At 37.7% G+C, this 57671-nt stretch carries 50 protein-coding genes, 3 tRNA genes and 1 pseudogene (1 of these 54 running past the window's edge); 35 read left to right on the forward strand and 19 right to left on the reverse strand.

Features of this window, described 5'->3' with window-relative positions:
* A pseudogene (locus HDC90_RS18200) lies at positions 1 to 941 on the reverse strand (hypothetical protein); the annotation flags it as partial.
* 865 nt (positions 942 to 1806) lie between these two features.
* On the opposite strand from HDC90_RS18200, the gene HDC90_RS18205 reads away from it, so the two are divergent.
* On the forward strand, positions 1807 to 3177 hold the full coding sequence (locus HDC90_RS18205; protein ID WP_184468956.1) for a hypothetical protein: 1371 nt from the start codon (positions 1807 to 1809) through the stop codon (positions 3175 to 3177).
* A gap of 81 nt (positions 3178 to 3258) precedes the next feature.
* Here HDC90_RS18205 and HDC90_RS18210 read toward each other — a convergent pair.
* From HDC90_RS18210 to HDC90_RS18225, 4 genes are all read right to left on the reverse strand, one after another.
* Positions 3259 to 3343 (reverse strand) — tRNA-Ser (locus HDC90_RS18210).
* A 2-nt stretch (positions 3344 to 3345) separates the two neighbouring features.
* Positions 3346 to 3588, reverse strand: a complete 243-nt coding sequence (locus HDC90_RS18215; RefSeq protein WP_184468958.1) for a GIY-YIG nuclease family protein — start codon at positions 3586 to 3588, stop codon at positions 3346 to 3348.
* A 191-nt stretch (positions 3589 to 3779) separates the two neighbouring features.
* Positions 3780 to 5210, reverse strand: a complete 1431-nt coding sequence (pyk, locus tag HDC90_RS18220) for a pyruvate kinase (RefSeq protein WP_184468960.1) — start codon at positions 5208 to 5210, stop codon at positions 3780 to 3782.
* Between the two features lie 149 nt (positions 5211 to 5359).
* Complete coding sequence (locus HDC90_RS18225; protein ID WP_057931852.1) at positions 5360 to 5779, reverse strand: IPExxxVDY family protein; 420 nt, start codon at positions 5777 to 5779, stop codon at positions 5360 to 5362.
* A gap of 158 nt (positions 5780 to 5937) precedes the next feature.
* Here HDC90_RS18225 and HDC90_RS18230 point away from each other — a divergent pair, with 158 nt between their 5' ends.
* The 3 genes from HDC90_RS18230 (at position 5938) to rnc (ending at position 8273) form a co-directional block, all read left to right on the forward strand.
* The gene (locus HDC90_RS18230) at positions 5938 to 6174 is read left to right on the forward strand and encodes an acyl carrier protein (RefSeq protein ID WP_008508386.1); all 237 of its coding nucleotides are present in this window, start codon (positions 5938 to 5940) and stop codon (positions 6172 to 6174) included.
* A gap of 21 nt (positions 6175 to 6195) precedes the next feature.
* Positions 6196 to 7449 (forward strand): beta-ketoacyl-ACP synthase II, encoded by a 1254-nt coding sequence (gene fabF / locus HDC90_RS18235; RefSeq protein ID WP_029274997.1) that lies wholly within the window; start codon positions 6196 to 6198, stop codon positions 7447 to 7449.
* A gap of 95 nt (positions 7450 to 7544) precedes the next feature.
* Positions 7545 to 8273 (forward strand): ribonuclease III, encoded by a 729-nt coding sequence (rnc, locus tag HDC90_RS18240; protein WP_184468962.1) that lies wholly within the window; start codon positions 7545 to 7547, stop codon positions 8271 to 8273.
* A 112-nt stretch (positions 8274 to 8385) separates the two neighbouring features.
* Here rnc and HDC90_RS18245 read toward each other — a convergent pair whose 3' ends face one another.
* The 3 genes from HDC90_RS18245 to HDC90_RS18255 are packed head-to-tail and all read right to left on the reverse strand — an operon-like array spanning position 8386 to position 10537.
* Entirely contained in the window at positions 8386 to 9096 is a 711-nt protein-coding gene (locus HDC90_RS18245) for a hypothetical protein (RefSeq protein WP_184468964.1), read from the reverse strand.
* Between the two features lie 6 nt (positions 9097 to 9102).
* Positions 9103 to 9819, reverse strand: a complete 717-nt coding sequence (locus tag HDC90_RS18250; protein ID WP_184468966.1) for a hypothetical protein — start codon at positions 9817 to 9819, stop codon at positions 9103 to 9105.
* Between the two features lie 4 nt (positions 9820 to 9823).
* Positions 9824 to 10537, reverse strand: a complete 714-nt coding sequence (locus HDC90_RS18255) for a hypothetical protein (RefSeq protein WP_184468967.1) — start codon at positions 10535 to 10537, stop codon at positions 9824 to 9826.
* A gap of 70 nt (positions 10538 to 10607) precedes the next feature.
* On the opposite strand from HDC90_RS18255, the gene HDC90_RS18260 reads away from it, so the two are divergent.
* The 7 genes from HDC90_RS18260 (at position 10608) to HDC90_RS18290 (ending at position 16481) form a co-directional block, all read left to right on the forward strand.
* Complete coding sequence (locus HDC90_RS18260; protein WP_184468968.1) at positions 10608 to 11336, forward strand: 1-acyl-sn-glycerol-3-phosphate acyltransferase; 729 nt, start codon at positions 10608 to 10610, stop codon at positions 11334 to 11336.
* 282 nt (positions 11337 to 11618) lie between these two features.
* Positions 11619 to 12482, forward strand: coding sequence for a YicC/YloC family endoribonuclease (locus HDC90_RS18265; RefSeq protein WP_184469064.1), 864 nt, complete (start codon positions 11619 to 11621; stop codon positions 12480 to 12482).
* A gap of 68 nt (positions 12483 to 12550) precedes the next feature.
* Positions 12551 to 13120 carry a guanylate kinase gene (gene gmk / locus HDC90_RS18270; protein WP_184468970.1) on the forward strand — a complete coding sequence of 190 codons (570 nt, stop codon included), beginning with the start codon at positions 12551 to 12553 and terminating at the stop codon, positions 13118 to 13120.
* A gap of 70 nt (positions 13121 to 13190) precedes the next feature.
* Positions 13191 to 13559 carry a four helix bundle protein gene (locus HDC90_RS18275; protein ID WP_184468972.1) on the forward strand — a complete coding sequence of 123 codons (369 nt, stop codon included), beginning with the start codon at positions 13191 to 13193 and terminating at the stop codon, positions 13557 to 13559.
* 47 nt (positions 13560 to 13606) lie between these two features.
* Positions 13607 to 14203: a nicotinate (nicotinamide) nucleotide adenylyltransferase gene (gene nadD / locus HDC90_RS18280; RefSeq protein ID WP_184468974.1), complete on the forward strand. Its 597-nt coding sequence runs from the start codon at positions 13607 to 13609 to the stop codon at positions 14201 to 14203.
* Between the two features lie 112 nt (positions 14204 to 14315).
* The gene (locus HDC90_RS18285; RefSeq protein ID WP_184468976.1) at positions 14316 to 16016 is read left to right on the forward strand and encodes a glycoside hydrolase family 3 N-terminal domain-containing protein; all 1701 of its coding nucleotides are present in this window, start codon (positions 14316 to 14318) and stop codon (positions 16014 to 16016) included.
* A 255-nt stretch (positions 16017 to 16271) separates the two neighbouring features.
* The gene (locus HDC90_RS18290) at positions 16272 to 16481 is read left to right on the forward strand and encodes a hypothetical protein (RefSeq protein WP_184468978.1); all 210 of its coding nucleotides are present in this window, start codon (positions 16272 to 16274) and stop codon (positions 16479 to 16481) included.
* Positions 16482 to 16567: 86 nt separating this feature from the next.
* Here the strand turns inward: HDC90_RS18290 and HDC90_RS18295 are convergent, their stop codons facing one another.
* Positions 16568 to 17101, reverse strand: coding sequence for a thioredoxin family protein (locus HDC90_RS18295; RefSeq protein WP_184468980.1), 534 nt, complete (start codon positions 17099 to 17101; stop codon positions 16568 to 16570).
* Between the two features lie 178 nt (positions 17102 to 17279).
* On the opposite strand from HDC90_RS18295, the gene HDC90_RS18300 reads away from it, so the two are divergent.
* The 18 genes from HDC90_RS18300 (at position 17280) to tsf (ending at position 37235) form a co-directional block, all read left to right on the forward strand.
* The gene (locus HDC90_RS18300) at positions 17280 to 17939 is read left to right on the forward strand and encodes a TatD family hydrolase (protein WP_184468982.1); all 660 of its coding nucleotides are present in this window, start codon (positions 17280 to 17282) and stop codon (positions 17937 to 17939) included.
* A gap of 130 nt (positions 17940 to 18069) precedes the next feature.
* Positions 18070 to 18864 (forward strand): ThiF family adenylyltransferase, encoded by a 795-nt coding sequence (locus tag HDC90_RS18305; RefSeq protein WP_184468984.1) that lies wholly within the window; start codon positions 18070 to 18072, stop codon positions 18862 to 18864.
* 377 nt (positions 18865 to 19241) lie between these two features.
* Positions 19242 to 19418, forward strand: a complete 177-nt coding sequence (locus HDC90_RS25775; RefSeq protein ID WP_370576649.1) for a DUF559 domain-containing protein — start codon at positions 19242 to 19244, stop codon at positions 19416 to 19418.
* A gap of 79 nt (positions 19419 to 19497) precedes the next feature.
* On the forward strand, positions 19498 to 22716 hold the full coding sequence (locus HDC90_RS18315) for an exodeoxyribonuclease V subunit beta (protein WP_184468986.1): 3219 nt from the start codon (positions 19498 to 19500) through the stop codon (positions 22714 to 22716).
* Between the two features lie 7 nt (positions 22717 to 22723).
* Entirely contained in the window at positions 22724 to 25573 is a 2850-nt protein-coding gene (locus tag HDC90_RS18320) for a PD-(D/E)XK nuclease family protein (RefSeq protein ID WP_184468988.1), read from the forward strand.
* Between the two features lie 208 nt (positions 25574 to 25781).
* On the forward strand, positions 25782 to 26219 hold the full coding sequence (tnpA, locus tag HDC90_RS18325) for an IS200/IS605 family transposase (RefSeq protein WP_184468990.1): 438 nt from the start codon (positions 25782 to 25784) through the stop codon (positions 26217 to 26219).
* A complete protein-coding gene (locus HDC90_RS18330; RefSeq protein WP_184468992.1) occupies positions 26219 to 26797 on the forward strand; it encodes a GNAT family N-acetyltransferase in 579 nt (192 codons plus the stop codon). Before tnpA ends, HDC90_RS18330 begins: the two co-directional genes overlap by 1 nt.
* Positions 26798 to 27154: a VOC family protein gene (locus HDC90_RS18335; protein WP_184468994.1), complete on the forward strand. Its 357-nt coding sequence runs from the start codon at positions 26798 to 26800 to the stop codon at positions 27152 to 27154.
* A 196-nt stretch (positions 27155 to 27350) separates the two neighbouring features.
* Complete coding sequence (locus HDC90_RS18340; RefSeq protein ID WP_184468996.1) at positions 27351 to 28337, forward strand: pyruvate dehydrogenase complex E1 component subunit beta; 987 nt, start codon at positions 27351 to 27353, stop codon at positions 28335 to 28337.
* 487 nt (positions 28338 to 28824) lie between these two features.
* A complete protein-coding gene (locus HDC90_RS18345) occupies positions 28825 to 29244 on the forward strand; it encodes a hypothetical protein (protein WP_184468997.1) in 420 nt (139 codons plus the stop codon).
* An 84-nt stretch (positions 29245 to 29328) separates the two neighbouring features.
* Positions 29329 to 29703, forward strand: coding sequence for an iron chaperone (locus tag HDC90_RS18350; RefSeq protein WP_184468998.1), 375 nt, complete (start codon positions 29329 to 29331; stop codon positions 29701 to 29703).
* 105 nt (positions 29704 to 29808) lie between these two features.
* The gene (locus HDC90_RS18355; RefSeq protein WP_184468999.1) at positions 29809 to 31149 is read left to right on the forward strand and encodes a DUF4419 domain-containing protein; all 1341 of its coding nucleotides are present in this window, start codon (positions 29809 to 29811) and stop codon (positions 31147 to 31149) included.
* Between the two features lie 124 nt (positions 31150 to 31273).
* The gene (locus HDC90_RS18360; RefSeq protein ID WP_184469000.1) at positions 31274 to 33568 is read left to right on the forward strand and encodes a Tex family protein; all 2295 of its coding nucleotides are present in this window, start codon (positions 31274 to 31276) and stop codon (positions 33566 to 33568) included.
* A 224-nt stretch (positions 33569 to 33792) separates the two neighbouring features.
* Positions 33793 to 34404, forward strand: a complete 612-nt coding sequence (pnuC, locus tag HDC90_RS18365) for a nicotinamide riboside transporter PnuC (protein WP_255497742.1) — start codon at positions 33793 to 33795, stop codon at positions 34402 to 34404.
* Between the two features lie 170 nt (positions 34405 to 34574).
* The gene (gene rplM, locus HDC90_RS18370) at positions 34575 to 35018 is read left to right on the forward strand and encodes a 50S ribosomal protein L13 (RefSeq protein ID WP_010602007.1); all 444 of its coding nucleotides are present in this window, start codon (positions 34575 to 34577) and stop codon (positions 35016 to 35018) included.
* Between the two features lie 3 nt (positions 35019 to 35021).
* A complete protein-coding gene (gene rpsI, locus HDC90_RS18375) occupies positions 35022 to 35408 on the forward strand; it encodes a 30S ribosomal protein S9 (protein ID WP_029279076.1) in 387 nt (128 codons plus the stop codon).
* 18 nt (positions 35409 to 35426) lie between these two features.
* Positions 35427 to 36260 carry a 30S ribosomal protein S2 gene (rpsB, locus tag HDC90_RS18380; RefSeq protein ID WP_057931874.1) on the forward strand — a complete coding sequence of 278 codons (834 nt, stop codon included), beginning with the start codon at positions 35427 to 35429 and terminating at the stop codon, positions 36258 to 36260.
* A gap of 129 nt (positions 36261 to 36389) precedes the next feature.
* Complete coding sequence (tsf, locus tag HDC90_RS18385; protein ID WP_184469002.1) at positions 36390 to 37235, forward strand: translation elongation factor Ts; 846 nt, start codon at positions 36390 to 36392, stop codon at positions 37233 to 37235.
* 73 nt (positions 37236 to 37308) lie between these two features.
* Here tsf and HDC90_RS18390 read toward each other — a convergent pair whose 3' ends face one another.
* Entirely contained in the window at positions 37309 to 38514 is a 1206-nt protein-coding gene (locus HDC90_RS18390; RefSeq protein WP_184469003.1) for a metallophosphoesterase, read from the reverse strand.
* 85 nt (positions 38515 to 38599) lie between these two features.
* Between HDC90_RS18390 and nagA the strand changes: the two genes are divergently transcribed.
* The 5 genes from nagA to frr all read left to right on the forward strand — a co-directional run bounded on the left by nagA (position 38600) and on the right by frr (position 45512).
* Positions 38600 to 39691 carry an N-acetylglucosamine-6-phosphate deacetylase gene (gene nagA, locus HDC90_RS18395; protein WP_184469004.1) on the forward strand — a complete coding sequence of 364 codons (1092 nt, stop codon included), beginning with the start codon at positions 38600 to 38602 and terminating at the stop codon, positions 39689 to 39691.
* A 10-nt stretch (positions 39692 to 39701) separates the two neighbouring features.
* Positions 39702 to 40664 carry an MBL fold metallo-hydrolase gene (locus HDC90_RS18400; protein WP_184469005.1) on the forward strand — a complete coding sequence of 321 codons (963 nt, stop codon included), beginning with the start codon at positions 39702 to 39704 and terminating at the stop codon, positions 40662 to 40664.
* Between the two features lie 131 nt (positions 40665 to 40795).
* Positions 40796 to 44065 carry a carboxypeptidase regulatory-like domain-containing protein gene (locus HDC90_RS18405; RefSeq protein WP_184469006.1) on the forward strand — a complete coding sequence of 1090 codons (3270 nt, stop codon included), beginning with the start codon at positions 40796 to 40798 and terminating at the stop codon, positions 44063 to 44065.
* A gap of 139 nt (positions 44066 to 44204) precedes the next feature.
* Positions 44205 to 44909 carry a UMP kinase gene (pyrH, locus tag HDC90_RS18410; RefSeq protein ID WP_167297326.1) on the forward strand — a complete coding sequence of 235 codons (705 nt, stop codon included), beginning with the start codon at positions 44205 to 44207 and terminating at the stop codon, positions 44907 to 44909.
* A gap of 39 nt (positions 44910 to 44948) precedes the next feature.
* Positions 44949 to 45512 carry a ribosome recycling factor gene (gene frr, locus HDC90_RS18415; RefSeq protein WP_167297327.1) on the forward strand — a complete coding sequence of 188 codons (564 nt, stop codon included), beginning with the start codon at positions 44949 to 44951 and terminating at the stop codon, positions 45510 to 45512.
* A 60-nt stretch (positions 45513 to 45572) separates the two neighbouring features.
* Here the strand turns inward: frr and HDC90_RS18420 are convergent, their stop codons facing one another.
* The 3 genes from HDC90_RS18420 to HDC90_RS18430 form a co-directional block, all read right to left on the reverse strand.
* On the reverse strand, positions 45573 to 46589 hold the full coding sequence (locus tag HDC90_RS18420; RefSeq protein ID WP_184469007.1) for a LacI family DNA-binding transcriptional regulator: 1017 nt from the start codon (positions 46587 to 46589) through the stop codon (positions 45573 to 45575).
* A gap of 148 nt (positions 46590 to 46737) precedes the next feature.
* Positions 46738 to 46882: transfer RNA gene (locus HDC90_RS18425), tRNA-Asp, on the reverse strand.
* 72 nt (positions 46883 to 46954) lie between these two features.
* Positions 46955 to 47071, reverse strand: a tRNA-Asp gene (locus HDC90_RS18430).
* 156 nt (positions 47072 to 47227) lie between these two features.
* On the opposite strand from HDC90_RS18430, the gene HDC90_RS18435 reads away from it, so the two are divergent.
* A complete protein-coding gene (locus HDC90_RS18435) occupies positions 47228 to 47704 on the forward strand; it encodes an Lrp/AsnC ligand binding domain-containing protein (protein WP_025145395.1) in 477 nt (158 codons plus the stop codon).
* 694 nt (positions 47705 to 48398) lie between these two features.
* On the opposite strand, the gene feoB is transcribed toward HDC90_RS18435, so the two are convergent.
* From feoB to gcvH, 6 genes are all read right to left on the reverse strand, one after another.
* The gene (feoB, locus tag HDC90_RS18440) at positions 48399 to 50513 is read right to left on the reverse strand and encodes a ferrous iron transport protein B (protein WP_184469066.1); all 2115 of its coding nucleotides are present in this window, start codon (positions 50511 to 50513) and stop codon (positions 48399 to 48401) included.
* A 5-nt stretch (positions 50514 to 50518) separates the two neighbouring features.
* Complete coding sequence (locus tag HDC90_RS18445) at positions 50519 to 50734, reverse strand: FeoA family protein (protein ID WP_167297329.1); 216 nt, start codon at positions 50732 to 50734, stop codon at positions 50519 to 50521.
* A gap of 97 nt (positions 50735 to 50831) precedes the next feature.
* Positions 50832 to 53603 carry a TonB-dependent receptor gene (locus HDC90_RS18450; RefSeq protein ID WP_184469008.1) on the reverse strand — a complete coding sequence of 924 codons (2772 nt, stop codon included), beginning with the start codon at positions 53601 to 53603 and terminating at the stop codon, positions 50832 to 50834.
* Positions 53604 to 53772: 169 nt separating this feature from the next.
* Positions 53773 to 56580: an outer membrane beta-barrel family protein gene (locus HDC90_RS18455; RefSeq protein ID WP_184469009.1), complete on the reverse strand. Its 2808-nt coding sequence runs from the start codon at positions 56578 to 56580 to the stop codon at positions 53773 to 53775.
* Positions 56581 to 56908: 328 nt separating this feature from the next.
* Positions 56909 to 57265: a VanZ family protein gene (locus tag HDC90_RS18460; protein ID WP_184469010.1), complete on the reverse strand. Its 357-nt coding sequence runs from the start codon at positions 57263 to 57265 to the stop codon at positions 56909 to 56911.
* A gap of 79 nt (positions 57266 to 57344) precedes the next feature.
* A protein-coding gene (gcvH, locus tag HDC90_RS18465; RefSeq protein ID WP_184469011.1) for a glycine cleavage system protein GcvH crosses the window boundary here: on the reverse strand, positions 57345 to 57671 show its 3' portion. It continues 54 nt past the right edge of the window; 327 of the gene's 381 nt are visible here — the last part of the coding sequence; the start codon falls outside the window, past its right edge — the gene reads right to left on this strand; the stop codon is at positions 57345 to 57347.

Raw genomic sequence — 57671 nt, forward strand, 5'->3', positions numbered from 1 at the left:
CCCGAACCCGGGGTACCCGGAGTACCAGTTTTACCTGGCTGTCCTTCAACACCTACTACACCTGCATCGCCTTTATCTCCCTTGTCGCCTTTTGCACCGTTAATATTGGTCCAGCTATTAGTTGTTGGATTGTAAACCCAGGTTCCGCTGTCATTGGTTACAATCGTAATACCTGCACCCGGAGCACCTGGTGTGCCCGAACCCGGGGTACCCGGAGTACCAGTTTTACCTGGCTGTCCTTCAACACCTACTACACCTGCATCGCCTTTATCTCCCTTGTCGCCTTTTGCACCGTTAATATTGGTCCAGCTATTAGTTGTTGGATTGTAAACCCAGGTTCCGCTGTCATTGGTTACAATCGTAACGCCTGCGCCCGGAGCACCTGGTGTACCCGAACCCGGAATACCCGGAGTACCAGTTTTCCCTGGCTGTCCTTCAACACCAACTATACCTGCATCGCCTTTATCTCCCTTGTCGCCTTTTGGACCATTGATATTGGTCCAGGTATTCGTTGTCGGATTATAAACCCAGGTTCCGCTGTCATTGGTTACAATCGTAACGCCTGCACCCGGAGCACCTGGTGTGCCCGTTTTTCCGGGCTGTGCTTCAATAGCTATAACTCCGGGATCACCCTTCAAACCTTTTATATAAACCCATTTTGTGCCATCATTGTAATAAATACCTGGAACAACATCTTTGCTTGTTGCGGTGTTATAAACCATCATACCTGCTACGTGAGCAGTTAATGGAGCTGGATTTGTACTTTCAATAAGTGCGACCCTTGCATGTAATAAACCTTTATTAGTACTTTCCAATTCAAGCAATGCATCTTTATTTGCTAGATTTCCCTCTGCAATAGTTCCATCCTTTACTTTTTGTTGCCCAAAAACCCCTAAAAAGCAAATTGACAAGCCTAAAGTAATGAGTAAGCGTTTTTTCATAATATTATTATAATTTTATTATCACATCCTTTCTATCAACTGTTGTTCACTGTTCAATTGAAATAATCTGTTAATCAGATTTTAGTTGTTGCGAAAAAATTGAATGGGAAAGTGTTTAACAGATTGTATGGTGCAAAGAGAAATATAAAATTGTCCCTAGAAGAAAACTTGAATACGCACATCTACACGCAACAAACAAAACACTGATTACCAGCTCATTAATAACAAAATCAAAGAAATCAATCAGTACCTCAATCAAAGATTCAGTATAGTATCTGGTTAAATTTTGAAATAAAGCACAGATCTTAACCTTATGTTATAGGATTAGAATATATATCCCCGTTTAATCTATGAATCTTTACATGGTGTGATAGTTACACTCAATTGATAAGAACAGCCTTAACAATATTCAGAAAGCGGCCATTAAACCCCAATTAGGTACATTATTACCGACAAGAATCCATTAACATCCCCCTCGAATCAATATTGTATCTTTACACTTGTGGTCCAGGTAGTTTATATTTTTAAATTATATTCATTACCAGGCCCAGCTCAAAGCATAGTAAAATAGCCAGGACAATTACAATTAACATCAACAACCTAACTACGGGATTTGGATCTTTTTTCATTTACATATTTTATCGATGCAAAAGAATAAATTTGGAAAGCATAAAAGAAAATCAGGATTACCCAAAGCTACGAACAAAAAGCAAACTACTAATAATCAAAGAATTAATAACAAAACTGCAAACATTTCAGATTTTCAATAATTGTGCACCATGATCGTATGCGTAGATACGCGTAGAAATTAAGGCATGAATTTCACTTTCAAATCCGTCATTTTGTAACTGAATAAAAAACCGGAATGAGATTTACATATACCAGGGCAATTGCCAAAAAAATTCTTCTTGCATTTCTTGCATGTACTATTGTTGCAGTATTGGCGGCTCTTGTTGCCCTCAATACGATTACAGACAAGCTTGGCGGCATTTCTAAGCTGGCAACCAACATTGAACAAAACCAATCGAAACCAGAACAGATATTATTGTTAATTCACCGTGCGGAAGACGACTTCCAGGAGTCGTTGCTTACGACCGGGAATAATAAATATGCCGACTACAATACAAAGATTGTACTGGTTTTTAGCATGATTGATTCCTTATTGAAAGAAAATGCTGATACTTCTAAACTAACGGCCTCACAAAGTAAAAAAGTGAAGTACTGGTACCATGAAAAAATGAAATTATCGGATAGGTTATTTGTACTCAAACGCAGCTTCGATTCCTTGCTCACCATATATTCAGATTTTAATAGGGAGAATACAAGCGGAGATGTGACCAGTATTCATACAGCCCCCCCCGCTATCCGAAAAATCAATACCGATACGGTATTAAAAGTTACACCTGCGGAAAAAAAAGGTTTTTTTAAAAGAATAAAGGATGCCATCGCCAACAAAAATGAGAAGTCTGTTGTTGAGATAAACCATTATAAAAATGTAGTGGTTAGTCCTCCTGATAAACAAAAGACTAATGACGGAGATAAAAAACTGTATGCCAGGAAGCTGGAATTGCTACGCCAAAAGAATCAAAAACTCCTTACGATACAGAGTGAGCTGATTATTCTGAATTCTCATATCAGTAATGAACTGGAATTCATTATCAATAATATAAAAGACATCAATTACAAGTTAATTGATGAGTTTAAAGTAGTGGCTTTAAAAAATTACCAGCAAACCACCACTGTATTGATTCGGTTTTATATATCAGCATTGGCCCTGGTGCTGTTATTTGCGGTTCTGTTGATCGTGTTTATCATTCAGCTGAACAAAGCTGAAGTTTTGCTCAGAAACGAAACCGAACAATCTGCCATGGAGGCTCAGCAAAGAATCGATGACCTGATGAAAAAAATTGAATTGAACGAACGAAGTCACTCACCTTCAAAGCTAGAGGCGCTGAAGGAGATCGTTCACCTTGCGGTTAACAATAATCCTGCATTTCTAATTAAGTTTAATGAATTTGACCCAGATTTCAGCCAGAAGCTGTTAAAAATAGCTCCGCATCTGGTTGCAAGCGAAATTGAACTCTGCATACTACTGAGGCTAAATTTTGAAACCAAAGAGATTGCACGCCATACAAAAGCTTCTGTTCGCGCAATTGAAAGCAAAAAATACAGGGTCAGAAAAAAACTGAATATACCATCGGATAAAGATATCAATATCTGGATGGCCCATATTTAATAAACTATCCTCAATATGGCTGATATGAAACAATATGCTCATTTTAGGTGCCACCAGTAGGTTACACAAAAAAATATTATGCGGAGAGGGCGGGATTCGAACCCGCGGTACCTTGCAGTACACACGCTTTCCAAGCGTGCTCGATCGACCACTCTGACACCTCTCCGGTTATATGATGTTATTTTGTTTCAAATAAATGTAGCCATTTACAGACTTATAATATTGTTCTCTTCTAAAAGCCTCACTTCTTGAATTAAATTCTTCAAAAAAGTGAATGATGAAAGGGCGCCTAGCTTTCGTTGATTTTACATCTCCCCTATTATGTTTGATTAATCTTATTTCCAGGTTTTCAGTACTTCCATAATAGTACTTCCCATCTTTCTCGCTTTTCAAAATATAACTATAAAACATAATTATCTTTTATTGCAAGTATACAAAGTTTAATTGTTAGTCCCTACTTTCCAAGCGTGCTTGATCAACACTCCCCATAGGGGTCCTTTGGACTGACACCTCTCCAAGTGGATTGCAAAAGTATATTTTTTATTGATAAAAAAAATGCTCCCGATTAAAATCAGGAGCATTTTATAATATGACATTAGAAATTAATCTATAACCGTAATTTTTAACATATTGGTTTTTCCTTTTGCTTCCATTGGAATAGCAGCAGTATTGATGATAATATCACCTTGTTTAACCAGTTTCTTGCTTTTTAAGAACTCGTTTACCTCAATGATGGTGTTATCGGTACTTTCCCACTTATCGTAATAGAAACCTCTTACACCCCAAAGTAAACTTACTGCATTTAATAACGCCCTATTACTGGTAAAAATAAAGGTTAAAGCTTCCGGACGGTGACTTGAAATTTCGAATGCAGTGTAACCGCTTAACGTCATCGATACAATACCTACCGCGTTAGTTTGTTTCGCTAAAAAACAAGCCGAATCGCAAATGGCATCGCTTAAGAAAGAAGGCGATTTCGGTTTTAAAAACTTATCGGGATTGAAAGGATAGTTGTTCTGCTCAATGTTCTGGATAATTTTTTGCATGGTTTCGATCACGATCAGCGGAAATTCTCCAACTGATGTTTCACCACTTAACATCACAGCATCAGCACCATCTAAAACAGAATTCGCCACATCATTTACCTCTGCACGTGTTGGACGTGGGGTAGTGATCATACTCTCTAACATTTGTGTAGCCACAATTACAGGTTTAGAAGCTGCTCTACATTTAGCAACGATCATTTTTTGTAATAATGGAACTTCTTCCATCGGACACTCAACACCTAAATCGCCACGGGCAACCATAATACCATCTGTTACTGCAATAATCTCATCGATATTGGCAATAGCTTCCGGTTTTTCGATTTTAGCAATTACACGGGCAGTTTTACCACGTTCTGCAATAATTTTTTTAAGTTCGATAATATCTTCTGCCTTACGCACGAAAGATAAACCGATCCACTCTACATCATTTTCTAAAACAAATTCTAAATTTTCGCGATCCTCTGGTGTTAATGAAGGAATAGAAACTTTAGTATTTGGAAGATTTACACCTTTTCTTGAAGTTAAAATACCACCGTGAACAATCTCACAAACTACTTCATCCTTTAAGTTGGTAGAAATCACTTTCATTTGAAGCTTTCCATCATCCAAAAGGATAATTTCGCCCGCCTGAACATCCTGAGGAAAGTTTTGGTAAGTGATGTAAATACGTTCTTCGTTACCAATACATTCGGTAGTAGTAATTACGGTAGTTTTACCATTGATCAGGTTAATGCCTCCTTCTTTTACTAAACCGATACGGATTTTAGGCCCCTGTAAATCGGCAAGGATACCTACATTATAATCGTATTTTTTGTTTAAATCGCGGATGGTATCCAAAACAGCCTGATGATCTGCTTGTGATCCGTGTGAAAAATTTAGACGGCAAACATCTAAACCTGCGTTAAACATACTATATAATACATCTGGTTTTGCTGATGCAGGCCCAAGCGTGGCAACAATTTTAGTTCTCGAATGAAAAGGTTTCATTTATTAATTGATTTTAGCAATGCAGTTTAAGAAAGCACTAATTATTATCTAAAATAATCAAACTGCATTAAATTTTATATATTTTGTTTTTTTGTTCTTTGTTTGTAACCGTCAAATATAGTGTATTTAATACACCATGTATATAATTTTTATATTACCAAATTCTCACGACTCTTTAATTTGGTTGGATCTATCTTTGCAGCCACCTGTATATCAGGCAGTTTATTTAAACCGTTGATTAAATAATCTAAATCTTCCTTATCAATAAATTCTTTAATAATAATAAAAAAATCTACTTTGTTCATCTCCGGAATTAGAAAACCATCGCTGCTTTTATTGCAAATTAAGTAGTATTCTACCTCACCTTGCTCTACAAAAAAGTAATATTTGGAGAAAGACCAGGCTGGTTCGTCGATATTAAAAAATATTTCATGGTCTTCTATTTTTTCAAATTGAGTATTTAACCGGGTATTAATTTTGTGGCAAAGCACATAGTCTTTTAAGGGTGCTGTGATCGCAATTAGTATAAAATCAAGGTCTAAGGTAAGTTTTAGGTAAGTCTTATTCAAAGCGAAATAAATTATTTACAGAACGAAATTAAAAAACTAATTCTATATTCGCTGTGTTATTGAGATGCCAAAATTACGTATCGAAATAAAAACATTTGAAAATTGTAAGAATTTATTTTTCTTTGCACAGAATTATTTAACCATTAAATTATAAAATTATGTCTGATATTGCTTCAAGAGTTAAGGCTATTATCGTAGAAAAACTAGGTGTTGACGAAAGCGAAGTTACGCCAGAGGCTTCATTCACCAACGATTTAGGTGCAGATTCTTTAGATACCGTAGAATTGATTATGGAATTTGAAAAAGAATTCAATGTAGCTATTCCTGATGATCAGGCTGAAACCATCGGTACAGTTGGTCAAGCGATTGCTTATTTGGAAAAAAACGTTAAATAGAATTACGCTTTTTCAGTATAAATGGAATTAAAAAGAGTAGTAGTAACAGGGTTGGGTGCGCTCACTCCTATAGGCAATAATGTTCCCGATTTTTGGGAAGGATTGACTAACGGGGTGAGTGGCGCTGCTCCTATTAAGGGTTTTGATACTGAAAAGTTCAAGACCAAATTCGCATGCGAGGTTAAAAATTTTAATCCGGAAGACTTTTTGGAGAAAAAAGAAGCCCGCAAGCTAGATCCGTTTGTACAATATGCTCTTGTAGCAACAGATGAGGCTGTGAAGGATGGTGGTTTTGATTTTGAAAAATTAGATACCAACCGGATCGGAGTAATCTGGGGCGCAGGCATAGGTGGGTTGAAAACTTTCCTGGATGAAATTTCGAATTTTGCCAAGGGAGATGGTACGCCAAGATACAATCCATTTTTTATCCCTAAAATGATTATTGATATTGCTCCAGGGCATATCTCTATCAAATACGGCTTACGCGGGCCAAATTTTGCAACTGTTTCCGCATGTGCTTCTTCAACAAACGCAATGATTGATGCATTTAACTATATCCGCTTGGGTATGGCTGATGTAATTATCAGCGGCGGTTCTGAAGCGATCATTAACGAAGCGGGTATGGGTGGTTTTAATGCCATGCATGCATTATCAACACGTAACGAAGATCCGGCAACGGCATCACGCCCTTTTGATAAAGACCGTGACGGTTTCGTAGCTGGTGAAGGTGCAGGAACCATTATTTTAGAAGAACTTGAACATGCAAAAGCAAGAGGTGCAAAAATTTATGCAGAGCTTGTTGGCGGTGGAATGAGTGCTGATGCTAATCACATTACGGCACCGCATCCTGAAGGTTTAGGTGCTAGAATGGTAATGACCAATGCCCTTAAAGATGCTGGTTTAACAACTGCTGATATAGATTATATCAATGTACACGGTACTTCTACGCCTCTGGGTGATATTAGTGAAACCAAAGCCATTGGTACATTATTTGGCGAGGATGCTTATCGTTTAAACATCAGCTCAACCAAATCGATGACTGGCCACCTTTTGGGTGCAGCTGGAGCTATTGAGGCTATTGCAGCAATTCTTTCTGTTAAAAATGATATTGTTCCTCCAACAATCAATCACTTTACAGATGATCCTGCATTTGACCCTAAATTGAATTTTACTTTTAACAAAGCGCAAAAACGTACAGTTAGAGCTGCTCTAAGTAATACATTCGGTTTTGGCGGCCATAACGCTTCTGTTATTTTTAAAAAATACGAGGATTAATTTAAAACAGCCTTGCTATATAATTTTGTATGCTAATTAAAAATAGATAACTTAGTTAAATATGCTAATTAGCCGTTAATTGTGTTATTTATTTAATGCCGATATTAAAATTATATAAACTTTTCCTCTCTCCTGAAAAGGAGTTTGTTAAAAAGCTGAAAAACATTTTAGGCTTTGTTCCAGGCAATGTTACGCTCTATAAAATGGCGTTCAGGCATCGTTCTGTAGCAAAAGTTTTAAAAAATGGAAGCAGGAGCAGCAACGAACGCTTAGAATTTTTAGGCGACGCTGTTTTAGGTTCGGTGATAGCAGAGCTGCTTTTTAAACATTATCCCTATAAAGAAGAAGGCTTTTTAACCGAAATGCGTTCGAAGATTGTAAATAGGGCTAATTTAAACCAGCTGGCAAAGAAAATTGGTTTTGATAAGCTTATTCAGTTCGATCAACGTTCAGTGAGCATACAAACCAAACACAATTCGATGCTTGGCGATGCTTTTGAAGCCATAGTAGGCGCTATCTACATGGATAAGGGCTACAACTTTACCAAAGAATTTTTATTGCGTAGAATTGTAAAACCTCATATCGATATCCACACGTTAGAACTTACAGAAACCAATTTCAAAAGTAAACTGATCGAATGGTGCCAACGCCATGGTAAAGATGTAATGTTTGAACTGGCAGAAAATGGTGAAGGCGAAAGCACGAAATTATTTACCATTAGTGCTGTAGTAGAAGGTGAAAAAGTGGGTACCGGAAGGGATTATAACAAGAAAAATGCAGAAAAACTAGCCGCAGAGAAGGCTTGCGAAGCATTGAGTATTTAGAAAGTTCATTGATTCAGTAGTCATTAGTTTATTGGGTTAACTGTATAAACTGGTTAATCGGTTAACTGTTGATATGAGCTAGAACTTCTGACATCCGACTTCGGACTCAAGTCTACTTCCCCTTCCCTAACGTATCCGTAAATTTCTTCGAAGATTCTTTAATGTATTTGATGTAATCGTAACTATTCCAATACTGTGCTTTATCAAACTCAGGACGGCAGTTTAACATGTATTTCTCTAGGGTATCACCTCTTAATTCGGTGTTGTTTTTAATGATACTCTGGTTGAAGTATACGTCAATCTGCGATTGTTTAATTTCATTGTCGGCATACCTGCCAAATCTCCGTGCATTTTTAGGATCAGTACCAATTAAGTTGTATAGCGCATTTAACGGACTGAATATAGCCGACAAAAGCGTTGTTTTCCCACCGTTATACACTCCCTTGTTTTTAAACTCCTGCTTAATTTCGTCTAGATCCTGTTTTTTGGTATTTCCCCTAATGGTAACATCGGCTAGCGTGGTACTTCCTCTAACCAGATAAATTACCAGATCTTTTTCGCTGTTTACCACCACACGCTGATCGATCAGATCCCTTTTAATTACCAGCAGCGTATCGCCGATTCTGGCTTTTAACTGGAACATGCCAATATCATTACTGCCCACACCGATGCCGGTGCGCAGATTGGTAATTTCGGATAAGGCAATCCTAATATTCGAACCTTTTTCGATCACCACACCTTTCACAATAAAATCCTGTGCCTTTACGAAAAAGCTGATTGAGGTAAAAACAAATAGTATAACGGCAAATTTAAAGTTTTTCATGGTGTGTTAATTTATATGTTTCAAAGTATCGGTATATTTCTTAGCCGATTCTTTGATGTATTTAACAGCATCGTAATTGCTCCAATTAATGGTCATGCTGCGTGTTGGGTAATAATCGAGCAGAAATTTGTCGAGGTCTTTCCCTTTTAATGTGGTATTATTTGAAACCAGGCTTTTATTGAAGAATTTATCCACTTCCATTAAGCCTAATTCCTTTTTGTAATAACGGTTAAAGTTACGTGCCCTGGCCGGTGTTTTCCCAAATAATTCGTAGAAAAACGTTAACGGACTACCACCGAAGGGATTTAATAAAATTAACGGAGGCTTACCTTCAAAAAATGATCCATTTCTTTTAAAGTCGCGCTTAACACTCTCCATCTCCTGCTTTTTAGTCTGGCCTTTGACCGTTACCTCTTCAAGCATGGTGCTCCCTCTTTGTAAATATACCACCAGGTCATCATCGGTATTTATCACCAATTTCTGATCGGTTAAATTTTTCTTAGTAATCAACAAAGTATCACCAATCTTGGCCTTTAGCAGAAACATCCCGATATCATTACTGTTAGCCCCCATTTTACTACGTAAATTAGTTATCAAAGCCAAAGCAACACGCACATTAGAGCCTTTTTCTATCACCACGCCCTTCAACACAAAATCCTGTGCTGTGACAGCTAAGCCTTGCATTAAGATGATGAGTAACAGAATAGCTTTTAACGGTTTCATTTTATTATAATGAGGTGTTCAAAGTATCTAAATACTGTTTTGCAGATTTTTTGATGTAATCAGCGGCATCATAAGTATTCCAGTTTTTAATCTGTTTATGTTTCGGTCTATAATCCAACATAAACTTATTAAGTTGCTTTCCTGTTAAACTGGTGTTATTTTTAACCAGGCTGGCATTAAAAAACCGGTCTATTTCCAACTCTTTTGTCTCGTTATCATAATAGCGGTCAAAACGTTTTGCATTTTTTCGTTCTGCGCTAAACAGCTCCATTATTGCGGCCAATGGGTAACGCACATAATAAAGCGGGTTTCTCTTTTTACCATAAAAATAAGTTTTCTTACGGTGCTCTAACCTAACAGCTGATAGGTTTTGTTGTTTGTTTTCTGCCTTAATTGTTACATCATCAAGCAGCATATCGGCCCTAACCAGGTTAATAACAAGATCCTGATTGTCAGGCACCACCACATAAATATTATCGAAATGCCTTTTGGTAATCAATAGGGTATCTCCAGGTTTGGCTTTCACCTGAAAGAACCCCATATCGTTACTTCCTACCGCTTGTTTATTATTAATATTGGTTACCACAGCTAATGCAATACGGATTTGAGTTCCTTTTTCCAAAATAACTCCTTTTGCTGATGTAATTTGAGCGAGCGTTTTTTTAGGTAAAATGAACAATAGCAATGAAAGTGATAACGTGATCAAAAATGCTTTCATATCTATAAGATATTTTTTGTAAAATTAACATTTGTTAACCTTGTAAACTGTTAAATAAACGTTAATAATCATGAGAAAACTAATGGGTGGATTTTATTTACTCTATTCGGCAATTGTATTTTTTATACTCATGCTTATCGTTTGCCCTTTTATTCTGATCAGTACAGGTATTTTTAAGGAAAAAACAGGAAGAAAAATTTCATTCTATTTTTTAAAATTCTGGGCCTGGAGCTTTAGTCTTTTAACTTTTCTATGGTTTTCTGCCGACGGAGAAAAAATTGACACTTCGCGGGCTAATATCTACGTTGGCAATCACAGTTCGTTTTTAGATGCTGTTGCCATTGTAATCTGCATTCCACAGGCTTTTAGTCCGCTGGGGAAGGTAGAAATGCTTAAAATCCCAGTATTTGGTTGGATTTACAAACGTTTGGTCGTGATGATTGATCGAAGTAGCAGAGAAAGCTGCGATCATTCTGTAGCTGAATTAAGAAAAGACCTGGCTGATGGTCAATCAATTTTGATTTTTCCAGAGGGCACGATGAATAAATCCAATCAGCCTCTAAATCCATTTTATGATGGGGCCTTCCGCTTAGCCATAGAAACCCAAACACCGATTTTACCTTTTGCGATATTGAACAGTAAAGCGCATTTCCCAAGAACAGACCCACTTTTATTAAATCCAGGCCTGATTAGAACTGTATTTGGCGAAGCCATTGAGGTGAAGGGTTTAGTAGCAGAGGATCTGGAAGAATTGAAAGCAAAAACTTTTAAGGCTATATTGAGCATGTTGGAAAAGTAGCCTCATTTATTATTAGGAAATGAGGGCTCCGGCACTTTTGGCTTAATCAGTCCTGCTTTATTCCGATGAAGGATCGGAATGTTCACTCCCATCAGGTTTAGGAAAGCCCACAGTGCAGCGAAAACTTGTAATGAAAAGTGGGGCTGCAATCCCCGAAGAAATACTGAACGCTGATTTTCTAATTATAAAGCTATTTTATCCGACAAGCTATAACTCTGGCTCCTCAACCATTATTATTTCTCCTTTCGGCTTAAAACCCTATCTTTGCGCATGATAAAATCCATGACAGGATACGGCTTAGCAACAGCCGATTATGCAAATGCAAAGTATAGTGTCGAAATCAAATCGCTCAACAGTAAATTCCTGGAGCTGAATTTAAAATACCCTAAAGCTTTTTCAGATAAAGAGCTGATCCTGCGCAACATCTGCAGTAAAGACATCGAAAGAGGAAAAGTAAGTTTAAGCATCAATGTAGAACGTACCAATGGTGAAGTTACTGGTGCCACTATCAATACCGCGTTATTAAGCCACTACTACAAACAACTTATTGCCGTTAATAACGAATTAGGTGCTGAGAGCAGCAACTTATTACAAACCGCATTAACTTTTCCTGATGTAATCAGTTACAAGGAAGAAAGTGTAAGTGAGGATGAGTGGAACCATTTATTTCAGATTTTCACCTCGGCTTTGGCCAATTTCAATAAATTCAGAGAAGATGAAGGCGCTGTTTTAAAGGCCGATTTAGAACTGAGAATTAAAAATATTCTTTCTTATTTTAAATCTGTTGAAGAGTTAGAGCCTAAAAGAATTACAGCAATCCGTGATAAATTTGCCCAGTTTTTGGATGATGCGGTAGGCAAAGTAAACATTGATCAGAACCGTTTCGAACAGGAATTGATTTATTACATCGATAAAATTGATATTACCGAAGAAAAAACACGTTTAAAAAGCCATTGCGATTATTTCTTGCAAACTTTAGCAAGCAAAGAAGCAAACGGCAAAAAAATGGGTTTCATTTCTCAGGAAATTGGACGGGAAATTAATACCATGGGGGCAAAAGCAAATGATGCACAGATGCAACAGTTTGTGGTAGGAATGAAAGAAGAATTAGAAAAGATAAAAGAACAGTTATTAAACGTATTATAAGGAGAAAGACTAAAGACTAAAGCATAAAGCAGCTTTGGTCTTTTAGCTTTTTGCTTTCAGCTTACAAAATGAAACAAGGCAAATTAATCATATTTTCAGCACCATCAGGAGCAGGTAAAACCACTATAGTACATCATTTATTAACGAAATTTCCTGAGCTGAGTTTTTCTATTTCTGCCACTACGCGCGAATTGAGAGGCGCTGAAACACACGAAAACGATTACTATTTTATTAGCAAAGAAGAGTTTTTACACAAAGTTGCCCGTCAGGAATTTGTAGAGTTCGAAGAGGTTTATAACGGAACCTTTTACGGCACCTTGCGTTCAGAAATAGAACGTATCTGGAATGAAGGCAAACATGTAATTTTCGACATTGATGTAGAGGGCGGTTTGCGTTTAAAAAGAAAATACGAAGATGATGCATTGGCGATTTTTGTTCAGCCACCATCGCTGGAAGTATTGAAAGAACGTTTAAGCGGCCGTGGAACAGATAGCCCTGAAAAATTGCAGGAACGTTTTATCAAAGCCGAAAAAGAACTGCTTTATGCTGACAAATTCGATGTGGTCTTAAAAAATTTCGATCTTAATACAGCCTGTGCAGAAGCGGAGAAATTGGTAGGGGATTTTTTAAAAAGTTAACAGTTTGTAATTTCCAATTTTCAGTTCACGGTGCATAGGGGAGTTATTCTTTAAATATAAAAATCAATCTATGGGCGATTTTTCTGATCTATTAGTTTATAAGAAGTCATTTGAATTGGCTATGACTATTTTCGAGCTTAGCAAATCTTTTCCAAAAGATGAAATGTACTCATTAACAGATCAGATTAGAAGATCCTCGCGATCTACAAATATTTGTTTAGTTGAAGCCTATAGGAAACGAAGATATAAAGCCCACTTCATTAGTAAGCTTTCGGATAGCGACATGGAGAATAGTGAAACTAAAGGCTGGTTAAAATTTGCTTTCGAGTGTAAATACCTTTCAGAAGACCAATACGAGAAATTAACCACTCAAAGCGATGAGGTTGGAAAACTCCTGAACCACATGATGAGCAACCCCGAAAAGTATGGTGTTGCTTAACTGTTTTATTGATTAGTATTATCCAATTCAAAATTGTTAACTGAAAAATGTCAACTGAAAACCGCCAACTAAAAACCGGTCTTTTCTTCGGTTCATATAACCCCATCCATACCGGACACTTAATTATTGCAAATTACATGGCTAACCATACCGAGCTTGATGAAGTGTGGTTGGTGGTTTCTCCGCACAATCCTTTAAAGGATAAAAGTGGCCTGACCAATATGTACGATCGTTTGGAAATGGCCAAATTGGCTACCGAAAATGCAGAACATATCCGGGTGAGTGATATTGAGTTTGCATTGCCACAACCCTCCTACACTATTGATACCTTAACTTATCTGCGTGAAAAATATCCTGAAAAGGAATTTGTGCTGATTATGGGGGCTGATAATCTGGTTTCATTCAAAAAGTGGAAAAACTACGAGGTACTTTTAAGAAACTATCAGATTTATGTTTATCCACGCCCTGAAGCGAATGTGAGCGAATGGGAAAATCACCCCTCCATCACTTTTACCCAAACCCCTTTAATGGAAATTTCTTCAACCTTTATTCGCAAGGCAATTAAAGCGCGAAAGAATGTTCAGTTTTTCCTTCCCGATAAGGTAATTGATTTTATTGAAGGTAAAGGAATGTATAAATCTTAACCAGAGCGTACCTTTTCTTAAAACCTACTGTATTAAATCGATTACTTGGATTAGTTTTTGTTTAATTCGCCTTTTGATTATTAATTTAGCAGCAGCTGATACAACAAAACACGTGAGAAAAAATTTATTTATACTTATTGCCCTTTGCGGTACCGCATTTTCTACAAGTGCACAACAAAAAAGCTATTTAGAATTATTGGCTAATCAACCTAAATGGGTCGATTCCGTTTTTAATAAACTTAATCGTAGAGAGCGTATTGCACAGATGTTCTTTGTTAGGGCACATACCAATCTGGGTAAAAAATATACCGATTCAGTTGGCCAGGTGATTAAAAAAGAACAATTAGGTGGGGTTATCTTTTTCCAGGGAGGCCCCGGCCGACAGGTTTTAGCCACCAATGCCTATCAGAAATTAAGCCGAGTGCCCCTTATTGTCGCAAATGATGGAGAATGGGGCTTGGGCATGCGTTTGGATAGTACCGTTTCTTATCCTTATCAAATGACTTTAGGAGCCATTCAAAACAAAGAACTTTTGTATAAAATGGGCCTGGAGGTAGCTAAAGATTACAAACGTATCGGCATGCAGATGAATTTAGCTCCTGATGCCGACATTAATAACAATCCCAAAAACCCCGTTATCAATTATCGTTCTTTCGGCGAAAATAAATACAATGTAGCCAGTAAGGTTGCCGCTTATATGAAAGGCATGCAAGATGGTGGCTTATTAACCACCTTGAAGCACTTTCCAGGTCATGGAGATACCGATGTAGATTCGCATTACGATCTGCCTCAGCTTACTTTCTCTGCAACACGTTTGGATACTTTAGAAATGTATCCATTTAAAGAACTGATTAAACAAGGTGCTTCGGGCGTAATGATTGCCCATATGAACATCCCATCGTTAGATGCTACACCAAACCTTCCTTCTACCCTATCAAAACCAATTGTTACGGGCATTTTAAAACAAAAATTAGGCTTTAAAGGGTTGATTATTTCGGACGCAATGGATATGAAAGGCGTGGTAAAATATTTTAAAGATGGCGAAGCTGATTTAATGGGTATCATTGCCGGAAACGATATTATTGAGTTATCTGAAAACAGCGATAGAGCTATTAAACTAGTGCGTAAAGCAGTAAGACAAGATCGTGTAAGCATGGCCGAAATAGACCATAGCGTGCGCAAAATATTAACTGCAAAATACTGGGCTGGCCTGGCCAAGCGCGATACCATTGTAACCCAAGGCATTATTGCGGGAGTTAACCGCAATGCGAGCAATGCCTTGGTACAAGAGCTGGCCAATGCATCGGTAACTTTATTAAAAGGTAAAGATTATATTAAACGTCTTATTCCGATCAGAAGAACAGCCATTATCAGTATTGGTGTACCTTCGGTAACCACTTTCCAAAAAGAGATTTCAAAAGGTTACTATAACTCTGTTTATTATGTATTGGATAAAGATGCAAGTGCTACACAGATTTCGAACATTGCCCGCGAAATAGGTGCATTTGATCAGGTGATTGTAGGTATTCATGATAGCAGATCGAGACCAGCGAATAACATTCCGCTAAATGCAGGCGTAAAAAACTTTATCAAAGAGTTATCGGCTAAAAATGCTGTTTTTGCTTTGTTCGCCAATCCGTATAACCTGGCTGGTTTATCAGGTTTAGAAAACAGTAAAGGTTTGGTTGTGGCTTACCAGAAAGAAGATTTTATGCAGATTTCTGCCGCAGCGGTAATTAATAACCGATTAGTGCCAACAGGTAAATTACCGGTAAGTGTAGCGCCGTTTTATAAATTTGGAGATGGCCTTTAACCACACCAAAGCGGTTGTACCATAACTATAGATTGTCATCATGAGCTTGTCGAAAGACTTATTTAAATGCCCATTGAGGTGTTTCGACAGGCTCAACATGACATACATAATCTAAAGAGAAATTGTTTTCAAGATAAAGCCTCTTTATGAGCAAAAAAATAGAATATTAATAGATTGTCTCTTACTTTAGTCTTTTAGCTTTCCCCAAAACAATTTCGCACTCAAAACGATTATCTAATATAAAACCTTAATGTTATGATAGATCCAGAAGATGATAATTATTCGAACGATCCTAACGATGCCTTACACAGAGAGGACGATGTAGAAAATATCAATGAAATTAATGGCGACAATACCAGTATCGAACATGATAAAGATCTGCTGGAGCAAGCCGATGAAGCTTCAAGAGCTTCTTATGAGTTGAACCTCGATGATGAGGTGGACGAAGATGAATTAGACGATTAACAAGAAAGCCTTTCAGATTTGAAAATCCGAAAGGCTTTCTTAATTTTTAGCCTCGATTTTGTGGTTCAGCCTTAAACCCTAAATATCTACTTAGCTTTGGCTTTATACGTTTCAGGATCAACAGCTGCTCTTGTCCATCCTTTTAAAAAAGAGGTGATTTTCTTTACATCATGTCCAACTTTCTTTTTACCGTTAGCGCCAACTTCTTCAGTTTCTAAATAAGAAGAATTTTCGATGTGTAGTACTTTACCTTTGCCATCAAGGATTAAAAATACCGGAAAGCCAAAGCGTTGAGGATATCCTAAACTGGCCAAAACACTTTCATTTTTATTTTCGGGGCTGTAATTAACCAGAACAGTCTCAAAATTATCATTAATGTATTTTTTTAGTGTTGCTGTACTGTCAACCAAATTATGGAATGCAATACACCAGCTACACCAGTTACCGCCAACCTGTAACAAAACGTGTTTATTCTCTTTAGCCGCTTTTGCAACTGCTGTGGCAATTTCGGCTTTAGCATCTGCCTGTGGATTATAGATATGAACGCCTTCTTTTTTCGCCTGACTAAAAGCCGTCGTCGAAATTAATACAGCTACAAATAAAATGACTAATCTTTTCATATTTTTTTGAATAATAATTAAACAAATTTAATAAAGTATAGTGTTACAATAGATTATTCGCGAATTCTTTACAGAGCGGAAACATTGGTTATTAATGGGATTCTCTTAACAAGAGAAGTTTAATTCAAGATATTTTTTCTATTTTCCATCTTCCATTTTTACCTATCTTTGCCCGGCAATGGATTTTTTAGACATACATACCCACAAAGTTGCTACCCAACCTGGGGTAATCAGTATTCAAAGTTTATCGTTAACGAGCGATATCTTTTTAGCAATGCCTAAAACCAAGCCAATTTCTGTTGGACTACATCCCTGGTTTGCTAAAATTGATCAACTCGAATTACAGATGAAATATCTAAGCGTTGTAGCTAATCAAACGAATGTGAAACAGATTGGCGAATGCGGCCTGGATCGATTAAGAGGCGAAAACCTGGAAAATCAAGTCATAATCTTAGAAAAACAGATCAAATTGGCAGAAAAAACCAATAAGCCCTTGATTTTACACTGTGTTAAATGCTTTTCAGAACTGATTGCTATTAAAGATCGATTGAAAGTTAAAGTACCGATGATTATTCACGGTTTTAATAAAAATGAGGCACTTGGTCAACAACTACTGGATAAAGGGTTTCTACTTTCTTTTGGAATAACGGCTTTAAAAGAAAATTCGGGCACAGCTAAGCTGATTCAAAGTACCAATAATTTTTTCCTGGAAACGGATGACACAGATATTTCCATTGAGGAAATTTACCGGATAGCAGCCATTTTAAAAAAGTGTACTGTAGATGAACTCAAAGCTCGTATTTTTACCGACTGGAATAAATTGAATTTAAAAAGCTAGCCACAGAGATACAGAAAGCATGGAAAGTTTTACTTCTTACCTAAAGCAAGATAAAAACGAACCATTGAGTTATAACATTAACTAAATCTTTACCCATCCTTTTCATCTGTGGTTAAATACAAAAAATAATATGTCTGATGTTAGCTGGCTTTCACGCTCTGCCCTCCTTGTTGGGAATGATGGAATAGATAAACTCCAATCGAAACATGTTTTAGCGATCGGTTTAGGTGGTGTAGGCTCTTTTGCCGCCGAATTTATTTGCCGCTCAGGAATTGGAGAAATGACTATTGTTGATGGTGATGTAGTGGACCCGACCAACCGGAACAGGCAGTTACCCGCTTTAGCAACTAATCATGGTGTAAGCAAAGCCGCAATTATGCAAGAGCGTTTATTGTCCATAAATCCCGAATTAAAACTCCATGTAGTAAATACTTTTCTCACACCGGAGAAATGCAGGGAAATTTTAGAGGCCGATTTCGATTACATTATGGATTGTATTGATAGTGTAATGCCAAAAATCACTTTGTTAGGAACCGCATTGGAAAAGAATATTCCTATTGTAAGTTCAATGGGTGCAGGTGGTAAAATGGATCCTACACGCTTAAGGATTACGCTGCTCCCTGATACTTATCAATGTGTTTTTGCCAGTTATGTACGTAAAAGATTAAACAAATTGGCCAATGCGGCAAAAATAAAAGCTGTTTTCTCCACAGAAGAAATGGATAAAAAATCTATGATCATGACTGATGGAAGTAATTTCAAACGCTCTGCTTACGGTACAGTTTCTTACTTGCCCGCAGCATTTGGTGGTGCATGTGCATCGGTTGTAATCCGCGATCTGCTTGGCTTTCCCATCGAAATGGCTGAACGCCCAGCAAGGATAAGCCATAAAACACTCAATAAACGAAAAGGTAAAAAAGCCTGATCCTAATGAATTGTTGATATCATGATTTCGGGAAAATTTTAAATTATTGTAAGTTAGGGTAGGATAATAATAAATCTCTCACCCTCTCCAAAGGAAGAGAATAAAACATACAACAAAAATGCAAAGGAAAACTAACACCCCTGCCGATTTAGGCACCCAGCATTCCCCTCTCCCAGAGGGGTGTCCGAAGGACGGGGTGTTAAAAAATACTTTGCAAAAAGAAATAACAATAAACGGTATAACTTTAACCATAACTCCAGTTACTAATCTACCATATCAACCCCACTTAAAAGAACGAGCAAAAGCACTTCGACAAGCTGGAAATTTACCTGAAGTATTATTTTGGATGCAGGTAACAAAAAAACGTTGGTCTTGTAATCGGAATAGATGGCTGTAGCCATGATGATAAGCAGATTTATGATAAATTAAGAGAAGATTATTTAATCTCTTTGGGATTAAAAGTGTACAGGATTACTGTAGATGATATAATAAAACAAATGGAATTTGTAATCATCGGTTTAGAAGAATATATTATTGCAGAATATGGAACTTAATCGCCTCAAAATAACTAAAGATACTAAGCCGCCCCGCCCTGCGGGCACCCCTCCAAAGGAGGGGAATTAAGAAAAACATATGCCCAAGCCCCTCAAAATTCTTCAAGCCTCTGCAGGTTCCGGTAAAACGTTCAGTTTAACTGCACATTACCTTACATTGCTTTTCAGTGGCGATAATAAATATCGCGAAATTTTAGCGGTAACCTTTACCAATAAAGCTACTGAGGAAATGAAAACGAGGATCCTCGAAGTATTACTTGGGCTGGCAAAAGGTAATCCATCAAAAAAAATAGATGACTATCGGAAACTTATTCTACTTGCCTATCCGATATTAAGCCCACAAGAATTACAGTTTAAAGCGGATAAGATATATCGTAAGATCCTGCATGACTATAGTCGTTTTTCTGTAAGCACCATTGATGGCTTTGTTCAAAAAGTAATCCGTGGTTTTGCTTTTGAACTTGGCTTAAATGCTGATTATAATTTAGAAATGAATTATGATAAGGTGAAAGATGATCTCGTAAATAAACTGGATGAAGCTTTAGATCACAACAAACAGCTTTTGCAATGGATTATCGACTTGGCCATCGAACGCATCAGCGATAATAAGAGCTGGAACTATAAATTCGAACTCTATAACCTTATCGGAGAAATATTTTCTGAACGTTTCCAGATTTTTGAAGATGCGGTAAGCACGCTTGGTTTAGAAAACGTCGATGAACTATTTAAAAAATACATCAGCGTTACCAAAGCAGAAATCAAAAACTTTGAAGAGGAACTGGTTTCGCTTGCAACAGAAGCAAACGAAGCGTTAAACGTAATCGGGGTAGAAACCGAACACCTCAAAGGGAAATCGAGAAGTCCGCTGGCTAAAATTATTCTTGTCGCCAGAGGTGATTTTTCTAAAATTGAGCCGCTTTTCAATTTAATCGACGAACCCGATGAGTGGTTTCAAAAAAACGCAAATTTTCCAGAGGCTTACGATACGGTAAATCCAATCCTTCAGAAATTAAAAACCCACTATTTAGCCCATTTACCAAATTACGGTCTGGCCATTGCTTTTAATAAAAATCTTTACTATTTAAGGTTGATGCAGGAAATTGCTGTACTATTGAAAGAGTATCGGGCTGAAAACGAGAACCTGCTGATTAGTGATGCACAAAAACTGATTTTAGGAATTACAGAGGATGCCGGCGACAACCCTTCCTTCATCTGGGAAAAAGTGGGCAACCGTTACCGCAATTTTTTGTTCGACGAGTTTCAGGATACTTCTACCAGTCAATGGGGAAGTTTTAAATCATTGTTGACCAATTCCATGGCTACGCCCAGCCAGGATCTGATCGATCACCTTATTGTTGGCGATACTAAACAGTCTATTTATCGTTGGCGCAATGGCGATTGGAATATTCTCCATAAACACGCCAAGCTTGATGTTGGTGCAGAAAATGTATTGGAAGAAAGTTTAGAAGAAAATTATCGCAGTGCAGAAAACATCATTACTTTTAATAATTTCCTTTATAAAGCCATTCCGCTTACCTTACAAAATGAGCTGAATGAAAATCTGGCTACCAAACCCGAAAGTATTTCCGAATGGTGGCAAGAACAGCACTACCAACAGATTATTACCGATATTTATGGCGGTTCTACCCAGAACTTTGCTACCAACACCTTAAAAGGTGGAACGATTAAGATTAAAAAGTTTGGTAAAGATCATGCACCAAACGAAGCGCGCTTTACCGAAACTATTTTTAGGGATATTGTCTTGGATGATATTGTTGAAGAAATAAGTCGTCTCAAAAACGAACAGCAATATGCGTTGAAAGACATTGCTATTTTGGTTCGTTCGAATAGCGAAGCCTTATTAACTGTTAAAAAATTAATGACGCATAGCCTGCCTGTTTTGTCTGGCGATGCGCTATTGATTTCCAACAACTCGGCCATACAACTCATTATTAATACTTTGAAAGTGCTTATTGGTTTAGAAGCACAAACGGCATTATATAAAGCCAATTGTATTGCACTTTACCATTCTTTGCATGAAAAAAATATTGATGCCAATTATTATCTTAACCTTACCAATAAACCTTTAAGCACACTTACCGCAGTTTTACCGGTTGATTTATGCGAAAATTGGCAAAGTTGGCTACAGCTTCCACTTCCCGAACTGGTAGAGATATTAATTGAAAGTTATGGATTAAAAAATCTCACCACCAATTTACCTTACCTACTCGCCTTTAGAGACTTAACGGCCTCTGCTTCAAAACTTGGCGAAAAAGGGATAATTTCATTTTTAACCTGGTGGGAAGAAGACGGCATTAAAAAATCATTGCCATCTCCCGAAGGTGCCGATGCAATACAGATTATTACTATCCACAAATCGAAAGGTTTAGCTTTTAGGGCTGTTTTTGTCCCTTTTTGTAATTGGGAAATTAAAGGCAAGCCCAATAGCACTTTCTGGGTTTCTTCAGAAGAAACGGTTTACAAAGAGCTGAAAGGGATTCCATTAAAATACAATGAAGCGCTGGCCGATTCGGCAATTGCAAAGGCTTATTACGAAGAGTTGCTTTATAACAATATGGATGCACTGAATATGCTCTATGTAGCCACCACACGTGCAAAAGATTACCTGTATATCGCTACAATGGCTAAAAAGGAATTGAAATTATCCAATATGGGTGATGTAATCAATTTCACTTTCGATGAGCAATTTGATGAAAATGGCCTATACGAAATTGTAGAGCCAGTAGCTGTTGAAAATAAGACGGAAGATTCGAATTTCATCAACTTAAATAGTTATCCAACCACTACGCGCTTATCAGCACTTTATATCTCTTCTGAAGATAAACATTTAAAACACCTGGTCAACATTGAAAAATCAGGAAGGAAAGGTTCCCTATTACACGATATCTTAGCCAGTGCCAGTTCACAGAAAGAAGTTAACGATTATACTTCTAACCTGGTTTTGCAGGGCATTATCAAGGAAGAAGAAAAACAGCAATTAATTAATTCAGCGCTTGAAGTGCTGAACAATCCCGAGCTTAAAGAGATTTTAGGTAACGCAAGCGAAAGCATTGTAGAAAAAAACATCATCGATGCCAATGGAAAGCTGCATCGCCCTGACCGCGTTTTGATTAACGCCGAAGAGGTAATCATCCTTGACTATAAATTTACCCTCGAAGAAAGCGACAAACATATCGAACAGGTAAATAATTACAAGGTTTTGCTTACAGAAATGGGTTATCAAAATATCAAAACCTATCTTTTCTACGCTGTTAAAGGTAAATTGAAATTAGTATAATATGCAGATGAAACCATTTTTACAGGAAGTTGCCGAAGATTTAGTTACTAGATTTGGAAATCAGATGCAAAACTGTGCCATCGTTTTTAACAACAAACGTCCATCTGCGTATTTACAGAAACACCTTGCTGATATTATTGGGAAACCTTTTTTTAGTCCCGCATTTTTTACCATACAAGAATTCTTTGCCAGTTCTACCAGCTATAAAATAGCCGATTTTTACCTACAGTTTTTTACTTTACATCGTATGTATAATCAATTGCTTGCGGAAGAACAATTAGAAAGCATTTCAAGCCATAAGTTTTTTCCGCTGGCCAAGATCATCTTAAGCGATTTTAACCAGATTGATGCTGATTTGGTAGATGCAGAAAAATTATACCGCGATCTGGAAGATATTTCGGTTATTAATAAAGATTTCGATTATTTAAGCCCAGAGCAATATAACTTTCTTTCCCAGTTTTGGACTTCTTACTCGGAAGGAAAACATAAAAAACAGCAGGAACTGTTTATCAAAATGTGGCGTAGGATGCCCAAACTTTATCATAAATACCATGCAACACTTAAAGAGCAAGGCTATTTAACCAATGGTTCTCTTTACCGTTATCTGGCGGATGATATTACCAATCACCAGGAGTTTATTTCCAATTTTGATAAGGGCAAGATTATTTTCGTAGGTTTTAATGCTTTGAGTAGTGCCGAGGCCAAAATATTTACCCAGCTACAAGAAGCCGGCAAAGCATTGTTTTATTTCGATGCCGACACCTATTATTTAGACGATGTTTCGCAGGAGGCAGGTTTGTTTTTGCGTAAAAATATTAACCAGCTTGGATTGAAAAATGAATTTGCGGGGCAAGAAAGTTTAATGAAATCTGTCCCACACCAGGTAAATGTTTATAAGGTTCAGGGACAATCTGCACAGGCTAAAATCCTGAACAATATTTTAGCAGAAGATTACACATCAGCAGAAACCGTTGGAAAAACAGTAGTGGTTTTGGCAGATGAAAGCCTATTGATCCCCACACTGCAAACGATTCCAACTAACCTAAACGGAAAAGAAATCGACCTTAACGTAACCATGGGTTTTGCTTTATCAACCTCAAGTATTTTTGGTTTAGTTGATTTATGGTTGGGGAGTCAGCTGGAGATTTTACAGCGGGATAAGGTAAGTTATAAAAATGTAGAAGCTTTTTTAACCCATCCCTTAACGGGCCTTACCCAGAAAATGCGGGATAAAATCCTAACCGCATTGTTGGAAGAAAACAAGGTGGAGATCGATCATAAGCGTCTATTACGCCAAAGCGGACTGTTTGAAGCCTTTTATAAAAAAATCGATGATCCGCAGCATGTAGTCACCAATTTATTGAATGTACTGGATTATGTATTAACCCGGTTATCAAGTGCAAAAACACTCAAGAAAATTGATGCAGAACTATTCGTAAAAACCATACAGGAGTTGAACCGTTTGCACGATACCTTTAGCAACCATATTGGAAAAGAAGAAATTCCTTTTGTAATTTACCTCGTCCAAAAATCGCTGCAGGCTATTGCAGTACCGCTTTCAGGCGATCCTTTGAACGGAATACAAGTAATGGGATTACTGGAAACCCGTAACCTAAATTTCGATAAAATAGTGATTTTGGGTTTTAATGAGGGTATTATTCCAAAATCATCCATTGGCAATAGCTTTATTCCTGATTCTATACGCCGTGTTTACGGCCTCCCGGTTCTCGAAAACCTCGATGCCATTTCTTCTTACATGGTGTACCGCCTATTACAGCGGGCAAAGAATATCAATTTTGTCTATAATAGCCTAACAGACGAGTCTACTTCGGGTGAAGCCAGCAGGATTTTAAAGCAGCTTGAGTACGAAAGCGGATTTGAATTTACCTACAACGAGCTTAATTTGGAGGTAAAAACCGAGCCATTTAAAGAAGTAAAAATCGAGAAAACCAATAATGCCTTTATACAGGAAACACTTCAAAAATACCTTGATAAAAGAAAGGTGCTTTCGCCTTCGGCACTTACCCAATACATTTCCAACCCAGTAGATTTCTTTTTCAATTACATTGCTGGCATTAAAGAGCCTAAAGAGATCAGCGCAGTGGTAGAAGCCAACGAGATCGGTTCGATTCTGCACAAAGTGATGGAGTATTTTTACGAGGATTTAAGGTCTGAAGAAATTACTGCAGCGCGTATTAATGAGAAACGCAAACAGATTCCCAGGCTGATACAAAAAGCCTTTAATGCTGTAATGTTTAAAAATCCAGATATGATAATGGAATATAAAGGCATGCAAAAGGTTATTTTATCCATTGTAGATGCCTATGTGAATATCATTTTAAACCAGGATGAAGCACAAACTCCTTTTACTATTATCAGTCTCGAGCAAAAAGTAGAGGCCGAAATTAGTTTTCCGCTAAGAGGGAATGAAGCCAGTGTTAAAATTTTTGGTTTTATCGATCGTGTTGATGTTAAAGATGGCGTGACTAAAATTATTGATTATAAAACCGGTAGTGACAAGTTAACTTTTAAAGATATTCCAGAGCTGTTTAATTCCGATGGCAAGCACATTAATAAAGCGCTGATCCAAACTTTATTATACACTTATGCTTATGAACAATTTTCGGGAAAAAGCTTTGTAGAACCGAATCTATACGTAGTAAAAACCATGAGCGCAGATGGCGTTTGGTTTAAATCGGGCAGGCAAAATCTATCAGGAGCCTATTTAGAAGAAATCAAACCAGAATTCCTTACCGAATTAAGAAAAAAACTGACCGAGCTTTTTGAGGCCCCCTATTTTGTAGCCAGCGCAGTTGAGGATAACTACAAATATTCTATTTATAAAACTTTGTTTTGAAAATAATTGGGCTAAAAATGGGCTGATGGCTGAAGCCGACAGCAATGAATTAATATATTCTAATAATAATGCCGCAGGTATATGGCTATATTCCTGATTCATGGTAGTCAGCTTCAGCTGACTGAAACATATAATATTTCTATATGGCTTTAGCCAAAAAATAAATAAAAACCTTATATTGGGGTGGAATAATCATAAATTTTCAATTATGTCGTATGTAAGAATTTGGGTGCACCTCGTGTTCTCAACTAAAAACCGACATCCCTATTTAACTAAGAATATCCGTTACCAAGTCCATAAGCATATTATGGATAACTGTAAAAACAAATCCATTTTTCTTCAATCAATAAATGGATTTACTGACCATTTGCACTGCTTAATTTCTTTGGGAAAGGATCAATCTATTTCAAATGTTGCTAAGTTAATTAAAGGAGAATCATCCTTTTGGATCAACCAAAATAAATTAACCGAAATTCCATTTATGTGGCAAGGCGAATACTATGCAGTCTCAGTAAGCGAATCACAATTAAATTCAGTTATAAATTATATCAAAAACCAGGAAGTTCATCATTCGAAAAAATCATTCGCCGACGAGGTAAAAGAATTTGAGGATAAATATAAATTTGTAATCCTAAAAGAAACTTGATGCTAACCTTAAATTTTACAAATTTCCCCATACTCGAAACCGAGCGCTTAATCCTCCGAGAACATGATCTTACCGATGCCGAAGCCCTTTTAGCCTTGCGCACCAACGAAATGGTAATGAAATACATTGATAGAGAAAGGCCAAAAGATATTTTTGAGATTAAAGATTTTATTTCCCGCCATAGAAACGGTTATGAAAATGGCGACAACCTGACATGGGTAATTGCTTTAAAAGAGAAACCGAACCAGGTAATTGGCTCCGTAGGTTATTGGAGAACCGACTTTGCAAACCATCGGGCAGAGATTGGTTACTTGTTGCATCCTGCTTATTGGCGGCAGGGAATTATCTCTGAAGCCTTAAAACGATCGATCGATTTTGGCTTTAATGAGGTTAACCTGCATACCATCAGTGCAAACATCAATGTAGGAAATGATGCATCAAGACAGATGCTGATCAAACATGGCTTTGTAAAAGAAGCTCATTTCAAACAAAATTATTATTTTAAGGGTCAGTTTCTCGACAGTGAGATTTATGGATTATTGAACCCAAACCATCAAATCGATTATAATCTTAGATAAATGCTTAAAACCGCAACACCTATTCTCGCCTCCCTAAATGCAGAAGAAACCATAAAATTTTATACAGAAAAATTGGGTTTCACTTTCCACGACAATTGGGATGGCTACGTTATTTTTAGTAAAGATGATATCAGCATCCACCTGTGGCCAACTGACGATGAAAGCATCCCTAAAAACACGGGCTGTTATATTTATGTTACCGCTGTAGATGAACTTTATACTACTTATACCAAGCAGGGCGTAGTTCATCCAAATGGGAAATTAAAAAATATGCCTTGGGGCATGAGGCAGTTTTCCATTCTGGACAACAACGGCAATATCATCCATTTTGGAGAAGATATTTCGGAAAAAGCATAAGCTTTAGTACAAAAAGCTTAATAAAAACACAATTACCCAATAATATTTCCCCTTTAAACAAATAAGCAAAAAACATAGCCGAAAAAGTGCGGAATAATGAATCAAAACACCCATAATTATTACAAAACATAGGCATTTTAGCCTTTGGTTTCAAAGCGATTAATAATTATATTTGCCCCCGTTATTAAAATTTACAATGAGAGAAATCCAATTTAGAGAAGCACTACGCGAAGCCATGAGCGAAGAAATGCGTAAAGATGACCGCGTTTTTTTATTAGGTGAAGAAGTAGCAGAATATAACGGTGCGTACAAAGTAAGTCAGGGTATGCTTGATGAATTTGGTGCAAAACGCATTATCGATACCCCGATTGCCGAATTAGGTTTCGCAGGTATTGCAACTGGTGCAGCAACAGCAGGCCTTATTCCAATTGTGGAATTTATGACCTTTAACTTCTCATTAGTAGCTATCGATCAGATCATCAATGGTGCTGCTAAAATTTTATCAATGAGCGGTGGCCAGTTCTCATGCCCTATGGTTTTCCGTGGTCCAACAGGTAATGCAGGTCAATTAGGCGCACAACACTCTCAAAATTTCGAAAACTGGTTTGCAAATACTCCTGGATTAAAGGTAGTAGTTCCGGCTACACCTTATGATGCAAAAGGTTTATTAAAACAATCAATTCTTGACCCTGATCCAGTTATTTTCATGGAATCGGAGGTAATGTATGGCGATAAAGGCGATGTTCCTGCAGAAGAATACTATATCGAGCTAGGAAAAGCAAATGTAACCAAGCAAGGTACTGATGTAACCATTGTTACTTTCGGTAAAATGTTAACCCGCGTTGTAAATCCAGCTGTAGAAGAATTAACCAAAGAAGGAATCAATGTTGAAGTGATCGACTTACGTACCGTACGTCCTATCGATTATGATACCATTATTGCTTCTGTTAAAAAAACAAACCGTTTGGTTGTTGTAGAAGAGGCATGGCCTTTGGCATCTCTTGCTGGCGAGATTGCTTTCATGGTACAAAAACATGCATTCGATTATTTAGATGCACCTGTTTTACGTATCACTTGTGCCGACGTTCCACTTCCATACTCACCTACTTTAATCGCCGCAAGCTTACCAAATGCTGAGCGTGTGGTTAAAGCAGTAAAAGAAGTAATGTACGTTAAAAAATAAAAATTGTCATTCTAAGCATAGCGAAGAATCTCATTAGATATAAATCCTCCAGATAATTTTGGAGGATTTTTTTATTTCCCCATTTCCGTGTCCGCTGTGTTTCCGTGGCAAATACAAGAAAATTTATGTTCAGTAATCCTTCGGTTTCATCAGCCCCGCCATTCATTACAATCTTTTTGGCCGGTTACCTTTTCTATTAATCGTTATTGCGAGGAGGGAACGTCGAAGCAATCTTTTCTCGCAGAACACGCCAAAAAGTATTTCCATTTCTGTCTGGTTTAGCTAACTAGGGTCTGTACAAAAAACTCAATTCAGTTCTTTGCCTAAGCGCAAAAACTGCCGATAATTTGATTTAATTAATCTCAAAGTTGGTGGCCGACATAATTTTCTATAATTTAATGTCAGAATGTGGGAAAAGTTAAAGGATATTATTGTGATTATCATTTTAGTCTCGATCGGATTAATTTTATTATTAATCTGTTCACCAATGATTATTACCTCAATAATCAGCGACTACATTGAAGAGAAAAAAAGTGAAAAATTATATTGCGAGTATCTTTTGGAAATTGATGGTCATAAACTATTTTGTTACAATAACAGAAAAGATTGCCAAGAATTTATTGAACAACAGATTATTCCATTCTTACCTAGTGATGTAAAATTGATTTTCCTTGATGGAAGATATCCAAAATCAGACTATTCGCAAAAGTTTGCTTCAACTGTATTATATAAAATTAAAAACCAGGTAGGCTTCCCATATCTTTTGAAAGTTCAGAACGGCATTGTTCTCGAAAAATCAATAAATAATGAACTTTACAATAGTTTAAATCAGGGGCATGACTTTCAAGTTTTATATAATAAGATAAATAAATTTTATCAAAAAGAGTACGACACTCAAATTACTTAGCTGCAATTTTTCCAGCCACCAATATCCTGATCGGCGTATAAATTTTTAAGAAATATTGTAAATTCACGATATAAAAAATCAGCAATGGAACAGCCCAAGCCAGAAAATATTGACCAATATATTGCTAAATTTCCATTAGAAACACAGAAACTGTTACAACAAGTCCGCAAAACGATCCATAAAGCGGTACCAGAAGCAAGAGAAGTAATCAGTTATGGCATGCCAGCCTTTAAACAAAACACCATATTGGTTTACTTTGCCGGCTATGCCAAACACATTGGCTTTTACCCAACCGGCTCAGGAATTGAAGCATTTAAAGAAGAATTTACCCAGTATAAATGGAGTAAAGGAGCTGTTCAGTTTCCTTTAGACAAACCTTTACCTCTAGATCTGATTACCAGAATCACCAAATTTAAAGCAGAAAGGGATTTAGAGAAAGTCAAAAAAAAGAAATTATGAGGGCCTAACGCTTTCAACTAAAATGAAAACTGTTTAAGCAGATTATGGAAAACAGTTCAAAAAAACATCTGTTTAGTAAAACCTTACTAAAACAACGCTAACCAGATGAAAAAGTTACTTTTACTCCTAGTCATCTTTATCTCTACCAAATCATTTTGCCAGAAGGTAACAGTTGTAGAAATTGAAACACTTTCGAAACCTGAAAAACTTATCCCTGTTGTCCCTACCCAGGAAATACTTAAAGTATTGAAAGCAGATATTGAAAAAAATGTCGACAATTTACCAGATAGTTTAGTCTATTATGGTGAACATCCATTTTTAACAGGCATTTTAAATTCCTACATCGATCATCGGCCATTTACCATCTCTCCCGATATCTTCTGGTTGCTCATCAGCCAGGGTTTTGCCAGGCATATTACCCAAAACGCCGAAGAGCTAAGATCAAAAATGGTAAACTTTGACGGTCGGAAAACTTTGACTGTTGTTTCAGATAAAATTTTCATCGGTAATCCCCAATCCGATTGGGCATCAATTTTTCCGCAGTTTAACGAACAGATTAACGATTATACAGGCAAAAAATTGGTGGGCATTTTAACTTCCGATTTTAGCACCACCACACCTACCTCGAAGATTGTAAGCCAGGTTACAATTATGGAAACCGTAAAATCTTATTTCGAGTTTAAGGTAATTATTATTGGCTGTGGGATCCCGAAAATCACTATCGAAGGCACAACTCAGGATTGGAAAAAATTACTGGAGAAAACAAAATATCTCTCTCAGTATAAATTAGAATGGTGGACAAACGAACTCATCCCGATTATCGAAGAAATTATAGCGGCGAAAAAAGGGAAAGTGAATAAAGATTTCTGGATGAATATGGTAAAATACCATACAGAGAAGAAATACGGAACGGTAAATACAATCGACGGTTGGATCGTAAAGTTCTTCCCCTATACCAAAGAAGGAAATAAAACAGGCTTAAAACCCATTACCAGTGTAAACAATCTGGCTTCAGAAATTGTAAAAGTTCCTTTTATCCTCGAAGACGCACAGCAGCATACCAAGCACAATATGGAAATCTGGGCAGGGTTTATCGGTTTATCCCAAAACAACAGAGATTTTACCATAAAACCTGAAATGAGCTGGGCTATTGTAAATAAAGACAGTGCACCATCCGAAACTGCCGTTTTTGGCAATAAAACTAACGCCGATGATCTTTCAATAAGCAACATTAACGCAATTCCAAAAGAGCTCTATGCTTTAAAAAACATCGGCACACTGAGGGTCAAATTCACTAAGAACATTAATGTTCCTGATGAACTGGGTAAAATTGAAATCAGGAGATTAGAACTTACCGGACAGATTACAGCGGCTGAAAAGCAAAGACTTGTAAAAATGTTTCCCAACAGCTGGCTGATCATAAATGGAAAAATGATCGAACGCTGATGAATATAACCATTGCTTTTTTCAAAAACTTACTCACAAATTTCGGTGGAAAACTTCATTTTAAAAATCCTTAAATCCCGCAAATCCTGATTAGCTTTGCTTCTTTAATTTTTACCTTTAGGATATGTTAACCCACCATAAAATAATTGCAGCCGAATTAAAAGTTGCAGAAAAACAAGTAATCGCAACCGTAAACCTATTAGATGAAGGCGCAACTGTACCCTTTATTTCACGCTATCGCAAAGAAGCAACAGGTAGCTTAGATGAGATTGAGGTAGCAGCAATCCGCGATCGGGTTTTGCAGTTGCGTGATTTAGACAAACGCCGAGAAGCGATTTTGAAATCGATGACTGAGCTTGGCAAGTTAACACCTGAACTGGAAAAAAAGATCAACGAGGCAGAAACCATTTCGCTTTTAGAAGATATTTACCTGCCATTTAAACCTAAGCGTAAAACACGTGCGTCAGTTGCAAAAGAAAAAGGATTAGAACCTTTGGCCTTGCAGATATTTGAGCAGAATGCTTTTGATTTAGATGCATCAGCAGAGAAATTTATCGATGCAGAGAAAGGTGTAAATTCGCTTGATGAGGCTTTAGCTGGCGCAAGGGATATTATTGCCGAAATGATTTCTGAAAATGCCGAAGCCCGCACAAAAATGCGTACTTATTTTCAGGAAAAAGCTGTCTTTAAATCAGAAGTGATCAAGGGAAAAGAAGAAGAAGGTATTAAATATAAAGATTATTTCGAATGGACCGAGCCAGTTAAAACAGCTGCATCACACCGCGTTTTGGCCATGCGCCGTGGCGAGAAAGAACTGATTTTAAGATTAGATGCACTTCCGCCAACAGAAGATGCAATTGCTATTTTAGAGAACCAGTTTATTTTAGGCAATAATGCGGCTTCAAAACAAGTTCAACAGGCTTTAGAAGATGGTTATAAACGCTTGTTAGAACCAGCAATGGAAACCGAACTTCGGGTTTTCACCAAGCAAAAAGCAGATGAAGAAGCCATTCGGGTTTTTGCCGAAAATGCACGTCAATTGTTATTGGCAGCACCAATGGGACAAAAAAATGTATTGGCCATCGATCCAGGGTTCCGTACTGGCTGTAAAGTGGTTTGTTTAGATAAACAGGGTCAGTTACTAGAAAATACAGCTATTTATCCGCATACCGGGCAGGGGAATGTGAAAAATGCCGAATTTACGATCCAACAACTTTGCGAAAAACACAATGTTGAAGCTATAGCCATTGGTAATGGTACTGCAGGTAGGGAAACCGAAGCGTTTGTTCGAGCGTTGAATTTACCGCACATCACCATAGTAATGGTTAACGAAAGTGGCGCTTCGATTTATTCGGCATCAGAAGTAGCCAGAGAGGAATTCCCTACACAGGATATTACCGTGCGCGGGGCCGTTTCAATCGGTCGCCGTTTAATGGATCCATTGGCCGAACTGGTAAAAATTGACCCAAAATCTATTGGTGTTGGTCAATATCAGCACGATGTCGATCAAAATAAATTACAGGCAAGTTTAGATGATACCGTAATCAGTGCAGTTAACGCTGTAGGTGTAGAATTAAATACCGCCTCAAAACAGATCTTAGCCTACGTTTCTGGCTTAGGGCCAACTTTAGCACAGAATATTGTTGATTACAGAAATACCCATGGCGCATTTAAAAACCGTGAAAGCTTGAAAAAAGTACCTCGTTTGGGCGACAAAGCTTACGAACAGGCAGCGGGTTTCCTGCGTATCCGCAATGCAGAAAATGTTTTGGATACCAGTGGCGTTCACCCTGAGCGTTATCCTGTAGTAGATAAAATGGCGAAAGACCTAGGTACTACCGTTTCTGCTTTAATGAAAGATACGCAATTGCAAAAGCAGATCAAACCACAACAATATGTAACGGATGAAATCGGCTTACCTACACTAACCGACATTTTAAAAGAGCTGGCAAAACCTGGGCGCGATCCGCGTGAACAGTTTGAAGCCTTTAGTTTTACCGATGGTGTGAATGAGATTTCAGATTTAAGAGTGGGGATGAAACTTCCTGGAATTGTAACAAACATTACCAATTTTGGTGCCTTTGTTGATATCGGTGTACACCAAGATGGCCTAGTCCACACCAGTCAGCTGGCTAACCGTTTTGTAGCTAATCCAAATGACGTAGTAAAAGTGCATCAAAAAGTCGAAGTTACAGTTATGGAGGTTGACGCAGCCCGTAAAAGAATTTCACTATCGATGAAGACGGAAGTTAGTCCGAAGTCGGAAGTCCGCAGTAGTCGGGAGTCCAGGGAGCAGAAACCTAAGCAGGACTTCAAATCGAACAATAATAAACAAAACTTCAAGCCACGTAATGAGCCAAAAGATGCTGATGGTGATCTACAAGAAAAATTGGCAAAACTGAAAGGCATGTTTAAATAATATCCTTTAAAGGGGACCGTCATTTCCTGGAGCGCAGTGAAATGACGGTATATCTATTCTCCAGTGTTTTCTTCAGTAAGCTTCGATATCATCTTTTTGCATGATATGAAAATCATTGGCGACATGAATAAATTATATACATTAGCATTTTGTAGATTTTCCAGAAAGAAAAGATGGAGTTTTTCGATGCCCACAGTATATTTTTCACGGTTCTTGGCTATAAAATGAGCTATTTGGAATTCTTTGCTGTAATTACCGGAATTATTTCCGTTATACTTTCAGCAAAAGCTAGTGTGTGGAGCTGGCCCATGGGCATTATTAATGTATTTTTATCCTCTTTTTTATATTATCAAAGTCAACTTTACCCGGATATGTTTTTAATGGTTTTCTTTTTTGTAACCAACATGATGGGCTGGTGGCGATGGACAAATCCAAAACCGGGGGAAGAAGATAAAAATAAGGAGCTTAAAATCAGTTTTATGCCATTAAGACAATTCCTAGTCTTAATGGCCATTGGCATTATTGGCACATTATTAATAGGTACTTTAGCCAGTCAGCTTCACAATTGGCTACCACTGTTATTTAATTTACCTAGCGCTTACCCCTTTATTGATTCATTTATCTTTGTAATGAGTGTGATTACCACTTTTCTAATGATCCAGAAAAGAGTGGAGTGCTGGATTATCTGGTTGATTATCGATGTTGTAGCCACTTACCTTTATTTTCTAAAAGGAATTAAATTTATGGGCGTCGAATATTTCATTTTTACCGTTATTGCTGGTTTTGCATTGTGGAACTGGATTAAAGAATATAGGAGCTACACTAAAACTGTGTAAGCGAATTAAAAACCTATATTTTATATGCTGAAATAAATTCAGCACGACGATCGCAAGGTAAAATCCATTTTTTTTCAATCAACTATTTGATAATAAAAGTTTTCTATCTATCTTTGCAGTCCCAAATTTAATGGGAATAATAAATTGTTTAATAAATTAAATACAAGCAAGTGAATACGTTAAGTTACAAAACTGTCTCGGCCAATGCGAAAACTGTTAACAAACAGTGGATTGTTGTTGATGCGCAAGGCGAGATTTTGGGGCGCTTGTCATCGAAGATCGCTATGATCATCCGTGGTAAAAACAAGCCTGAGTACACCCCACACGTAGACTGCGGTGATAATGTTATCGTTATCAATGCAGACAAGGTTAAATTGACAGGAAACAAATTCAGCGAAAAGCAATATGTTTCTTATACTGGTTATCCAGGTGGTCAACGTTTTATTTCTCCTAAGGAGTTAATGGCGAAACACCCTCAACGTGTAATCGAGAAAGCGGTACGTGGTATGTTACCGAAAACTAAATTGGGTAAAAAACTTTACACCAATCTTTTTGTGTATGCTGGTGAAACTCATCCTCATGCAGCTCAATCTCCAAAAACCATTAAACTTTAAGAAATGTCAGTTACTAACACTTCAGGAAGAAGAAAAACAGCTGTTGCACGTATCTACTTAAAAGATGGTGCTGGCGCAATTACCGTTAACGGTAAAGATCACAAAGTATATTTCCCAACTTTACCTTTGCAATATATCGTAAACCAAAGTTTAGAAGTTTCTGAACTTGTAGGTCGTTATGATATCACTGTAAATGTACAAGGTGGTGGAGTAAAAGGACAAGCAGAAGCTGTTCGTTTAGCTATTGCTAAAGCGATTGTTGAACTAGATGCGGAGAAAAAACCTGCATTACGTGCTAAAGGCCTAATGACGCGTGATATGCGTATGGTTGAGCGTAAGAAACCAGGACGTGCTAAAGCTCGTAAGAAATTCCAATTCAGTAAACGTTAATCACAGGAGGCAAAGACAATGGCAAGAACAACTTATCAAGACTTATTGGATGCAGGTGTACACTTTGGTCACCTTACCCGTAAATGGAATCCAAAAATGGCTCCTTACATTTTCATGGAGCGTAATGGAATTCACATTATAGATTTAAATAAAACTTTAACTAAAACTGAAGAAGCTGCGGCTGCGATTAAACAAATCGTAAAATCAGGACGTAAAGTATTATTTGTTTCAACAAAAAAACAAGCAAAAGGAATCGTAGCTGAGCAGGCTAAAAAAGTAAACATGCCTTTCGTAACCGAGCGTTGGTTAGGTGGTATGTTAACTAACTTTGCTACTGTTCGTAAGTCAATCAAAAAGATGTCTAACATCGATAAAATGACTAAAGACGGTACTTATTCGATCTTATCTAAAAAAGAGCGTTTAATGATTCAACGTGAGCGTATTAAATTAGAATCACTTTTAGGTGGTATTGCTGATTTAAACCGTTTACCTGCAGCTTTATTCTTAATTGATGTTAAGAAAGAACACATTGCAGTTACTGAAGCGTTAAAATTAAACATCCCTACTTTTGCGATGGTTGATACGAACTCAGATCCTTCTAACATCGATTTCCCTATCCCAGCGAATGATGATGCTACAAAATCAATCTCTTTAATTACTGATGTAATTATTAAAGCTATTGAAGAAGGTTTAGATGAGCGTAAACGCGAAAAAGATGATGAGGCTGAAAAAGAAGCAGTAGCTGCTAAAGCTGCCGCTGATGCTCCAGAAGCAAAAGAGCCAAGACGTAAAAAAGCTGCTGAGGCAGAAGTTGAAGCGTCAGCATCAGAAGAAACTAAAACAGAAGAATAGTAATATTTTTTAATTGCAGGTTACTGGTTTCAGGTTTTAAGTTGGCTTAACATGAGTTTAACTTGGCGCTTGTAACTTGTAACCTGTAATTGTTATAACAAGATTGTAAAATTTAAAAAAGGAAATAAAATGTCTACAGTACAAATTACTGCCGCAGATGTAAATAAACTACGCCAACAAACTGGTGCTGGTATGATGGATTGCAAAAAAGCATTATTAGAAGCTAATGGCGATTTCGAAGCTGCTGTTGATTTATTGCGTAAAAAAGGTCAAAAAGTATCAGCCGCTCGTTCTGGTAATGCTACTTCTGAAGGTCTTGTATCAATCGCTGTTTCAGCTGATGGCACAAATGGTAAATTAGTTGCTTTAGCTTGTGAAACTGAGCCAGTTTCTAAAGTTGAAGATTTCCGTAACCTTGCTCAGGCTGTTTTAGCTGCAGCGGTTGCCAACAATCCTACTACTACTGAAGAATTATCAGCAATTACTTTGGAAGATGGCCGTACAGTTGCCGAAACCATAACTGAACTAACCGGTAAAATCGGAGAGAAAATCGTTATTCAAGAGTACGCAAATATATCTGGCGAAAAAATCGTTTCTTATATCCACTCAAATGGCAAAATGGGCGTTTTAGTAGTATTTGAAGGTACTAATGGCGTAGATATTACTGAAGCTGGTAAAGATGTTGCTATGCAGATTGCTGCAATGAACCCAGTTGCTGTTGATAAAGACGGTGTTGATCCTGCTACCATTGAACGTGAAATCGAGATTGCTAAAGACGTTATCCGTCAAGAAGGCAAACCAGAAGAAATGGTGGAAAAAATCGCCGCTGGTAAATTGAACAAATTCTACAAAGACAGCACTTTATTAAACCAGGAGTTTGTTAAAGATAGTTCGGTAGATGTTCGTAAATTTTTAGATAACACAGCTAAAGGTTTAACCGTAACTGCTTTTAAACGCGTACAATTAGGTGCATAAGCATTAAAAACATATGTAAAAAAAGCTCCAAGAAATTGGAGCTTTTTTTATGCGCTATGCCTTTGTCATCTTATTACTTCCTCAGAGCGGTATAAGCACCAACTTCTTTTCCTGAATCATCCAGCATACTCGCCACTAATTTATTTCTATCTGCTTTTATCTTGGTAATTGTTCTCGTTCCTGTCTTTGGTCCACCACCAATAATTAAAGGATAATGATTTAGTGCCTTATCAGGTTGGTGCACCATGTACTTATGGGTATGGCCACTTAAAACCAAATCTACTTTGCCCTGATTCAACAATGGTTCAAATAGCTCAGTACAATGTTTTGGCCCATGTGCATCGCCAGAAAAGCGAGGTGGAATATGCATCAATACTACTCTAAACGGCGCTTTTTTAAATTCCTTTGAATTTATTTCTGTTCTAAGCCACTCAGCTTGTTGAATTCTGTAATCGTCAAAATCTACGATACCTGCGTATACCGGATGCGCATCTTCTTTATCTTCACCAGTATCTAAAATTACAAAGCGAACAGGGCCTAATGTAAAAGCAGCATGACCAACATGCATATAATATTGAGGAAATTCGCGTGCAAATTTACCTCGTGTTTCATGGTTACCCCTTACATAAATAAAAGGTGTGTGCTTTGCAAAATTATCTACACAGGGTTGGAGCATATGTTCGATAATCTGTTTCTCATCAGTTTGATAATCGAATATATCACCATTAAAGAAAACAAAATCTTGCTTTTTATCTGGAACAAGCCCTAACAATTGAGGGATTGATTCTGGACGATCATGTGTATCATTCAACATTAAAAATGAAACCTCTTCCTTAGTCACATCGGCATTCACAAATTCTTCAACAGCACTACTTACCGTTACACCGTATGTTAATTTGTACGGCTGAAAATCTTTGATTTCTTTAGAAACAATTTTATAATAATATTTTGTTCCTGGTTTTAAATTTTTTAACGTTACTGCATTCAGCTTGCTATTGGCTTTCATTAAACCCAATTCAGCTTTTCCATAAGCTTTTTGATTTAGCAGGTCTGCCTGTTCGCCGTATTCTACCCAACCTGCAGCAGTTTTATTGGTTAACCAAAGAATGGTCATCGCGTTATTAAAGTTGGTTTGTAAATAAGGTCCAACTGCAATCTTAAATTCATCTTCATTAAGGGGTACGCTTGCAATGGTTGCAGATGGCGCTACTAAGGTAGCAGCGCTTAAAGTTAGACTGGCCTTTAAAAAACTTCTTCTATTTGACTGATTTTCATTCATTTGGTTATTTTATCTTATTACCCAAATATATAGCCGCAATATTTAACTTTGGCCGTGTAAGATTAAATTTACTCAAACGTTTGATATGTCTAAAGTAATTTCCAATACCTCCTATTTTCAGGGCAACGATTTAAAAAAGAATCAGAATATCTCAATCGATGGTGCTATCATTTCGGATATTAACGAAAGCAGCAACAAAGAAAATGGCCACACAATTACTATACCCGGTTTTATAGACTTACAGATTTATGGAGCAGGCGGCCGATTATTTTCTGCCGTTCCAACTGTCGAATCATTAACTATAATGGAAGATGATCTACTTAAAAAAGGTACCACAGGCTTTTTGGCCTGTATGGCAACAAACTCCCCCGAAGTTTTTGATGCATGTATAAAAGCAGCTAAAGAACATCGATCATCGGCAAAAAATTGTCTGGGGCTGCACTTAGAAGGCCCATTTCTGAATCCAAAACGTTTGGGTGCCCATGTACCTGCATTTGTAAGGAAGGCCTCGCTCGACGAGATTAAGAAGTTAATTGATTTTGGAGATGGTATAATTAAAATGATGACCATTGCCGCAGAACTCCAGGCTGATGAGATGATTGAATATTTACTAAATAATGGTGTAGTTGTTTCATTGGGGCATAGCAATGCCACTTTTGATGAGGCCACTGCTGCTTATAATAAAGGCATTCAGACCACTACCCACCTATTTAATGCCATGAGCCCTATCCATCATCGCGAGCCTGGTATACCAACGGCGGTTTTTAATCATAACAAGGCTATGGCCAGTATTATTGCCGATGGGCAGCATGTAGATTTTGAAGTGATTAAATTTGCACAGAAAATATTAAAAGAGCGCTTGTTTCTTATCACCGATGCAGTTACGGCCTGTTCTACAGGGCCATACCAACATATTGAAAAAGAAAACAAGTTTGTTATGCCCGATGGTACACTATCTGGTTCATCGCTTACGATGTTAGAAGCCGTTAAAAACTGTGTATTACATTGTGGCATTGCGCTAAATGACGCGATTAAAATGGGAACCCTATACCCCGCAAAATTAATTGGGATTGAAAACCTGACAGCGAGTATAGAAATTGGTCACCAGGCAAATTTATTGATCATTGATGATAACTTAAATTTAAAAGAGGTCGTATTTAAAGGCGAAACGATATAACACATTCAACATGTTAAAAAAAATATTTTCCATTCTATTGTTCTTATCCCTTTGTGCCATTCATGCTTGGAGCCAGGAAATAAATACAGCTTTTAAAATAATACCGCTTGGCGTAAAAGGCGGTGATGATGAGAGTAATTTATCTTCTTACATGATTGCGCCGAAAGGCAGCGAAAAATATGTCTGTCTTGATGCTGGGACAATAAATGCCGGTATCCAAAAAGCGATTGATCATCAATCGCTAAAAGGAATAAGTGAAGAAATTCAACGTAAACAGATTAAAGGATATCTGATTTCGCATGCACATTTAGACCACGTAGCAGGTTTAATAATCAATTCGCCAGCAGATACAGCCAAAAATATTTATGGCTTACCCTCGGTCCTCAATATTTTAAGGGATAAATATTTTACATGGGATGCCTGGGCTAATTTTGCCAACGAAGGCGAAAAGCCACAGCTAAAAAAGTACACTTATTTTCCCCTGATTGAAGGCAATACTTATCCCCTTGAAGGAACAGAAATGAAAGTAAAAGCCTTTGAACTAAGCCATGGCAATCCTTATAAAAGCACTGCTTTTCTGATCAGCCGCAATGATAGCTATGTGCTTTACCTGGGAGACACCGGCGCCGATGAAATAGAAAAATCGGATAAACTCGCTAAGCTCTGGCAAAACATAGCGCCTTTGATCAATGCAGGCCAACTAAAAGCTATCTTTTTAGAGGTTTCTTTCCCTAACGAACAGCCCGATAAACAGTTGTTTGGTCACCTTACACCAAAGCTTTTCTTTAGCGAACTGTCTAAACTTGAGGCTTTAACGAACAAAAAAGCATTTAAAAAAGTTTCTTTCATTATAACCCACACCAAGCCCCCACAAAAAACCGCCGAAATGGTAAAAAAGCAATTGATTTCAGGAAAACCGAAAGATTTAAAGTTAATTTTCCCTGAACAAGGCAAATACTTAACAATTAATTAATCTAAATAGAACATTAGCGGCATTAAGTCAGCGTATTTTTGTTGAAAATTGAGTGAAATATCATAATTTTAAGTACGATAAGGGTAACAACAAATTATAATTGCTTCATCACCAATAAAAAACATAAACTAATGAAAAAATTGTTACTATTATTCTCATTTATGCTTGTGATAACCGTTTTTGGTTTCGCACAAGGGGTTACTACTGCATCATTTATTGGCACAGTTAAAGATCAGAAAGGAGTGATACCAGGCGCAACGGTTACTGCCATACATATCCCCTCAGGCACAAAATACTCAACCTTAACCAGGGCCGATGGCAGGTACAACCTACCAAATGTACGTGTGGGTGGTCCATATACCATTAAAATAAGTTATATTGGTTATAACGAATTGGTTAAAGAAAACCTGAACACCACCATTGGGGAAGATTTAAGGGTTGATGCGACATTAACCGAAACATCGCAAAACTTAGCCGATGTGGTGGTAAAAGGAACGCAAGACAAGGTGATCAACTCGTCGCGCACAGGTGCAAGGGAAACCATTACCCGCCAGCAGATCGATAATTTACCTACAATTAGCCGTTCGCTGTCTGATTTTACCAAATTAACCCCATCAGCAAACTCTACAACCGTTGGAGGTTTAAGTTTTGGCGGCAGAAGCGGTTCTTACAACAACTTAACGGTGGATGGTGCCCTTTTTAACAACTCGTTCGGGTTATCGGGCAGTTTGGGTGGACAGGCCAATTCTCAACCGATCTCATTAGATGCAATTGAACAGATCCAGGTAGATATTGCCCCTTATGATGTCCGTCAGGGATCATTTACCGGAGCTGGCATCAATACCATTGTAAAATCCGGAACAAACGATTTTAAGGGGTCGGCATATTATTATACCAGGGGAACTGATTTAACCGGATACTCTGCCGGGGTAACCAAAATACCTGTTGTTGATTTTAGCTATAATCAGCGTGGTTTAAATATTGGCGGACCGATTATTAAAGACAAATTATTTTTCTTTGTTTCCGGTGAACAGGAAAGGATCAGTACACCTGCAACTTCGTTCGTTGCATCACGTCCAGGTTTATCAGGAGCAAACATCTCAACAGCAGACGCTGCTACATTAGATCGTTTATCGAACTATTTAATGAGCAAATACAACTATTCAACCGGCCCTTACGAAAATTATCCTTACAAAACACAGAGCGATAAAATCACGGCAAAAATAGATTGGAACATCAATGCCAATAATACCTTGAGTGCAAAATATTTCTATCTGAAATCGAACAGACAGGTTGTTGCTAGTGGCTCGGGTATTCCGGCAGGCTTAAACGGTAGCCGCTCACCTTCTTCAACCTCTATGCCTTATTTCGGTTCGAGTTATACCATCAACAATAACTTTAACATCGGTATTGTGGAGTTAAACACGAGAATTGGCAATAACATGTCGAACAAATTAACATTGGGCTATTCGGCATTGAGAGATTTCCGCGCTTCAAACGGTGCTGAACTGCCAATGGTTGATATCGGTAATGGAAACGGCGGAATCTTAACCAGTTTTGGTTACGAAGTATTCACCGCGAATAACCTGTTAAACTCCGATATTTATCAATTCTCGGATGATTTCTCGATCTATGCCGGTAAACACGAAATCACTATCGGTACCAGCAACCAGTTGAACAAATTCCTGAATGGCTTTGCGCCAAACTATAACGGCCTGTATTATTTTAGAACAGCCGACGATTTTATCAACAACCAGCCTGCGGTAAGTTATTCATACCGTAACTCGGCATTGGCTGATGGATCATTTCCATTTGCAAAAATGTCGTCGTATAACTTAAGTTTGTATGCACAGGACAAATACCAGGTGAGCGATAACTTCAAATTAACTTATGGTATCCGTGCCGATTACACCTATTTCCCTACTAAATTAGATCCGAACCCAAATTTGGCTGCATTAACCTTCCAAAATGGTTTGCAGGTAGACATTTCTAAATTCCCGAATAAAAAATTATTGTTCTCGCCGCGTGTAGGCTTCAATTATGATGTTTTTGGTGATAAAACAACACAACTCCGTGGAGGAACCGGAATTTTCACCGGCCAGGTTCCTTATGTATGGATTTCCAACCAGGCTTCTAACACCGGAACATTATTTAGTTCAAGCACCGTTTCAACCCCTGGCGACCCACGTTTAATTTTTAATCCGAATGTAAATGCCAACCGCCCTGCTCCTGGTACTGCAGCGGCCAATACTTCTTACGAGGTAGATGCAGCTTCTAAAAATTTTAAATATCCACAAATCTGGAGAACAAACGTAGCGGTTGATCAAAAATTACCGATGGGTATTATTGCCACTTTAGAAGCATCGTACACTAAAGACATTAACGCGGTAAACTTCTCTAACGCAGCATTGCCTAATAATTCAACAGGCTTAATTACATTGCCAGGAATTGAAGGACAACAGCGCTACACGGTAAAATCTACACAGACAGGTACCACGGCGGCAAATCCTTCTATTTCGCCGTTTATCTACATGCAAAACACCAAAAAAGGCTATTCTTACTTCATTACAGGTCAGTTGCAAAAATCTTTTTTTAGTGGATTTAATGCAAGTGTAGCTTATACTTACAGCCAATCCAAATCTGTAAATGATGGTGGTTCTACTGCAAGCTCAATCTGGTCGCAAAGGGCAATTGCAGGCGATGCGAATTCTGATGTTCTGGCCAATACCAATTTCATTCAACCAAACAGGGTTATAGCTTCCTTAAGCTATAAAAAAGAGTATTTTAAACATGCAGCTACTACAATTGGTTTAATTTTCGAATCAGCCAATAATGGTGCATTCAGTTATGTTTCATCTGGCGACATCAATAACGACGGTGGCGCGAACGATTTAGTTTACATCCCACAAAGCAAAGGCGATATTATTCTAGTTCCTGATTTTGTAGGCGATACCCGCACTCAGGATCAGATCTGGAACCAGCTGAATGCTTATATTGCTCAGGATAGCTACCTTAGCAAACACCGAGGTGAGTTCGCAAAAAGAAACGGCGCCATCATGTCGTACTTTAAAAGAGCAGATTTACACCTTGCACAGGATTTCTTTGTTGGGCCGAAAGGGAAAAGAAATATACTTCAGTTTACATTGGATATCATCAACCTTGGTAATCTGTTAAACAGTGATTGGGGCTTATATCAAACACCAAATATCCCATTATCAACCTACAATACCGCTGTATTATTAGCCTATAAAGGCTTAGATGCTACTACGGGAAAACCTACTTATTCATTCCCTTATCAGGATAAGGCCAATTTAACACCATATACCACAACCTATAAAAATATTACCGACCAGATTTCGCGTTGGCAAGCACAATTTGGTGTGCGTTACATTTTTAATTAATTCACAATCCATACCATTTCACCATAAGAGCTCCATAATAGGAGCTTTTATGGTTTGCAGATAAAGTCCAATAAACAATTTACATCAATTATTAAAAAGCATAGCTTGGTATTAAAAAAATGTTAATATTTTTGAGGTCATGAAATATAAACGCATCCTACTTAAGCTTAGTGGAGAATCGCTAATGGGCGATAAACAATACGGTATTGATAATGAACGCGTTAAACAATACGCTGAAGACATTAAAGCGGTACACGATAAAGGCTTAGAAATCGCAATCGTAATTGGAGGAGGAAATATTTTTAGGGGCTTGAGCGCCGAAAAAAGTGGGATGGACAGGGCACAGGCTGATTATATGGGCATGTTGGCTACAGTAATTAACTCCATGGCCTTGCAAGATGCTTTAGAAAAAGTTGGTATTAAAACACGTTTACTTACTGCAATTAAAATGGAGCAGATCTGCGAACCGTTTATCCGCAGAAGAGCTGTTCGACATTTAGAAAAAGGCCGTGTAGTTATTTTTGGTGCAGGAACCGGGAACCCGTACTTCACAACCGATTCTGCAGCGGCTTTACGTGCTATCGAAATCAAAGCCGATGTTGTTTTAAAAGGAACACGCGTTGATGGAATTTACACCGCAGATCCTGAAAAAGATCCATTGGCCACTAAATATGAAGAAATTTCTTTTAGAGAAGTTTATGATAAAGGCCTTAATGTGATGGATATGACAGCCTTTACCCTTTGCGAAGAAAACCAAGTGCCGATTATTGTGTTTGATATGAACAAACACGGCAATTTCATGAAAATTGCTAGTGGCGAGCCTATTGGAACCTTGGTTAAATAAGGAATAAAAATTATTATTTTTGTAGAAATACACACAATTATGAACGACCTCATACAATTACAATTAATGGATACTCAATCTGCAATGGAAAGAGCTATCGATCATTGTGAATCTGAATTAACTAAAATCAGAGCTGGTAAAGCATCAGCTGGAATGTTGGATGGTATTTTCGTGGATTATTATGGCGCAGCTACAGCATTATCGCAAGTAGCCAGTATTAATACGCCAGATGCCAGAACAATCGTAATCCAGCCTTGGGAAAAATCACTTTTAACTGCAATCGAAAAAGCTATTCAAGTAGCTAATATTGGTATCAATCCACAAAATGATGGCATTGTTATCCGCCTGGTTGTGCCGCCTTTAACAGAAGAGCGCAGAAAAGACTTGGTGAAAAAGGTTAAGGAAGAAGCCGAAAGAGGCCGCATTACCGTTCGTAATATCCGTAAAGATGCCAATACCAAAATTCAAAAATTAAAGGGCGAAGGTGTTTCTGATGATGAAATTAAAACAGGCGAAGGCGAAGTACAAAAATTAACCGATGCTTATATCATTAAGGTTGACAAACATGCTGAAGCGAAAGAAAAAGATGTAATGACAGTTTAAATCTGTATAAAATACTATCGAAACGGGAATGGACATCAATCTATTCCCTTTTTTATTGCCTTATTTCTTTGCGCTTGAGCCTCTAATGTTTAAGATTGTAGGTAACGATACCTGAGTCTTTTCGATAGATTTTCCAGCCTTTTTAAGCTTGTTTAATAAAATTTTCATCACGTTTTCTGCAATGGCCTCAAGAGGCTGTGCTATAGCCGTAACCGGAGGCTCACAAAATTCTAAGATTTCGAAATCATCAAAAGAAACAACAGCAATATCTTGGTGGATCTGAATACCTAGTTTTCTAAAAGTTCTTAAGCCATCTAAACAAATATAATTAGCCGCAAAAACTACCGCATCAAGCTGCTTCTCTGCTTTAAAAAACTTGATCATCTCCTCAATCGATTCGGCAGAGTTTACATATTTTATCTTCTTTACAATTGCCGGCAAGTTATATTTTCCAACAGCACTTTCATAGCCGGCCAGGCGGTCTACCATCTGTTGCTGGGCCGTATCGATTGTTACAAAACCTATTTTTTTATAATTATTTTTAATGAGGTGCTCAGTAGCCTCGTAGGTGCTGCTCTGATTATCGATTATTACATAATCTGTTTTAACATCTTGTACATACCGATCAAACAATACCACAGGAGCATCTGTTTGAATCAATTTTTTAACTTCTTCTTCCAATCCCTCTGGTAAGGCCATAATGTAGCCATCAACATGCCTATCTTTAAAAATCTGTAACAGTTCTATTGCTTTTTCGGTATCGTTTCTGGTGCTGCTAAATAGGATCTTATAACCAAGGTTAGAAGCAATTTCATCAATTCGGCGTGCTATACCAGAGAAAAAAGGTTCAGAAATGTCATCAACTAAAAAACCTATAATTTTTGTTTTACCTGTTCTTAAACTTGTGGCAAGGGTATTAGGCTGGTAATTTAATTCAGCCACAAGGTCTAAAACCTTTTTAGTAAGCGATTCGCTAATATTTTTTTCTCTTGCTTTTCCATTAATTACAAACGATACTGTCGTAATGGAAATATTTAATTGTTTAGCGATATCTTTAATTGAAACGCGTTTCTTCATCACAGGCATTGAACGGGTAAAATTTAATTGGTAATATAACAATATATCTATAAATATAGGAGGGATATGAAAAAAACTAGCCTAAAAAAGAAAAAGAGCAACCTATCCAGGATTGCTCGATTAACTAACTTATTATTCATAAAAAATGCTGTTGGGGAAGGAGTCGAACCTTCAAGGGGTAGTTAGCTACAGTTCAAAAAATTAATTTGTGGTCAACCCAATAAACTGCGTTTGTCCCATTATTCCCCACCACCGAGACAAGGAGGCGTGTCTGCCAATTTCACCACCCAACATTTCAAAAGTTAACAGTCTTCAATTTCCAATTTTCAGTGTTTAAACTGCCAACTGTAAATCGCCAACTGAACTGGCTGTAGGGGAAGGAATCGAACCTTCAAGGAGTGGTTAGTACCGAAACCGGTATATTCCCATTATTCTCCGCCACCGAGACAAGGAGGTGTGTCTGCCTGTTTCACCACCCTACATAATGTTATGCAATTTTTAAAGAACGTTTCCTTTTTGTTAATTGCTTGATACAAATGTAAAGGAACAACCAATACCTTGCAAATATTTTAAACATTTAATTTTATTTTTATAATATTGATAAATATTTGTAAATTCGCTTATCATAATTCAAAAATATGCTTAAAAAAGACAATTCCAATTTAGAAATTGACAACCTTGACATCGATATATTGAAGCAATTGATGCAGGATGCCACTAAACCTTATACAGAAATCGCTAAAGATCTGATTGTTTCAGGCGGGACGATACACGTTAGAATGAAGAAACTGCAAGAAATGGGCATTATAAAGGGCTCTCACCTTATCATTGATCCGCAAAAGGCCGGATATGATATCTGCGCCTTTTTAGGTATTTACCTGGAGAAAGGCATCCAGTATAAAGATGCGGTTGCGCAGTTGAGCAAAATTAAAGAAGTAGTAGAATTACATTACACTACAGGAGCTTACAGTATGTTTGCCAAAATTATTTGCAGAGACACCAATCATTTACGCCATGTTTTAAATGAAGAAATACAGGCAGTGAACGGCATTCAGCGTACAGAGACTTTAATCTCGTTAGAAGAGAGTATTAAAAGACAGATTGAGCTGGGATAAGATAAAAGCAGAAAGACAAAAGCAAAAAGATTTCATTAAAAACACCAAGTTTAAAATGATCTTATACCTTATATGATAAAATGCTTTTAGTTATTCTTAATTTATTATTAGGAAATGAACGTTCTGTAGAATTTCGGAAACAGCAGTCCCGTTATCCGCTATAGCCTCGAATTGCAATCGGGGGCTGCCGCTACTACCGGGTTTATTAACAATGGCTTGTACAGGTAAGCGCCCAGCCAAACATAGCAGCAATATACTGGCCACCTAGACCCGATTGGAGTGAGCATGAAGCCGCAGGCGAAATAAAACAAAAAGCAGGAGCAAAACCTAAATAATTGTACAGGCACCGCTCTCCTAATAACTCTTAGTGTTATTATCTGAAAATTAGCATTCAGCATTTCTTCGGAAACAGCAGTCCCGTTATCCGCTATAGTCCCGATAGAAAAAATCGGGAGCTGCCGCTACTACCGGGTTTATTAACGATGGCTTGTACAGCTAAGCGCCCAGCCAAACATAGCAGCAATATACTGGCCACCTAGACCTGATTGGAGTGAGCATGAAGCCGCAGGCGAAATAAAACGGAAAGCGGGAGCAAAACCTAAATAATTGTACAGGCACCGCTCTCCTAACCTTAATAATTACATTTTAAATCCCCTTCGACTACGCTCAGGATAACAACTGGAAAAAAATTAAGCTATTTCAACAACTGGTAAGCAACCAGCGCAGCAACATAAGCCATAGCCGTCATATATGCCAGTTGAATTACCGGCCATTTCCAGCCTTTGGTTTCGCGGTAAACTATAGCAACTGTACTCATACATTGCATGGCAAAGGCATAAAAAAGCATAAGCGAAATACCCGTAGCGAAAGTATAAACCGGTAAACCCGTACGGCTATTTTTAGAGGCCGCCATACGCGCCCTGATAGTGTTTGTATCTCCATCACCACCATCAACACTGTAAATGGTAGCCATGGTACCCACAAAGGCTTCACGAGCCGCAAAGGAGGTAATCAGACCGATACCAATCTTCCAGTCGTAACCCAATGGACTGATAACAGGCTCAATTGCATGACCAATTATGCCCACATATGAGTTTTCTAACTTTTCGGTAGCCACCAGCGTTTTAATATGATCGATATTTTTTGTTGTATCAGCCAAAGCAGACTCGTATTTTTTATCAATGCTTTCAAATCGGTTTCCCGGTCCGAATGAAGCCATTACCCAAAGGATGATGGAGATGGCGATGATTACTTTACCGGCTTCGAACACAAAGGTTTTCGATTTCTCGTACATGGTGTAGAACACATTTTTCCACCTTGGCATGCGGTAAACCGGTAATTCCATGATAAAATAAGACCTTTCTTTAGTTTTAATAATGAATTTCATTACCCATGCTACCAATACCGCAGCAATAATACCCACCAGGTACATCACCATTAGTGCCAGTCCCTGCAGGTTAAAAATACCCAGAACAGTTTTAGAAGGAATAATTAACGAAATAATCAGAATATATACGGGAAGCCTTGCCGAACAGCTTACCAATGGGGTAACCATGATGGTAATCATTCTATCTTTCCAGTTTTCGATATTTCGGGCAGCCATAATAGACGGAACAGCACAAGCTAAACCACCGATCATCGGCACTACCGATTTACCGTTAAGCCCAACTTTACTCATAATTTTATCCATCATAAAGGTAACACGGGCCATATAACCTGTATCTTCTAAAATGGATATGAATGCGAAAAGAATTGCAATCTGTGGAATAAAAACAAAAATACCCCCTAAACCTGCAATTACACCATCCAACAACAGATCAGTAAGCATACCTGCGGGCAAATATTCGTGCCCAATGTTGGTGATAAAACCAAAACCAGTCTCAATCCAGTCCATCGGGTAGGATGACCAGGCAAATATAGCATTGAAAATTACAAAAAGGATAAACAAGAAAATAGCAAATCCCCATACTTTATGGGTTAAAATAGCATCTAATTTATCACTGAAAGAAAATTTCTTTTCGGTTCCCTTGTCAATAACTACATCAGCTAAAATTGTACTGAGATGTTTATATCTGGCAATAGTTTCTGCAGCCTGAATTTTAGAAGATTCGAAATGGTGAAATTGTTCTATATGCTCAATTTCTTCTTGCTCTTTTTCGGTAAAGAAAGTTAAATGTTCATGCTGATGCAGTACCTGGAGCGCATAATAATCGTTATCGGAATTGAGTTTCGATTTTATAGCATTAATTGCTTCCGGAGCCAGGAAATTCACGTCTACATCCTGATATTGTGTAGCAATTTTATTGGTATTGGCAATGGCCTGTTTCAGTTTATCAATTCCGATATTATTCCTTGCCGAAATGGAAACCACCTGAATACCCAATTTTTCTGCCAGTTTATCCAGATTAACCTCAATCCCCTGCTTGGCAGAAAGATCGATCATATTAAGGGCCAAAATAATCGGGATACCTAAATCTGCCACCTGCGAATACAAAAGCATGTTACGCTTTAAATTCGAAGCATCGGCAATGAGCACAATAACATCAGGATGGCTATTGTTTTTTTTATCGGCCAGTACTTGAAAAACAATGCTTTCATCAGCACTTTTCGGATATAAGCTATACGTTCCCGGTAAATCGATGATCTCGGCTTCCTTACCGCTGGCAAGTTTTGTAAAACCTGTTTTCTTATCGACAGTAATGCCCGGAAAATTTCCAATTTTTTGATTTAACCCTGTTAAACGATTAAATAAAGTAGATTTACCTGTATTGGGATTACCAACTAATGCAACTTTAATATCCAAACCCAGCTCTTTTATTGAATAATGATAACATCGGCTTCACTTTTACGCAAACAAAGCTGATAGCCAGCAACACGGATAGCCATAGGATCGCCCAGAGGCGCAAAACGCTCTACCTCTACCTCCTCACCCGGCAAGCAGCCCATCTCCATTAACTTTACAGACATATCTAAATCTGTAAAAGCTACGATTGTTCCCTTTTCTCCAACTTTTAGGTGCGACAGTTTCATGTGCTAAATTTGGCGCAAGTTAACCTTTCTTTAGATTTATTCCAAATAAGATAATCTAGTGTGGGATATAAATTACATAGCTTTACTCTAAAATGATCTAGTTTCGCTGTCTGCCCCCACCAAAGCCGCCACCACCGTTACCGCCACGGCCCCTACCACCTTCTTCACCTCCCCGAATGCGGTTTTTACCACCCATACGGTTTAACGAATAGGTAAATGAAAACATAAAATAACGCTGCAATACATTGTAGCTTTCATCACGGATAGTATTGTTGTTGGCCGTACGGCTTACGCCCCGATTTTCGTTCAGCAAATCGTTTACTGCGGCTTTAAAAGTACCACGGTTTTTAAAAAACTGCTTACTTAGGTACGAGTTCACCAAAGTAAACTGGGTATCGAAATTCTCTCCCCTGCCTGTATTCTGGTTGTAATCGGCATCAACCGACCAGCGGATATCGCCAGGAAACATATAGCTGATACTAATATTGGGACTAAAAGTATAATAACGTGTATTGGAATTGGGCTGAACGGAATAGGTAGCCCTATTAATTGAGCCGCTAACACCTGCGGTTAAATCGAGCTTATCTAAATTCGATACCAAACGGTAACCATTGCTAATCGACCAACTGTTGGTGATATTTTTTAAGGTATTGGTAAAGTTTACATCGCGATCGTAGTTGCCACTTATATTGATGTGGAAATTAAGCTTATTTTCTGCCATAATGGGCAAACTTAATGAGGAAGATAGTGAACCTGAATAAACACCATTTACGTTTACAGGCAGCACTGCAAATTTACCCTGATTAACACCTCTTTCGATTAAACTGCTGCTATTGGCAATTTTATTGGAAGTTTGGGTTAAGTTTACATTTACAAATAACGACCTGTTTTTTCCAACCGTAAAAGTGTTGTAGGCAATACGCAGAGTATTATTAAACTCGGGCTTTAAATCAGGGTTTCCCAGCGGAATACTTTGTGTGTTGGTATTGTTAGGAATAGGCTGTAACTGTTGTATGGTAGGCTGATTGGTGCTACCACGGTAATTGAATACCAAACGCTTGTTATTGCTAAAATTATACCTGAACATGGCTGAAGGCGTATAATTAAATACGTTCTGTTTTAATATAAAACCTTTGGTAATGTTATTGTTTTTACGATCGGTATTTTGAACGGCCATTCCTACATTCCAGTTGTATTTTTTGGCCATTTTATTAAAACTGAAACCAGCTGTATTGGTTAGAATGGTGTTTTCGTAAACGTTACTTAATGAATCATTAAGTAAATCGTAGTTTAGTGTAGCCGGATTAAAGTCGTAGGTAAAACGATTAGAAGTATTATGGTTATAGCCGTTCTGGTAGTTAAACTCCAGGCTCAGGGTTTTATCTAAAGGCTCCGTATAAACCAGTCGGGTATTCTGACTGATAGATTCGCTTTCCTGATCATTGAACTGGTTAATCATCTTTTCTGTTTTAACACTATCTTTTTCGCGCGTTTCAGGATTGTAATTATAATTATCAGCGTCGTTATTGTTAATGTTGGTATTAAAATTCAGTGATAATGTTCTTCCTCGGCGCATAAACTTTTTGCGCAACAAAATATTATTACTGATAGATGGGGCCGTATTATGATTGGTTAATCGCTGGGAGCCGCTTGTATTATAGGTACCAAAATCGCGGGTGTAAATACTGTTGTTTAGGCTTTCGTTGTTGGTATAACTTAAATTCGGCTGGATGCGCAATGAGGTAAGCGAATCTAACTTCGTATCGACCATAAAGTTTAAACGGTGGTTTAAGCGATTGGAAGTATTGGTCTGGTTATTATTGAAAACCGTGGTTACATTGCCCAAAAGGTTTTGCGTAACACTATTCCTTAAAATCAGGTTATCAGATTTATTAACAAAATAGCTGAAATTAATTTCGGTTTGGTCAGCATATACATCCGAGAAGTTAAATCCACCGGCTTTAGTATCGGTAATCCCGCCACGTCCGCCGTTACTCCCGCCATTTCCTCCTCCCAGGCCACCGCCAAAATTTTGTTTGTTTACGTTATTGAACTGGGCAATTACACTCAATCGCTTGTCCTGATTAAAATGGTTAATGTTCGCATTTACATCGTAACGGTCGTTAGAACCGTAACCACCTGTACTGTTCCCGAAGTAGCCGTTTTTCTTATCCTTTCTGGTGGTGATATTAATGATCTTGGTTCTGGAGCCATCGTCAATTCCGGTAAACTGTGCCTGATCGGAAAGTTCATCGATAATCTGAATTTTATCGATCATATCGGCCGGAAGGTTTTTAGTGGCCAATAAAGGATCATTCCCAAAAAACTCCTTACCATCTACCTTCACTTTTGTAATGGTTTCGCCCTGGGCTTTTACTGTTCCGGCTTTATCTACCTCTACTCCTGGCAATTTCTTTAGCAAATCTTCTACTACCGCATTCTCTACCACTTTAAATGAGCTTGCATTAAACTCAAGGGTATCCTTTTTTACTACAATTGGAGGAATTTCTGCTTTAATATCAACCGTTTGAAGATCAATTGCCCCCCCTTCTAAAACAATATCTGCCAAGGTTATATCTGCTTTATCCACAGTAATGGTAAAATCTTTAGTGGCGTTCTTTAAACCTAAAAACGCAGCATATAACCTGTAGGTACCTGGTTTTAGATTTTTAAAAACGAACTTCCCATCTTCAGTAGTACTTACCGCACCTACCATACTCGAATCTGTGAGGTTTTTAACAGCCAAAGAAGCAAAGTCAACTGGTTTTTTATCTTTTGATTGAATAACCCGTCCGCTAACTGAACCCGTTTTCTGAGCGTAGGCAAAAAAAGATGATAAAATAAAAAGGAGCGTAAAAATCTGTTTCATTCGGTTAGTTTGGTTTATAGCATAGAGACTGCGGGCTTTTATAAAGGTTTATTTTACTTAGGTAACATTTGAAATACATAAATGTCAATAGTACATTTAATCTCAAAACAGATGGTAAAACAAAAAAGTCCCGGTTTAACCGAGACTTTCTTCATTTTAATCTAACATTTTACATTCTTATACGCTGACCGCCACCACCACGTTGGCCTGGCATCTGCATATCGCCACTCATGTTTCTGCCACCTATACGCGTTAACGAGTAGGTGAAAGAGAACATATAATAACGTCTTAATACATTAGTAGTTAAATCGACAATTGAAGTCCCGGTAGCAGTTCTGCTCACACCAGTGTTCTGGTTAAGTGCATCATTTACAGAAAATTTAAATGTTCCCCTGTTTTTGAAAAACTGACGGCTGATGTAAGGATTAAGAATAGTGTATTCCTGGTTAAATAAATCGCCACCACCAAAGTTCCTGAAATAATCAATGTCGATTGCTAACCTGATATTGGCTGGCAATACATAACTCACATCAAAACTTGGATTAATGGTATAATACTGGGTATTGGATGATGGCCTTGCAGAAAACGTAGAATTGGTATAACTTCCTGTAATACCACCCGTTAAATCGAATTTATCAACATTGGTAACCAATTTATAACTGTTTGAAATGGTATAACTATTGGTTACATTTTTTACCAGATTAGCACTTCTTTGGTCTGCAATAAAATTCACATTTCTGTTATACGAACCGTTACCAGAGATATTCAGCGTTAGTTTACGCTCTGCCATCAAGGGTAAAGACCAGGTTGCATTGGCATTACCTGCATAAACACCATCAACATTGATGTAACTTACCTGTTGAACACCTCCTGACAAGGGTACAACTGTATTTCCAATGGCATTAAATGTTTGGGTAAGGTTTAAACCAGCAAAAAAGAAACGGCCACTTTCGATATTGAAATTATTGAAGTTAATTCTCAACTGATTATTAAAAGAAGGCTTTAAGTCAGGATTACCTACATAACGGGTTTGCGAATTTGTATTATCTGGTATGGGTTGAATCTGATCGATACTTGGTTGCGTGGTAGAGCCACGATAGTTGATAAACAAACGTTTACGGTTGCTAAAATTATACCTAAACTGTGCCGAAGGGGTAATATTGATGAAATTCTGCGTTCGTTTTAAACCTGTGGTTAAATTGGTATTTACCCTATTGGTTTGTTGTGCAGCGACGCCGATATTCCAATTGTATTTTTTTTCAGTTGTGGTAAGGCTTAAGCCAGCTGCATTGGTTAAGGTACGGTTATTATAAATATTTGAAAAAGTATTATCTACTATATCGAATTGAAGGGTCGATGGATTGTAATTAAATACATCCCTTTGTGAATCGCTATTCGAATAACCATTTTGATAGTTAACCTCTACACTTAAAGTTTTATTTAGCGGCTCGGTATATACTACCCTCGTGGTATTGTTAATAGCGTGACTATTGGTATTATTTAACTGGTTAGTTAACGAATCTCTCTTTACACCATTTTCTGTAATATGATCCAATCTATAGTTCTGATTAGTCCCATCGTTATCGTTAATGCTGGTGTTTACATTTAACGACAGTGTGCGTCCCCTCCGCTTAAAACTTTTGCGGATCAATAAATTATTACTCATGGTAGGCGTAGCAGCAGTTGTGGTGTTACGCTGTGTACCAATGGTTGTGCCATCGTCAAGTGTTCTCGTATATTCATTTAAATTGTTTCCATCTGTTTCTGTGTAAGATAGGTTCGGCTGTATTTTAATGGATAAAGATGGATTTATCTTGGTATCGACCATGAAATTGAACCGGTGGTTAATCCTGTCGGAAGTATTATTTATAGCTTCAGCAATATTATTCGTACCTCCTGCAAGGTTTTGGGTATTAGAGTTTTGGATATTATCAGAAATTGCTTTATTAAAGAAATAACTGGCCTGAAACTGTGTTCCATCCTTATATGTATCGGCAAAGTTTAAACCTGCTGCATTTGTAGTGGTGATTCCACTATTTCCGCCGGAACTACTTCCACCGCCACCACCAAAACCACCACGGCCACCACCTCCTCCTCCTCCAAAACCATTTCCTAAACCTCCGCCCTGGCCAAAATTTTGTTTGTTTACGTTATTAAACTGACCAATGAAGCTAATCTGGCGGTCATCGTCGAATTTGTTTACATTTAAACTGGCATCGTAACGGTCGTTAGAACCGTAACCCACTGTACTATTACCGAAATAGCCATGTTTCATACCATTTTTAGTAGTAATGTTCAGGATCTTATTTCTGGTACCATCATCAATGCCAGTAAACTGTGCCTGCTCTGAAAGCTCGTCAATTACCTGGATTTTATCTACCATGTCGGCAGGTAAGTTTTTGGTTGCTAACAAGGGGTCGTTACCAAAAAACTCTTTTCCATCAACCTTTACTTTGGTAATGGTTTCGCCCTGAGCTTTAACACTACCATCTTTTGCAACCTCAACCCCAGGTACCTTTTTCAGCAGATCTTCCACTACTGCATTTTCGCGCACTTTGATCGATTTGGCATCAAATTCTATCGTATCTTTTTTCACCACAATCGGGATGGAGGCGGTAACATTAACTGTTTTTAGATCAACCCCATCATCAACCATGGCAATTTCACCCACATTTACTGCAGCTTTAGCCACTTCTATATCTTTAGTAGCTGTTTTTAAACCTAAAAAGGCAGAATAAATCCTATACTTACCGGGAGCTATGGCCTTAAAGCTAAAACTTCCATCAGGATTGGTTTGACCAGATGCCACAACACTCGAGTCTTTTAAACTTTTAATTGCTATTGTAGCAAAATCAACCGGCTTTTTATCTTTCGCGTTAATTACTTTCCCGCTTATCGAACCAGTATTTTGAGCCTGAGCAATATATCCACAAAATAGGAGCACAATGAATATTGCGCTCTGAACGTTTCTTTTCATCAAAAAAATTAGATATTAAATGTAAAACTAAGCTATCAGACTATAGAAAAGTCGAAAGGTTTGTTAAGTTGTGTTAAAAGCTCGGTAACATTTTAAATACAGCCTGAAGAAGGTAATCAGATCGAAAAGGAAGGTCGATCAGTAAAAGAGGGATTATTTTTGTGGTGAGGGATAACTTTTGTAATATACTTTTGGGCAGTTACAGTTCTTTTTAAAAATACTGCATCCGCTAAAATATATGGCCACAATTACACAGATGATGCTAACTTTGGTTTTCATTGATTTTATTCTATTTCAATTGCAATGCAGCTATTTAGAATACATTACATTAATTGTTTTTGGTAAGTGGTGTATTCGCCATGGCTTCATTAAAGTTTAATTTATGGAGCAATACATAACTAAAAACCGCCATTGATGCCCCTAACATATCGCAACCAAAATCCCACCATTCTGCTGATCGGTAGGTAAAAACTTTCCATTGCAATAATTCAATTCCGCCACCAATGATCGCATTGATGAGCAATATTTTAAAAATGGTTAATGTTCTAAAAGCAAAAGTATGCTGGTATCTGATTTTACCGTAGAAGAGCAGCACCGATAAAACAAAGAAAAAACCCATGTGGGTCATTTTATCAAAGCCTTTAAAGAAAAAACCGCTGTTACCAACAGAATCGGAAATTTTCATATTACAAAACACTAAAACGACCACAGTCCATAATACGGCCCATTTTTGCTGTTTTAGTGCTTTGTACAAAATATAATAATTAAGCGCCTACCAATTCCTGGTAAGCTTCTGCAGTTAATAAACCTTCTACTTCAGCTAAATTAGCTAAAGATACTTTTACCATCCAGCCATCACCATAAGGATCAGAGTTAACCAATTCCGGGCTATCGTTTAATTCAGCATTCACTTCTAATACTGTTCCAGTAACAGGCATATATAAATCAGACACCGTTTTAACAGCTTCTACAGTACCAAAAACTTCCTCTTTAGCTACCTCGCTACCTACAGTATTGATATCAACATAAACGATATCGCCCAATTCACGTTGTGCAAAATCAGTTACGCCAATATAAGCTTCGTTACCTTC

It is taken from the genome of Pedobacter sp. AK013, assembly GCF_014205835.1.
Taxonomy (GTDB): Bacteria; Bacteroidota; Bacteroidia; order Sphingobacteriales; family Sphingobacteriaceae; genus Pedobacter.

Coding starts and splice junctions, on each gene's coding strand:
- HDC90_RS18205 (WP_184468956.1), top strand. CDS start 1,807: ATGAGATTTACATATACCAGGGCAATTGCCAAAAAAATTCTTCTTGCA.
- HDC90_RS18215 (WP_184468958.1), bottom strand. CDS start 3,588: ATGTTTTATAGTTATATTTTGAAAAGCGAGAAAGATGGGAAGTACTAT.
- pyk (WP_184468960.1), bottom strand. CDS start 5,210: ATGAAACCTTTTCATTCGAGAACTAAAATTGTTGCCACGCTTGGGCCT.
- HDC90_RS18230 (WP_008508386.1), top strand. CDS start 5,938: ATGTCTGATATTGCTTCAAGAGTTAAGGCTATTATCGTAGAAAAACTA.
- fabF (WP_029274997.1), top strand. CDS start 6,196: ATGGAATTAAAAAGAGTAGTAGTAACAGGGTTGGGTGCGCTCACTCCT.
- rnc (WP_184468962.1), top strand. CDS start 7,545: ATGCCGATATTAAAATTATATAAACTTTTCCTCTCTCCTGAAAAGGAG.
- HDC90_RS18245 (WP_184468964.1), bottom strand. CDS start 9,096: ATGAAAAACTTTAAATTTGCCGTTATACTATTTGTTTTTACCTCAATC.
- HDC90_RS18250 (WP_184468966.1), bottom strand. CDS start 9,819: ATGAAACCGTTAAAAGCTATTCTGTTACTCATCATCTTAATGCAAGGC.
- HDC90_RS18255 (WP_184468967.1), bottom strand. CDS start 10,537: ATGAAAGCATTTTTGATCACGTTATCACTTTCATTGCTATTGTTCATT.
- HDC90_RS18260 (WP_184468968.1), top strand. CDS start 10,608: ATGAGAAAACTAATGGGTGGATTTTATTTACTCTATTCGGCAATTGTA.
- HDC90_RS18265 (WP_184469064.1), top strand. CDS start 11,619: ATGACAGGATACGGCTTAGCAACAGCCGATTATGCAAATGCAAAGTAT.
- gmk (WP_184468970.1), top strand. CDS start 12,551: ATGAAACAAGGCAAATTAATCATATTTTCAGCACCATCAGGAGCAGGT.
- HDC90_RS18275 (WP_184468972.1), top strand. CDS start 13,191: ATGGGCGATTTTTCTGATCTATTAGTTTATAAGAAGTCATTTGAATTG.
- nadD (WP_184468974.1), top strand. CDS start 13,607: ATGTCAACTGAAAACCGCCAACTAAAAACCGGTCTTTTCTTCGGTTCA.
- HDC90_RS18290 (WP_184468978.1), top strand. CDS start 16,272: ATGATAGATCCAGAAGATGATAATTATTCGAACGATCCTAACGATGCC.
- HDC90_RS18295 (WP_184468980.1), bottom strand. CDS start 17,101: ATGAAAAGATTAGTCATTTTATTTGTAGCTGTATTAATTTCGACGACG.
- HDC90_RS18300 (WP_184468982.1), top strand. CDS start 17,280: ATGGATTTTTTAGACATACATACCCACAAAGTTGCTACCCAACCTGGG.
- HDC90_RS18305 (WP_184468984.1), top strand. CDS start 18,070: ATGTCTGATGTTAGCTGGCTTTCACGCTCTGCCCTCCTTGTTGGGAAT.
- HDC90_RS18315 (WP_184468986.1), top strand. CDS start 19,498: ATGCCCAAGCCCCTCAAAATTCTTCAAGCCTCTGCAGGTTCCGGTAAA.
- HDC90_RS18320 (WP_184468988.1), top strand. CDS start 22,724: ATGAAACCATTTTTACAGGAAGTTGCCGAAGATTTAGTTACTAGATTT.
- tnpA (WP_184468990.1), top strand. CDS start 25,782: ATGTCGTATGTAAGAATTTGGGTGCACCTCGTGTTCTCAACTAAAAAC.
- HDC90_RS18330 (WP_184468992.1), top strand. CDS start 26,219: ATGCTAACCTTAAATTTTACAAATTTCCCCATACTCGAAACCGAGCGC.
- HDC90_RS18335 (WP_184468994.1), top strand. CDS start 26,798: ATGCTTAAAACCGCAACACCTATTCTCGCCTCCCTAAATGCAGAAGAA.
- HDC90_RS18340 (WP_184468996.1), top strand. CDS start 27,351: ATGAGAGAAATCCAATTTAGAGAAGCACTACGCGAAGCCATGAGCGAA.
- HDC90_RS18345 (WP_184468997.1), top strand. CDS start 28,825: ATGATTATTACCTCAATAATCAGCGACTACATTGAAGAGAAAAAAAGT.
- HDC90_RS18350 (WP_184468998.1), top strand. CDS start 29,329: ATGGAACAGCCCAAGCCAGAAAATATTGACCAATATATTGCTAAATTT.
- HDC90_RS18355 (WP_184468999.1), top strand. CDS start 29,809: ATGAAAAAGTTACTTTTACTCCTAGTCATCTTTATCTCTACCAAATCA.
- HDC90_RS18360 (WP_184469000.1), top strand. CDS start 31,274: ATGTTAACCCACCATAAAATAATTGCAGCCGAATTAAAAGTTGCAGAA.
- pnuC (WP_255497742.1), top strand. CDS start 33,793: ATGAGCTATTTGGAATTCTTTGCTGTAATTACCGGAATTATTTCCGTT.
- rpsI (WP_029279076.1), top strand. CDS start 35,022: ATGTCAGTTACTAACACTTCAGGAAGAAGAAAAACAGCTGTTGCACGT.
- rpsB (WP_057931874.1), top strand. CDS start 35,427: ATGGCAAGAACAACTTATCAAGACTTATTGGATGCAGGTGTACACTTT.
- tsf (WP_184469002.1), top strand. CDS start 36,390: ATGTCTACAGTACAAATTACTGCCGCAGATGTAAATAAACTACGCCAA.
- HDC90_RS18390 (WP_184469003.1), bottom strand. CDS start 38,514: ATGAATGAAAATCAGTCAAATAGAAGAAGTTTTTTAAAGGCCAGTCTA.
- nagA (WP_184469004.1), top strand. CDS start 38,600: ATGTCTAAAGTAATTTCCAATACCTCCTATTTTCAGGGCAACGATTTA.
- HDC90_RS18400 (WP_184469005.1), top strand. CDS start 39,702: ATGTTAAAAAAAATATTTTCCATTCTATTGTTCTTATCCCTTTGTGCC.
- HDC90_RS18405 (WP_184469006.1), top strand. CDS start 40,796: ATGAAAAAATTGTTACTATTATTCTCATTTATGCTTGTGATAACCGTT.
- pyrH (WP_167297326.1), top strand. CDS start 44,205: ATGAAATATAAACGCATCCTACTTAAGCTTAGTGGAGAATCGCTAATG.
- frr (WP_167297327.1), top strand. CDS start 44,949: ATGAACGACCTCATACAATTACAATTAATGGATACTCAATCTGCAATG.
- HDC90_RS18420 (WP_184469007.1), bottom strand. CDS start 46,589: ATGAAGAAACGCGTTTCAATTAAAGATATCGCTAAACAATTAAATATT.
- HDC90_RS18435 (WP_025145395.1), top strand. CDS start 47,228: ATGCTTAAAAAAGACAATTCCAATTTAGAAATTGACAACCTTGACATC.
- HDC90_RS18445 (WP_167297329.1), bottom strand. CDS start 50,734: ATGAAACTGTCGCACCTAAAAGTTGGAGAAAAGGGAACAATCGTAGCT.
- HDC90_RS18450 (WP_184469008.1), bottom strand. CDS start 53,603: ATGAAACAGATTTTTACGCTCCTTTTTATTTTATCATCTTTTTTTGCC.
- HDC90_RS18455 (WP_184469009.1), bottom strand. CDS start 56,580: ATGAAAAGAAACGTTCAGAGCGCAATATTCATTGTGCTCCTATTTTGT.
- HDC90_RS18460 (WP_184469010.1), bottom strand. CDS start 57,265: ATGAAAATTTCCGATTCTGTTGGTAACAGCGGTTTTTTCTTTAAAGGC.